We start from the raw sequence: 55,085 nt of genomic DNA on the forward strand, positions 1-55,085 counted from the left end.
ATTTGGTGCCGGCGGGGCCGCCCGGGGCTGCTCCGGCACCCCGGAGTGGGGCGCCTCCGGCTCCTCCACCCCGCGCGGGGCGGGCCCGGCCCCGCGGCCGGGCCCCTCGGCGTGTGCGCGGGGTACGCGGCGCCGGTCAGCGCAGCCCGCGCCCCAGAGCCGTGATCAGCTCACCGTCGGGGGTGTCCCCGCTCAGCTCCCAGAAGAAGGCACCGCCGAGCCCCTGGTCCTTGGCCCAGGCGGCCTTGCCGCGCAGGGTGCTCGGCGTGTCGTAGCTCCACCACTCGTCCCCGCAGCGGGCGTACGCCGTGCCCGCGACCGTGCCGGTGGCCGGGCAGCGCGTCTTGAGCACCTTGTAGTCCTCGCTGCCGTCCTCCCACAAGCCCGGCGCCGGGCCGGTGGCGCTGCCGCCGGGCGCCGACTGCGTCACCCCGGTCCAGCCGCGGCCGTAGAAGCCGACACCAAGGAGCAGCTTGCGGGCCGGGACGCCCAGCCGGCGGAGCTTGTCCACGGTCACCACGGCATTGAAGGTCCGCTCCGGGATGCCGCGGTAGGCGGTCAGCGGCGAGTGCGGGGCGGTCGGGCCGGTGGCCGACCAGGTGCCGAAGTAGTCGTACGTCATCGGGTTGTACCAGTCGACGTACTTCGCCGCGCCCCCGTAGTCGGCCGCCTCCAGCTTGCCGCCCGGCGAGGCGTCGGCGGTGACGGCCGCGGTCAGCAGGTCCTTGTGGCCGAAGCGCTCGCGGAGCGCGCGCATCAGGCGCGGGTACGCGGAACGGGCGCTGGTGTCGCAGGTCATGCCGCAGGCGCCCGGGTACTCCCAGTCGATGTCGATGCCGTCGAAGACATCGGCCCAGCGCGGGTCCTCGACGAGCCGGTAGCAGGAGTCGGCGAAGGCCTTGGGGTCGGCCGCGGCCTGGCCGAATCCGCCGGACCAGCTGAAGCCGCCGAACGACCAGAGGATCTTGAGGTCCGGGTACTGCTTCTTCAGCTTCCGCAGCTGGCCGAAGTTGCCGTGCAGCGTGCCCTCGGTGGTGCTGTCGGCGACACCGTCGACGCTGCCCGCCGCGTCGTAGGGCTGCTCGTAGTCCGCCCAGGAGTCGCCGACGGCGCACTTGCCGTCCGTCACATTGCCGAAGGCGTAGTTGATGTGGGTCAGTCGGTCCGCGGAGCCGGAGGTCGCGATGTCCTTGACGTGGTAATTGCGGGCGTAGACGCCCCAGTCGATGAAGTACCCGACGACTTTGGACCGGCTGTGGCTGTCGTGGTGGCCGTGCCCCTGGCCCTGGCCCTGTGCGTGTGCGGATCCGTGGGAGGCCACGCCGGCGGTCGCGGGCTGGGCCGCGGCGGGGCCGGTGACCAGGCCCGCCGTGGGCAGCGCGGTGCCTGCGGCGACGAGGCCGACGAGGGTTCTGCGGACGCGTGATCCCTGCTGTCTGGGCATGCGGTTACCTCGGGTCGGAGACGGGTGGAGACGCGCGGGAGTGCGGGGCCACCCTAGGAGGACTAGACCAATGGGGTCAATGGTCTGCACCATTACGGAATCCAGCCCTCCGTGACCGGGCGTCAGCCCTCCCCGTCACCGCCCGACGGGCCGTCAGCCCCGCAGATGGCCCAGCCCCGGCGCCCGGTCCAGGTAACCCCGCAGCAGACGCCGCGCGACGGCGACCGAATCGACGAGCGGATGCAGGGCGAAGGCCCGCAGCGCCGCGGAGCGGTCCCCGGTGGCCGCGGCCAGGATCACGTCCCGCTCCACGGACTTGACGGCGGTCACCAGGCCCACCGCGTGACCCGGCAGCGGATCGCCCGCGATCGGCCGGGCACCGTTGGCGTCCACGAAGCACGGCACCTCGACGACCGCCTCGGCGTCCAGCGGCTCCAGGACGCCGCGACTGCGGACGTTCAGGATCAGCGTCGTGCGCTCGTCCCGCGCGATGGCCCGCATCAGGGCGAGCGCCACGTGCTCGTACCCGCCCGACTCCAGGTCGGCGGCGTCCCGTTCACCCGCGCCCGCCGCCTCGCGGACATCCGCCCCGTAAGTGGCCTCGCGTTCCAGGCGGGTCGCGTCCCAGGTCGCGAAGGGCGGCGTGCCGGGCTCCCGCATACGGTCGTAGAAGCTCCGCTGCTGGTCCAGGAGGAAGGCCCCGCGGGTCCGCTCCGCGGCGCGGGCGGCGGCGACGGCCTCCCGCTCGAAGTAGTAGTAGTGCAGGTACTCGTTGGGGACCGCGCCGAGCGCGCGCAGCCAGTCCGCCCCGAAGAGCCGCCCCTCCTCGAAGGACGCGACCGCCGCGTCGTCGGCGAGCAGGCGGGGCAGCACGTCGACACCGTCGACCCGGACGGCGCTCAGCCACCCCAGGTGGTTCAGCCCCGCGTACTCCAGCCGCGCCCGCGCCGGATCGACCCCGAGCGCGTGGATGACGCGCCGGCCGAGACCCACCGGGGAGTCGCAGATGCCGATGACGCGATCACCCAGGTGATGCGCCATCGCCTCGGTGACCATGCCCGCCGGATTGGTGAAGTTGATGACCCAGGCGTCGGGCGCGAGCCGCGCGACGCGGCGGGCGATGTCGACCGCGACGGGGATCGTGCGCAGCCCGTAGGCGATGCCGCCGGCGCCCACGGTCTCCTGCCCGAGCACCCCTTCGTCCAGCGCGACACGCTCGTCCACGACACGGCCGGCCAGTCCCCCGACGCGGATGGCGGAGAAGACGAAATCGGCCCCTTTGAGGGCCTCGTCCAGATCGGTGGTCACGGTGAGGACGGGCCCGCCGCCTCCGGGGGCCTCGGCCTCGGCCATCTCGCGCAGCACCCGCACCACGGCGTCGAGACGCTCCGCGTCGAGGTCGTGCAGCGTGACGTGCGTGACCCGGCCCTCAGCGCGGTCCCGCAGCAGGGCCCGGTGGACCAGCGGAACGCGGAACCCGCCGCCGCCGAGAATCGTGAGCTTCATACCTCGGCATCCTCCACCCCTCGCCCCCGCGGACGAGGTCCGGGCCCTCGCGTCGACCGGCCCGACCCTACCGGGGGGCGGTCCGCGGAACGCGGAAGCGCTGCCGCGCGAGGTGACGGGCGGGCAGCCCTGCTGGGCGGGCGGGCAGGATCCCGGAAGCCAGACCGGGCAGCCGGCTGTTTTTGAGCGCCCGGACGGTGCGACGACGACGGGCGCCGCGCGCGAGGGCGGAGCCGGCCAGGCGTTCTCGACCCTCGCATTACTTCAGACGCAGCGCACAGCCCACCGCCATGATCCAGAGGGTCCCGGCCCGGCCTCGGGGAACACCGGTCCGCCTCGACGGCGACACGCCGCCTGGAAGACGGAACACAGACCGGAGGCGGGGACCTGCCCGGCCCCGACGGGTGTTCGCGCCCCTACCCTGCTCCCATGGACGCGCCCGCCATCCGCCAGCTCCGCTCCGTCCTCGAACGCGCCCTCGGGGACCCGGGAATCGCCACGTCCCGGTCCCGGGCGGAGCGGCTGCGGAAGGCCACCAGCGTGCTGGAACGTGCGGCCACCGACGTCCCCCCGCAGGCGCTCCGCAGCCTGGACACCCTGTTCGCCGACGACGTCCTCGGCCATCCCGACCGACCGGACACCGTCCTCGGCCGGATCGCGGCCGGCCTCTACCGCACCCGGGGCGTCGACGTCGGCAAGGAGCTCACCGCCGCCAGTCGGCGCGACATCATGGACGGCATCGCGGACCTCAACCGCGCCGCCGGGCGCCCCTCGTTCTGGTGGGAGGCCCGCGGCATGCGCCCGTGGTCCAAGCACACCAAGGAGCCGATGGACTTCACCGGGCACGTGGTGCTGCGCCGGGCCCTCAGCACCCCGGTGTCCGCCCGGCGCGAGCCGTACCGGCTGCGGATGCTCGCCGTGCTGGAGATCCTTTGGGCCACCGGTGTCCCCCGTGAGGGCCTGGTCGCCGCCGACACCACCGATCTGGCCGACGGGGAGTCCCGCATCCGGCTGACGGTGAACCTGCCCGGCCGAACCGCCGCGACGGAGCAGGAGTTCACGCTCCCCCGCTCCGCGCGGTCCGCGCTCCGCCTGTGGCTGCCGGTGCGCCGGCAGGTCGTCGCCCAGCACCTGGACGCGGGGCCGGACCACCCCGCGAACCAAGCGCTGTTCGTCACACTGCGGCACACCGTGGCCGAACCGGCGTCAGGCGCCTCGCGGATGGTGCCGCCCGGTATCCGCATCACCGGGAACGGCCTGGAGACCGACTACAGCAAGTGGGCCCGGAACCTCAACGGCGAGCACGTCGGCCAGAAGGGCTGGCCGGTCCCCACCGACCTGTACACCGTCGCCCGGGGCGGCGCCGCCCAGCGCGCGGCCAGGGGCCGTCCTCAGGGACGTGGCGCTGCCCAGTAGTCGCCCAGCATCTCCCCGGGCCACGACGGCTCGCGCACGGGCCCCTGTGGGCCCATGTCCCGGAAGTACGGGGCCAGGTCCAGGACCGGGGTGCCCACGACCGCGTCGAGGTCGGTCACGTGGAGGTCGAGCCCGTCGACCTTGACCAACCGCGGGAAGCTCGTGGCGATCTGATTGGGACGGCGGTGATTGCGGTGGACGAATGTTCCCGTGGCCGGCCAGGCCGGGTTGTTGCGGGGGCTGCGCGCGTGCAGCGCCACGTCGTCCGGCGACGCCAGGTGGAACGCCCACATGACGACCAGGTGGGAGAACTCGTCGATGCCCTGCACCGTCTCCGGGGGGAACCGGTCGTCGAGGCGGATGACGGACTGCACGCCGCCCCAGTAGTCGTCAGTGACCTCGGTACGGCCGGCCACCACGCGACCGATCGGCTCCAGCTGTAACACGTCGTCTCCCCCTGGTTGGTCAGGCCGGATCCGACGGGAACGCGGCCCTGCGGGTGTCAGTCTCCCGTACTGCCCGCACCTCTGGCTGCCGAGACGGCAACGGCGCGGGCGCACGAGGTCCACGGTCCTGTTCAGGGTGCCCACGTCACCGACGATGCTCAGCGACGCGGAGATGACGGCGCCACCGCGCACGCGCAGGCATCACCGGGCCCGGGCCGGGTAGGCGCGGGACAGCCCGTGCGGCGAACGGGTGGCAGCGCCCGCGTGGGCGGCGCGCGGGCGCTGCGGGGAACCGCCCGGCAGGCAGACCTGGCCGGCGGTGCGGTCGGCCGGGGTGGGCGCGCAGTCCGGTGCCGGATGACGCGTGGCGGTGCCCGGGCGCGGGCACCCCGGGCGGTTACGGTCCGGGCATGGGACCGGGAATCGTCTTCGCGCTGTGCGCCGCGGTGTTCATGGGAACGGCGACGGTCCTGCAGGCCATGGGCGCGCGGCGGGCCGTGGCCGCGACGCCCGGCGCCGCGGGATCGGGCGCCCGCACGCTCGTGGCGGCTCTGCGGCGATGGCCGTTCGTGGCCGGTGTCGCACTCGACATGGCGGGCTTCGCCGCGGAGTTGGTGGCGCTGCGGTCGGTGCCGCTGTTCGTGGTGGAGGCGGCGCTCGCGTCCTCCCTGGCCGTGACGGCGGTCGCCGCGGCCCTCCTGCTGGGCGTGCGGTTGCGGCGCCAGGAGTGGGCCGCGGTCGCGGCCGTGTGCCTCGGTCTGGTCGTCCTGGCGGTCTCCGCGGGACGCGACGGCCACGGCGAGGGCACCGAACGGCTGCGGCTCGCGGTCCTCGTGGTGGCCCTGGCGCTGGCCGTCGCCGGCCGGGTCACGGAGCGTGCCGCGCCCCGCAACCGCGCGGCCGTCCTCGGCGCGGTCGCCGGGCTCAGCTTCGGCGTGGTGGCGGTGGCCGTGCGGATGCTGGTCGGCTTCACACCGCGCGAACTCCTCACCGACCCGGCCGCGTACGCGGTGGCCGTGGCCGGTGTCACCGGCTTCGTCTTCCTGGTCGACGCCCTGCAGTCGGGTTCGGTGACCGCCGCCACCGCGGCCATGGTGATCACCGAGTCACTGTGGCCGGCGGTCTTCGGCGTCGTCTGGCTGGGCGACACCACCCGCCACGACCGCGCACCGCTGGCGGTCCTGGGCTTCGCCCTGTCCATCACGGGCGCCCTGGCCCTCACCCGCTTCGGAGAGGCGGAGCAGACGGCCCCGCCTACCTGAAAGGCCGGTGACGGGCCCATTTCGGGCGGACGGAACACGCCCCGCCCCGCCCCTCCCCGCCCCGCCTGCCCGAACCCGCCTCCGCAGGCCGGTGTCGCGCCCGGCGCGGCGCATGGCCAGCTTCAGGGAGGCGGAATGGACCTCCGGGACGTCGGCACCCCGGCAAGGTCGACGCCGCTCCCCCGCACGCTCCTCGCGGCCCAGCGGGCCGGTGTCGCGCTCAACGCCGCCCAAATGGCCCGCTTCGCGGGAAGGCGCACGGTCAGTGGCCCGGCCAGGTCCAGTCCGTGACCTCCGGGAGGTCGACGCCGTGCTCGCGGATCCACGCGTGGTGCCGCAGCCGTACGTCCTCCATCTGCTGCCGGACGGCGGCGGCCCGCACCGCGAGGCCGGGGACGCGGTCGATGACGTCCATGACGAGGCGGTAGCGGTCGAGGTCGTTGCGGACCACCATGTCGAAGGGGGTCGTGGTGGTGCCGATCTCCTTGTAGCCGCGTACGTGCAGGTTGTCGTGGCCGGTCCGGCGGTACGCCAGACGGTGGATGAGCCACGGGTAGCCGTGGTAGGCGAGGATCACCGGCTTGTCGCGGGTGAACAGGGCGTCGTACTCCGGGTCGGCCATGCCGTGCGGGTGCTCGTCCCCGGGCAGCAGCCGGGCCAGGTCGACGATGTTGACGACGCGCACGGCGAGTTCCGGCAGGTGCCTGCGCAGCAGCGTGGCGGCGGCCATCACCTCCAGGGTGGGCACGTCGCCGGCGCAGGCCAGGACGACGTCCGGTTCGCGGGTGCCGTCCTCGGTGCCGGCCCACGCCCATACGCCCGCGCCGCGCGCCGTGTGGGCGCGGGCGGCCTCCAGGTCCAGCCAGTCGAAGCAGGGCTGTTTCCCGGCGACCACCACATTGACGTGGTCGCGGCTGCTCAGGAAGCGCTCGGTCACCGCCAGCAGGGTGTTGGCGTCCGGAGGCAGGTAGACCCGCACGACCTCGGGCGCCTTGTTCAGGACGTGGTCGATGAAGCCCGGGTCCTGGTGCGAGAAGCCGTTGTGGTCCTGGCGCCACACGTGCGAGGTGAGCAGGTAGTTCAGGGACGCGACGGGGCGCCGCCAGGGCAGCGCGCGGGTGGTCCGCAGCCACTTGATGTGCTGGTTGACCATGGAGTCGACGATGTGGGCGAACGCCTCGTAGCAGGAGAACAGCCCGTGCCGCCCGGTGAGGAGGTAGCCCTCCAGCCAGCCCTGGCAGGTGTGCTCGGACAGGATCTCCATGACGCGGCCGTGCCGGTCCAGGTGCTCGTCCACGGGCAGTGCCCGCGCCTGCCATGCCTTGCCCGTCGCCCCGTACACCGCGTCCAGGCGGTTGGACGCGGTCTCGTCGGGTCCGACGAGGCGGAAGTCGCGGCGCTCGGCGGTGGCCTCCATCAGCTGCTCCAGCAGCCCGCCGAGGACCCGGGTCGGCTCGTGCAGGGAGGCACCGGGTTCGCCGACCTCGGCGGCGAAGCGCTCCAGCGGGGGGAGCGGCAGGTCGCGCAGGAGCAGTCCGCCGTTGGCGTACGGGGTCGCGCCCAGCCGGTGGTCGCCCGCGGGCACGCAGGCGAGCACCTGGGCGCGCGGCCGGCCCTGCTCGTCGAAGAGCTCCTCCGGACGGTACGACCGCAGCCACGCCTCCAGTTGGGCCAGGTGGGCGGGGTTGTCGCGGACGCCGGGCAGCGGCACCTGGTGGGCGCGCCAGGTGTTCTCCACCGGCACGCCGTCGACCTCGGCCGGGCCGGTCCACCCCTTGGGGGTGCGCAGCACGATCACCGGCCAGCGCGGGCGCCCTTCCGTGCCGTCCTCGCCGTCGCGGGCGGCGCGCTGGATGCGGGCGATGCGGTCCAGAGCGGTGTCCATGGCGTCGGCCATCGCGGCGTGCACGGACAGGGGGTCGTCGCCGGTGACGTGGAGCGGGTCGTGGCCGTAGCCCCGCAGCAGTTCGTCGAGCTCGGTCTCCGGCAGCCGGGCGAGGACGGCCGGGTTGGCGATCTTCCAGCCGTTCAGCTGGAGGATCGGCAGGACGGCGCCGTCGTGGACGGGGTCGAGGAACGTGTTGGAGTGCCACGACGCTGCCAGCGGGCCGGTCTCCGCCTCGCCGTCGCCGATGACGCAGGCGACCAGCAGGTCCGGGTGGTCGAAGGCCGCGCCGTACGCGTGGGAGAGGGAGTAGCCGAGTTCGCCGCCCTCGTGGATCGAGCCGGGGGTCTCGGGGGCCACGTGGCTGGGCACACCGCCGGGGAAGGAGAACTGCCGGAACAGCCGGGCCATGCCGGCGGCGTCCCGGGTGACGTCCGGGTAGGTCTCGGTGTAGCTGCCCTCCAGCCAGGAGTTCGCGAGCACCGCGGGACCCCCGTGGCCGGGGCCCCAGACGCACAGCGCGTGCAGGCCGCGGGCGGCGATGACGCGGTTGAGGTGGGTGTGCACCAGGTTCAGGCCGGGTGAGGTGCCCCAGTGGCCGAGCAGCCGGGGCTTGACGTGCTCGGGGCGCAGCGGTTCGGTGAGCAGTGGATTGGCCATCAGGTAGATCTGGCCGACGGCCAGGTAGTTCGCGGCGCGCCAGTGGGCGTCCAGCGCCCGCAGCTCCTCGTCGCGCATGGCGGTCCTCCGAGGGATCGGGGGTGTGGGGGGTGGCCGGGATGTCCTCGTCCACCCTCGGCCCCCGCCGGTCCCGCGCGCCGGTACGACACGGTCGCGGCGGCGAGTCGTCCGGAAGCCGCCCCCGCGTCCGGGCGCGGCGGGTGATCCGGTGGCGACCGGCTGCCGGAACGACATCGGAGACCGCCGATTGAGCAGTTCCGTGCGAACAGGACCGCATTCGGCTCATCACCGGCAGCCGCCCGCCGACAGGCCCTAACGTCCCGGCAACGGCCCTGTACGGACCGCGCGAGGGACAGGGGAGAGCACGATGCACACGACCGGGGACCAGCGGGCGGCCGTTCGCCCCGCCGAGGGCGACAGCGCCGCAGAGGAGATGTTCCGGGCCCTGCTGGAGTCCGCCCCCGACGCCATGGTCATCGTGGACGACACGGGCACGATACGGCTGGTCAACGCCCAGACGGAGTCGCTGTTCGGGCACACCCGCGACGAGCTGCTGGGCCGCCCGGTGGAGGTGCTGGTCCCGCGGCGCTTCCGCGGCCACCATCCGGCGTACCGCCACGGCTACGCGGGCAACCAGCAGGTGCGGCCCATGGGCGCCGGACTCGACCTGTACGGACTGCGCAAGGACGGCCGCGAGTTCCCCGTCGAAATCAGCCTGAGCCCGCTGCAGACGGCCGACGGCCTGCTCATCTCGGCGGCGGTGCGCGACGTCAGCGAGCGCAAGGCGGCCGAGGAGCGCATCAACGAACTGGCCGTCCTGGTCGAGTCCTCCCAAGACGCGATCCTGGCCAAGACCCTCGACGGCCGGATCACCTACTGGAACGCGGCGGCGCACCGCCTGTACGGCTACGCGGCGGACGAGGCGATCGGGCAGCACGTGTCCATGCTCGCCCCGGTGGAGCTCAAGGAGGAGATCGCCACCCTGCTCGGCCGCCTGGCGCGGGGCGAGCGGATCGAGCACTTCGAGACGCTGCGGGTCACCAGCTCCGGCCGGATGCTCGACGTCGACGTCACCCTCTGGCCGATCCGGGACCGGGACGGCGCCATCGTCGGCGCCTGCTCCATCGTCCGCGACATCGCCGACCTGCGGCGCGCGGAGGAGGAGCTGACTGAGCTGTACCGGCAGCAGCAGCACATCGCGCTGACGCTCCAGCGCAGCCTCATGGGCTCGCCCACCGAGCCCCCCGGCATGCACACGGCCAGCCGCTACTTCCCCGCGACCCAGGGCGCGGGCGTCGGCGGCGACTGGTTCGACCTGATCCCGCTCGGCGGCGGCCAGGTCGGTGTGCTCATCGGCGACGTGATGGGGCGTGGGCTGGAAGCCGCCGCCGTGATGGGCCAGTTGCGCTCGGCGGCACGGGCCCTCGCCAAGACCGGCATCCCGCCGCGCCAGCTGGTCCAGGCGCTGGACGCCTTCGTCCACGACCTGCCCGACCAGTTCGTCACGTGCTGCTACCTGGTCGTCGACCCGGACGCGGGCGAGGTCACGGTGTGCTCGGCGGGGCACCTCCCGGTGCTGCTGGTCGGCCCCGGACCGGAGGCGCCCGTACGGCAGCTGCCCGCGCCGATCAGTGTGCCGCTCGGTGTCGGCGACGTGCCGCACCAGCAGGTCTGCGTTCCGGTGGCGGCCGGTTCCACGCTGGTGTTGTACACGGACGGCCTGGTGGAGACCCCGCGTTCCGACATCGACGAGCAACTTGCCTGCCTCAGCGCCGAGTTGAGCAACGCCTTCGCGCGCTCGGCCGGGCTGGAGGAGGCCGCCGACCTGGTGCTGGCCGCGCTGCGGCCCGACGCGGACGGACACGCCGACGACGTCACCCTGCTGCTGGCCCGGCTGCCCGAGGCCCCGCTCGCGGCCACCGCGACGGAGGTCGACGCGGTGCCGTCGGCCGTCGCCGACGGACGGCGCTTCGTCCACGAGGCCCTGCACGCCTGGGAGTGCGGCCACGTGTCGGACGCGGCGTGCCTGCTCACCTCTGAGGTCCTGACCAACGCCGTGCGCCACGCCCAGGGCCCCCTGCGCCTGCGCCTGCACCGCACGGCGCTGGACGTCACGGTCGAGGTCTCCGACCACAGCACGCACATCCCGCAGCGCCGCCCCGCCGACCTCGCCGACGAGTCCGGCCGCGGCCTCCTTCTGGTCGAAGCCCTCGCCGCCGGCTGGGGCACCCGCCCCTCCAGCGACGGCAAAACCGTCTGGTTCACCCTCCACCTCCACCCCTGACCCGCGCCCCGAAGGAGCGCGAGGAACCGCGCAACCAGCCCCACCGCCCCGAAGGGGCGCGAGGAACTGCGCGCCCAGCCCCCACACACCCGCACCGAACACACAACGCCCACCCCCCCAAGGGGCGCGAGGAACTGCGCGCCCAACCCCCACACACCCGCACCGAACACACAACGCCCACCCCCCCCAAGGGGCGCGAGGAACTGCGCGACCAGCCCCCACACACCGGCACGCAACACACGACCGCACCCCACACAGCCCAGGCGGCCCAGGCGGCCCACGCGGCGAAGCCGCCTCAGTGGCCCGCCAGCACCTTCACCGTCGCGACGGCCACACCGATCCCCGCGTCCACCACGCCCGCGATCAGCGCGGTCGGCAGTCCGCCGCCCATGCGCAGGCCGCCGAGGCAGCCCCAGCCGAAAAGTGCGGCGATGTCGACGGCGGCCGAGGTCAGCAGCGCGGTCGTCAGCGCCATGAGCCCGAGCGCGGCCACCCCGACGAGGACGAGCGGTCCCACCGCGGCGAGCAGCAGCGGGCTGCTGACGTGCAGCAGTCGGCGCAGCTCGCGCCCCGTGGCCAGGCGGCCGGTCACGGTGTGGTGTGCCTGCTGGTCGGCGACCACCGCGGCCAGCCACACGCCGAGCGCGGCCGTGGCGACCGTGGCCGCGGCGCCCGCCGCGTCGACCTCGTCGCTCGCGGAGAGGCCGACGACGACGGAGATCATGGTGATGGCGGCGTAGATCCGCTCCTTGAGCCGCTCGGTGGCGGCCTCCACGTCCTCCGGCACGCCACCGGTCTACCCGCTCGACGGCCCCGTCCGCCGCCGGCACCCGCGATCTTCAGCCCATCGGCCCCGCGGTCTCCCACGCCGCGTCCCCTGCCGACAGCGCCTCGGGCCCGAGGTCGGCCGGGGTGCGGTGCCCGGACAGCGCGAGGGTGAGGTCGAACTCCGCGAGGAGGCAGCGGATGACGTGCTCGACGCCGCTCTGGCCGCCGAGGCCGAGCCCGTACGCGTAGGGGCGGCCGAGCAGGACGGCGCGGGCGCCGAGGGCGAGGGCCTTGAAGACGTCGTCGCCGGTGCGGACGCCGCTGTCGAAGAGGACGTCGAGGCGGTCGCCGACGGCCCGGACGACGGCGGGCAGGGCGTCGGCCGCGCCGATCGCGCCGTTGACCTGGCGGCCGCCGTGGTTGGAGACGACGACTCCGTCCATGCCGGCATCGGCGGCCATGCGCGCGTCGTCGGGGTGCTGGATCCCCTTGAGGACGATGGGACCCGCCCAGTGCTCGCGCAGGAACGCCAGGTCGGGCCAGCTCTTTGCGGGGTCGGCGAACATGCCGACGAAGTGCAGCACCGCGGCATTGGGGTCCTCCTCCACCGGTTTGGCGAGGCCCGCGCGGAACGCGGGGTCGGTGAAGTAGTTGGCGGTGCCGATGCCCTGGAGGAACGGCAGGTACGCCTGGTCGAGGTCGCGCGGCCGCCAGGCCAGCAGCGGGGTGTCGAGGGTGACGAACAGGGCCGTGTAGCCCGCCGCTCGGGCCCGCCGCAGGAAACTGGCCGTCACCTCGCGGTCCTTGGCCCAGTACAGCTGGAACCAGCGTTCCCCGTCGCCCATCGCCTCGGCCACCTGCTCCATGGGCGTGCTCGACGCCGACGAGGCCACGAAGGGCACGCCCTGGGCTGCCGCGGCCCGTGCGGCAGCGGGTTCGGCGTCGGGGTGGACGATGGAGAGCACGCCGACGGGGGCGAGGGCGAGCGGCGCCGGTATCCGGCGGCCCAGGACCTCGGTCGTCAGATCGCGCCCGGTGACGTCGCGCAGCATGCGCGGGACGATCCGGGCCCGGTCCAGCGCCTCGCGGTTGGCGCGCGCGGTGCGTCCGCTGCCGGCACTGCCCGCGACGTAGCCGAAGGCCTCGGCACCGAGCCGCTGCGCGGCCAGTTCCTCCAGCCGCGTCAGGTCCGTGGGCAGCGACGGCCGCAGGCCCGCCATCCCGTTGAGGTAGATCTCGTACTGGTAGTCCGCCCGGTCGGCCATGCGCGGTCCCGTCTCTCGTCCGGGTGAGGACTGTGTCAGGGCCGGGCCGCGGCGTCCACCGTCCCGTCAGGCCTCGGGCAGTTCGCGGGCCATCCGGGCGCGGACGACGCAATTGCGGCGGGTGATGACCGTCGCGGCGGCGACCGCGCTGCCGAGGAAGGCGACGGCCAGCGTCCACGGGCGGTCGAGGACATGTCCGGTGGCGTGGTCGAGGGACCAGCGCCCGGGGCCGGCGACGCCGATGCATGCGGCGGTGAAGCCCAGGAAGCACGGGTACTCGAAGCCTCCGGAGGCGGAGAAGAACCCGGCGGGCACATGGACGGAGACGGCCCCCGCCATCGCCCCGGCCGCGGCCGCCCCGGCGGCCGGGGTGGCGAGGCCCAGGGCGAGCAGGGTGCCGCCGCCCGCCTCGCCGAGCCCCGAGGCGAGGGCGCTGGCCCTGCCCGGTTCGAAGCCCATCGACTCCATGAATCCCGTGGCGCCCTCCAGGCCTTGGCCGCCGAACCAGCCGAAGAGCTTCTGCGTGCCGTGGGCGACGAGCACTCCGCCGAGTCCCATGCGCAGCGCGAGCAGTGCGAGGTCCTTGCGGTGGTTCAGCGGCATGGCCGGCTCCTGTTCGCGGGGGCGCGCCCCGGCGGGCCGGAGCATGGCTCCTTCCCAGTCTCGGGGGGCGCGGGGCGCGGCGCCGTCCGCGCTGGGCCGTCCGGACGTCGCCGGCCGTCAGGACGTGATGGCCACGGCCCGGCGCACGCACTCCTCGGAGCCGGCCGCGCGGAGCATGAAGTCGGCGACGTCGGCGCGGCTGACCCGGGAGGCGAGTCCGAGCCGCAGGTCGGTCCCGGTCCGGTAGACGCCGGAGTAGCGGCCCGCGGTGAGGACCGCGGGCTGCACGATCGTCCAGAGGTCGCCCTCGGCGCGGACGAGGGCGTCCTGCTCGTCCTTGTCCCGCATGATCGCGGGGAGCGCGAGGGACATCACGGCGCGGTAGGCGCCGCGGTGGCTCCGGCCCGTGCCGTACGCGCCGACGACGACCAGCCGCCGGACACCGTGGCCGCGCATCGCGGGGAGGATCCGCCGCATGGCCTCGGCGCAGATGGTGCCGCCGCGCGGCGGCCGCGTCCCGAGGGCGCTGAGCACCGCGTCGGCGCCCTCGACGACCCGGTCGACGTCGCGGGGGTCGCGCACGTCGCCGGGAAGGATGCGCAGGCCCTCGCGTCCGGTCAGGCCGACGGGGTTCCGGACGAGGACGGTGACCTCGTGGCCGGCGGCCAGTGCGAGGGGGACAAGCCGGCGCCCGAGGTGGCCGGTGGCTCCGAAGACGGCGAGGCGCATGTCAGCGGCGCTCCCGCGGCGCGTGCGCGGGGCGGGACGCGCCCGGCCCGTCGTGGGCCCGGTCGCCGGCGGCGTGGGACATGGCGGCCTCTCTCGGTGTCGTCCGGTCACCGCCATCCTCGGCCAGCGCGCGGACCGCGGCTACTTCAGCAGACGCGACATCCGGCGGTCCGCGAGCGGCTTGCCGCCGGTCTGGCAGGTGGGGCAGTACTGCAGGGAGGAGTCGCTGAAGGAGACCTCGCGGATGGTGTCGCCGCAGACGGGACAGGGCTCCCCGGTGCGGCCGTGGACGCGCAGGCCGGTCTTCTTCTCGCCTTTCAGTTCTCCGGCGGCCAGGCCGCGGGAGCGTTCGACGGCATCCTCCAAAGTGGTGCGCAGAGCTTGGTACAAACGGCTCACGTCCTCCTCGGAGAGGTTGGCGGCGAGCGCGTAGGGCGACATCTTCGCCGCGTGCAGCACTTCGTCGGAGTAGGCGTTGCCGACCCCGGCGATGACGCCCTGGTCCCGCAGGACGCCCTTGATACGGCGGCGCTCGCCTTCGAGCAGCGCGGCGAAGGCGTCCCGGGTGAAGGCGGCGTCGAGGGGGTCGGGGCCGAGCCGGGCGATGCCGGGGACGTCCTGCGGGTCGCGGACGCAGTGGACGGCCAGGCGCTTCTGGGTCCCGGCCTCGGTGAGGTCGAAGCCGGCGCCCTCGGGCTCGGCGAGGAGCAGTCGCAGGGCGAGCGGTCCCTTGCCGGGGCGCGGCGGGAGCGCGGGCAGGTCGTCCTTCCAGCGCAGCCAGCCGCCGCGGGCCAGGTGGACGGCGAGGTACGGCCCGTCGCCGTCTTCGGTGGTCCACACGAGGAACTTCCCGCGCCTGCCGACCGCGGTGACGGTGCGTCCCACGAGGGCGTCCAGCGGCGGGTCGTACGTCTTGAGGACGCTGACCGCGACCGGCATGACCCGGCCGACGGCGTGCCCGGTCATCCGGCCGGTGAGGTATCCGGCCAGGGCCTCCACTTCCGGCAGTTCCGGCATGCGACCAGTGTGCCGCGACCGGTGGATGCATGCGACCGGCATGCGCCCCGCATCCGCCCCGCTCTGTCCGGTTTACCACCCAATACCGGGAGGTGAACACAGAGTTGGATGATCGGAACAACTGGACAGCGAGGGGTCTTGTATGAATGATCGGGACCCATGGCCGAATCTCTCCCCCTGCCCCCCGAGGTGCCGCTCCCGGACACCGCGGCGTTGGACCCCACCGAGGTGATCCTCCGCCCGCAACCGGTCGAGGCGGGTGAGGCCGACGAGGTCAGGATCATCAGCGGAGAGGTCGTCGGCGGCCGCCACCGGGGCACCCGCCGCGGTCCCGGCCGGGGCTCGGTCGGCACCGCGGTGCTCACCGCCACCGGCGCCGTCGCCGGGCTGTCGATGCTGATGCCGCACGGTGCCGCGGGCACCGTCGCCGGCGGGGCGCAGGAGCCGGTCGTCGCCCTGCCCGACACCGAGGTCAAGGACGCCGTCGCGCCCCCGGCCCCCGGGGCCACCGCCTCCGCCCGCGCGACGGAGACCGACGGCGACACGGGGACCACCGTGACGACGGCCGCGGTGACGAAGGCCGCCACCGGTACCGGTGGCACCACCACCGTGCAGGACGCCGTGGAGCACACCTCCGGCGACCAGGACGGCCCCAAGGACACCCCCCGTCACGCGCGCCCCAACGGCACTTGGGACAGCCAGGACTGGCAGGAGGCGGTCATCCGCACCACCTCCGCACACCACCGCCACGGGCACGGCGAGCACCAGGGCCGGCACCGCATGGGCGACCACCAGCAGCACTCCACGGGATTCGGCGCGGGCCACGGCCATGGCCACGGCAAGGGCATGGGTTTCGGGGGCGGCGAGCGCCGGGGCGGCCAGAACGGCGACAACGCCTGAGAACGCGGGCGGCACTGGACGCCGCCTCCTCCTGACGCATCGTCATCAGTGTGCCCCGCGGCAGGCGCCGCCCATCGTCCCCGCCCATGAACGCCGTGTCGTCCGCTGTCCAAGGCGGGGCGGACGGCCGAGACTGGGGGCAGACGACCATGAGGAGCGCAGGTGACGGTGAAGGCGAAGCCGAAGGGTGCCAGCCCGCCGGTCCGGACCTCCCGGCGTGCCCCGTCCTGGGGCAGGGGCGCCGCCGCCGTGGCGGCGGGGGCGCTTCCCGCGCTGGCCTTCCCGGCACCGTCGCTGTGGTGGCTGGCGTACGGGGCGCTGGTGCCGTGGATGCTGCTCGCCCGGTCGGCCCCGACGGGACGGCGGGCGGCGCTGGACGGCTGGCTCGGCGGCGCCGGGTTCATGGTGGCGGTGCACCACTGGCTCATGCCGAGCCTGCATGTGTTCATCGTGCTGCTCGCGCTGCTGCTCGGGGCCCTGTGGGCGCCCTGGGGGTGGCTGGTGCGGCGGCTGCTCGGCGGGAGCCCCGGCGCGCGCTCCGTGGTCGCGGCGACGGTCCTGGTGCCGTGCGCGTGGCTGCTGGTCGAGTTGGTGCGCTCCTGGGAGTACCTGGGCGGGCCCTGGGGGTTGCTCGGGGCGAGCCAGTGGCAGGTGGCCCCGGCGCTGCGGCTGGCGTCGGTCGGCGGTGTGTGGCTGGTCAGCTTCCTGCTCGTCGCGGTGAACACGGCGCTGACGGCACTCGTCGCCCTGCCCCGGTGGCGGGCGCGGGCGGGGGCGGCGCTCGTCGTGTGCGCCGTGGCGACGGCGGCGGTGTGGCTGTGGGCGCCGCAGCCCTCGCGGACGGGGACGACGGTGCGGGTGGCGGTGGTGCAGCCCGGCGTGGTCGTGGGGGCGCAGCAGCGCTTCGACGTCGGTGAGCGGCTGACTCGTACGCTCGCGGGCCGGGACGTGGACCTGGTCGTGTGGGGCGAGAGCAGCGTCGGCTTCGACCTGTCGGCGCGGCCCGACCTCGCCGGCCGGCTGGCCGCCCTGTCCTCACTGGTCGGCTCGGACGTGCTGGTCAACGTGGACGCGCGCCGCGCGGACGGCCGCGGCATCTCCAAGACCTCGCTGCTCATCGGCCCGGACGGCCCGGTGGGCGAGGCGTACGACAAGATGCGGCTGGTGCCCTTCGGCGAGTACGTGCCGGCCCGCGGGCTGCTGGGCTGGGCGACCTCGGTGGGCCGGGCGGCGGGCGAGGACCGTGTCCGGGGCGACCGCCAGGTGGTCATGGACGCGGGCGCCGTGCGCCTGGGCCCGCTGGTGTGCTTCGAGTCGGCGTTCCCCGACATGAGCCGCCATCTCACCGACGACGGCGCGCAGTTGCTGGTGGCGCAGTCCTCGACCTCGTCGTTCCAGCACAGTTGGGCCCCGGCGCAGCACGCCTCGCTCGCGGCGCTGCGGGCGGCCGAGACCGGCCGGCCGGCGGTGCATGCCACGCTCACCGGCATCAGCGCGGCCTACGACGCCGAAGGGCGGCGGACCGGGCCGTGGCTGGGCACGTCGCGCAGCGCCACGCAGGTCTACGAGGTGCCGCTGGCCGCTGGGCGCACCCTGTACGACCGGCTGGGCGACTGGGTGCCCCGGCTCGCGGTGCTGCTGCTGGCCGGGGCGGCCGTCGTCGCGCTCAGGAGGTCTGCTCGGTCACCTCGGTGACGATGCGTTCGCACAGTTCGTGGGTGCGCAGCGCGTCGCGGGCGTCGAGCGGCTTGCCGAACCGTACGGCGTCGAGGAAGGCCAGGGTGATCTGCTCGATGCCGCGCTGGCGGGCGACCGGCACCCAGTCCCCGCGCCGGCGCAGGGTGGGCTGGCCCTTGTGGTCGACGATCTCGGCGAGATTGACCACCTGGCGCTTGGTGTCCTGGCCCATGACCTCCAGCACCTCCTCCGTCGAACCGTTCATGCGGTTCATGACGCCGATCGCGGTGAAGCCGTCGCCGGAGAGCTGGAGCAGCACGTGGTGCAGCAGTCCGTCGCGGACCCGGGCGCGGACGTCGGTGTGCTCGACCGGGCCGGGGACGAGGAAGCGCAGGGTGTCCACGACGTGGATGAAGTCGTCGAAGACCACGCCGCGCGGTTCCTCCGCGAGGCCGATGCGGTTCTTCTGGAGCACGATCAGGTCGCGCGGGTGCTCCAGGCACTGCGTGTAACCGGGCGCGTAGCGGCGGTTGAAGCCGGCCATGAGGCCGACGCCGCGCTGCTCGGCCAGGCGGACGAGGTGCTCGGCGCCCGCGAGGTCGGGGGCGAACGGCTTGTCGACGTACGCGGGCACCCCTGCCTCGATCAGCCGCTCGGTGATGGCGACATGGCTGACGGTGGGGGCGTGCACGAAGGCCGCGTCCAGGCCCTGGTCGAGCAGCGCGTCCAGGGTGGTGTGGCGGTGCGGCAGGCGGTATTGGTCGCCGACCTCGTCGAGGGTGGCGGGGGTGCGGGTGTGGAGGTGGAGTTCCAGTCCCGGCTGCGCGGCGAGCACCGGCAGATACGCCTTGCGCGCTATGTCACCGAGTCCGATCACCCCGATCTTCAGGGGTTCCATGTGCCTCTCCCGCCTGCGGTGCCCGGTCGTTTCCGCTGGCAGCATACGGGTCCCGCGGCGGGCCGCCGGTCCGCGCTGCCGTCCGGGCCCCGGGGAGCGCGTCGCGCGGGGCCGGCAACGGGCCGGGAGGACCATGCCGCGAGCCGTCCCGTCGCCCGGGAGCGGCGCCCCGCGCGGGCGGTGCGGGGCAAGCGCCGCCGCCGTGTCCCCGATCGCCTGGCAGCCGCCCTGCCGGCCGTGTCGCCGAGCAGGGCGTCCGGCGGGGACGGAACGCGGGCAGCGGAACGGCGTGACCTGGCAGCGATGGCGATGCTCTCGCCGACGTCCTCGTGGGCCGGGGCGCCTCCAGGAGGTGACGGGCCACCCCCGCGGGCGGAGCGCGACCGCGGCGGTGAGCCCGCCGATGCCGGCCGCTGACGACGGCGTACGGCGGTGGTCGTGGGCGGCTCATTCCGGCCGCCTGCCCACAGGTGCGCCCGGTCCGGATTCCGCAAGCGTTGCCGTGGCGCGGGGCGCAGGTCGTCGTGGCCGGCCGGGGGCGGAGGGCATCATTCCGGCAGGTAGGTTGCCCCTATGAGCAGCGCGCCCACTTCCCGCCACGAACTGATCGCCGACGCCGCACTCGCCCTGCTCGCGGAGCGCGGCATGCGCGGCCTGACCCATCGCGCGGTCGACGAGGCGGCGGGACTGCCGCTGGGCTCGACGTCCAACTACGCGCGTACCCGGGCCGCCCTCCTGGAGGCGGCGGTCCTGCGCCTGGCCGCCCTCGACGCGCAGGCGATCTCCCAGGCGGAGACACCCGCCCCGGGCCCCGGCGCCGAGTCGCTCGCGGCCCTGCTCGCGCCGGCCCTGCACCGCTCGGTCACCCAGTCCCGGGACCTCACGCTCGCCCGGCTGGAACTCGCCCTGGAGGCCACCCGCCGCCCCGAGTTGCGCGCGGTCCACGACACCGCCGGGCACGCCTTCCGCGACCAGCTGGAGCTGATGCTGCGCGCCGTCGGCTCCGCGGAACCCGAGCGTCACGCGCGGTCGCTGCTCGCATGGTGCGACGGCGTGCACTTCCACGCCGTCGCGGGCGCCGGATCCGCGTCGCCGCCGACCGAGGCGGAGTTGCGGGTCAATCTCCTCGACGTGCTGCGCGGCATGCTCGGGAGCTGATCCGGCGGATAAATGCGTCGACGCCCGTGGGGGTGCCCGTCATCATGGCCGCCATGACGACGACGCCCGAACGCACCGATCCGCCCTTCGTCGCCGACGAGCGCACCATGCTCGAGGCCTGGCTCGACTTCCACCGCGACACCTTGGCACTCAAGTGCGCGGACCTCGACGACGAGCAGCTGCGCACCGCCAGTGCGCCGCCGTCCGGACTCACCCTCCTCGGCCTGGTCCGCCACATGGCCGAGGTGGAGCGCGGCTGGTTCCGCAACACCCTCGCCGGCGAGGGGGTGCAGCCGCTCTACTACACCGATCAGGACCCGGACGGGGACTTCCTCGACCTCGACAAGGCCGACACCGCCGAGGCGTTCGCCACCTGGCGCGCCGAGATCGCGCACGCCCGCGAGCTGGTCGGCGGCCGCTCCCTGGACGACGTCGGCCTGGTCCCCCGCCGCGGGAACGACGTCTCGCTGCGGTGGATCTACGTCCACATGATCGAGGAGTACGCCCGCCACAACGGGCACGCGGACCTCATCCGCGAGCGCATCGACGGCGTGACCGGCGACTGACCGATCACTCCTGCGGGGAATGGTCAACGGCGCGGCGCTGCGCGAGAGTTGTGCGGGTGCGTCGATATGCAGCGGCTGTGGCGGCCCTGGCGGCGATGGCCGCCGTCCCGGGGTGCGTGACCGTGTCCGAGGGGCGGCCGGGGGCGCCGCTCCCGGCCTCCGTCCCGTCACGGCCGCCGGGGACCGTGCGCGAAGTACCGGTGGTCCAGGCGCCCCTGCTGGAGGCGCTGACCACCGTGCCGCCCGAGCGGTTCCCCTCCTCCCCGGCGCCGCGCACCCACCGCCCTGCCGTCCCCGCCGCGCCGCAGCGGCACCGCGCACCCGCGGCACCGGCACCGCCCCCGCGCCGCACCTCCGTCCCGGCCGCGCCACGGGCCGGGGACGGCGCGGATGTGTGCGCCTGGGGGGAGCGGTACGGCGGCTGGGCGGCGGGCGGCGACGCGGCGCGCATCTGCCGTGACACGTACGGCCGTTGAGCCGCCCGGACGGACGGCCGGGCAGGCTCAGTTGCCGCCGAGGTCCGGGATGCGCCAGTCGACGGGGTCGTGGCCCTGGGCCTTGAGCGCCTCGTCGATCTGGGTGAAGGGACGGCTGCCGAGGAAGAGCTTGGCCGACAGCGGCGACGGGTGGGCGCCCTGCACGACGGCGTGCCGCTCCGTGTCGATCAGGGGCAGCTTCTTCTTGGCGTAGTTGCCCCACAGGACGAAGACCGCCGGGTCGGGACGGGAGGCCACGGCCTTGATGACGGCGTCGGTGAACTTCTCCCAGCCCTTGCCCTTGTGCGAGTTGGCCTCGCCCTCGCGCACGGTCAGCACCGCGTTGAGCAGCAGGACGCCCTGCTCGGCCCACGGCATGAGGTAGCCGTTGTCCGGGACGGGGTGGCCGTACTCGTCCTTCAGCTCCTTGAAGATGTTCCGCAGGGAGGGCGGGGTCTTCACCCCGGGCCGCACCGAGAAGCACAGGCCGTGTCCCTGGCCCTCGCCGTGGTACGGGTCCTGGCCGAGGACCAGCACCTTGACCTTGTCGTACGGCGTGGCCTCCAGCGCCGCGAAGACCTGCTCGCGCGGCGGGTAGATCCGGTGGCTCGCGCGCTCCTCCTCGACGAACTCGGTGAGTTGGCCGAACCAGGGCTTCGCCAACTCCTCGCCGAGGACGGCCTGCCAGGACTCGGGCAGCGTGATGGGCACGTCAGGAACCTCCGGTACGCGATCCGTTACTGGGACGAACGTACCGCTCCCCTCCGACAGTCGCCCCGGGCGGGGGATTCGCGGCCGCGGAGGAAGCGACGCCCCCGGTGCCGGCCGCCGTTTCCGGGGCCGGCACCGGGGGCGTCGCGCGCCGGGCGCGGGCTCAGTGACCGACGCCGGCGTTCAGGAAGATGCCGCCGTCCACGACGAGGGTCTGACCGGTGATCCAGGCCGCCGCGTCGGAGAGCAGGAACGCCGCGGCGCCGCCGATGTCCTCGGGCACACCGAGCCGCTTCAGCGGGTACGCGGAGGCCGCCTCCTCCTCGCGGCCCTCGTACAGCGCGGCCGCGAACCTGGTCTTGACGACGGCGGGCGCGATGGCATTGGCCCGGATGCCGGGGGCCATCTCGGAGGCGAGCTGGAGCGTGAGGTTGACCATGGCGGCCTTGCTCATGCCGTAGGCGCCTATGAAGGGGGAGGCACTGACGCCGGCGATGGAGGCGATGTTGACGATCGCGCCGCCGTTGTCCTTCATCCACGCCTTGTAGGTCTGCTGGGCGAAGCCGAGCGCGGAGATCACATTGGTCTCGAAGACCTTGCGGGCGACGCCGAGGTCGAGGTCGGACAGCGGACCGAAGACGGGGTTGGTGCCGGCGTTGTTGGCGAGGTAGTCGACGCGGCCGAAGGCCTCCATCGCGCGCTCGACGACCTCGGCCTGGTGCGCCTCGTCGTGGGCCTTGCCGGCGACGCCGAGGGCGCGGTCGGCGCCGAGCCGCTCGACGGCCTCCTTCAGTGCTTCCTCGTTGCGGCCGGTGACGACGACGCGGTCGCCGCGGGCGACCAGGGCCTCGGCGATGCCGTAGCCGATGCCGCGGCTGGCGCCGGTGACGATCGCGACGCGGCCGCTGTCGGGCTGGGTGCTCATGGGTGCTGGTCTCCTGTCGCCGGTCAGTCGAGCGGGCCGCCGGCCACGTACAGCACCTGGCCGGACACAAAGCCGGCGGCGTCGCCGGTGAAGAACGCGATGGCGTTGGCGACGTCGTCCGGATTGCCGACGCGCTGCACCGGGATCTGGGTGGCGGCGGCGGCCTGGAACTCCTCGAAGCCCATGCCGACGCGGGCGGCGGTCGCGGCCGTCATGTCGGTGGCGATGAAGCCGGGGGCCACGGCGTTGGCGGTGACGCCGAACTTGCCGAGCTCGTGCGCGAGGGTCTTGGTGAAGCCCTGCAGACCCGCCTTGGCGGCGGAGTAGTTGGCCTGGCCGCGGTTGCCGAGCGCGGAGGACGAGGAGAGGTTGACCACGCGGCCGAAGTGCGCGTCCACCATGTGCTTCTGGACGGCGCGGGTCATCAGGAAGGCGCCTCGCAGGTGGACGTTCATGACCGTGTCCCAGTCGGACGCGCTCATCTTGAAGAGCAGGTTGTCGCGGAGCACGCCGGCGTTGTTGACCAGGATCGTCGGCGCGCCGAGCTCCTCGGCGACGCGCGCGACCGCGGCCGCGACCTGCTCCTCGTCGGAGACGTCGGCGCCGACGGCGACGGCCCGGCCGCCGGCCTTGGTGATCTGCTCGACGGTGTCCTTGCACGCGACCTCGTCGAGGTCCAGCACGGCCACGGCGCGGCCCTCGGCGGCCAGGCGCACGGCGGTGGCGGCGCCGATGCCGCGTGCCGCCCCGGTGACGATCGCTACCCGCTGCTCGGTGGTCGACATCTGTTCTCCTCAGCCCTGGGGGTCCGGTCGCGCAGGTGAGCGACCGCTTAGTACGTCCCGCTGCCGAAACCGTAGGAGTGCCGTGACCCTGTGTCAACGCCCACCGCGCCGATGTGGCTCAGCGCACCAGAAGATCGAGCAGGCGGTCGACCTCCGCCTCCGGATCGGAGGTCAGCCCGGTGTGGATCGGGCCGGGCTGCACGATGGTGCTGCGCGGCGCCGTGAGCCACCGGAAGCGGCGGCCCGGGTCGTCCTCCGCGGCCTGCCCCGCGCGCTCGCCACCCGCGCAGATGCCCTCGTAGCCGCGCAGCGCCGCCCGCACGCCGGCCACGTCCACGTCCGGGTCCAGGCAGCGCAGCCGGGTCTCGTCCAGATGGACCCGGGCGCCGACGAAGGACTTGGCCCGGCAGTACACCAGCACGCCGGCGTTGATCAGTTCCCCGCGCTCGATCCGCGGCATCACACGCACCAGCGCGTACTCGAAGACGTCGCGCCCGTTCGCCGTGCTCACTTCGCGGCCTTCCCCTCGACCCAGGTGCGCAGCCACTCCGGCGGCGCCTGCTTCTCCTGCTGCTTCGGGGCGAGGTTGATGCGCTCCCCCACGGTTCCGGCCCGGGCCAGCAGCACCCGCTCGTACGCGCGCCGCACGTCGTCGGGGCCGTCGAAGCCGGGCTCGTCCACCAGCCACTCGTCGGGGATCTGCGCCGTGACCTCGCGGAGCAGCGCCTCGTCCACGCGCGGGGCGAGGTCGCGGGCGGCGGCCTCGATGTCGGGGGCGAACCGGGCGAGGGCGTGGTCGGCGGCGTCGTACGGCTTGTCGGCGGCCTGGTCCGCGCCCTTCCAGTTGTGGTGGAAGATCAGCGCGGCACCGTGGTCGATCAGCCACAGGTCCTGGTGCCAGACCAGCATGTTCGGGTTGCGCCACGAGCGGTCGACATTGCCGATGAGCGCGTCGAACCACACGATCCGGCCCGCCTCGCCGGACTCCACGTCGAAGACCAGCGGGTCGAAGCCGAGCGCGCCGGGCAGGAAGTCCATGCCGAGGTTGAGGCCGCCGCTGGCCTTGAGCAGGTCCTGGATCTCCTGGTCCGGCTCGCCGAGCCCGATCACCGGGTCGAACTGGAACCGCACCAGTACCGGCACCCGCAGCCCGAGGCGCCGGGCCAGTTCCCCGGCGATCACCTCGGCGACGAGGGCCTTGCGGCCCTGCGCGGCGCCGACGAACTTCACGACGTAGGTGCCGAGGTCGTCGGCCTCGACCACTCCTGGCACCGATCCGCCCTCGCGCAGCGGCGTCACGTACCGTATCCCGGTCACTTCCTCCATGCCCGCATCCTAAGAGGCCCCTGAGGTCGCGGCCGACGTCACTCCCCCTCCGCGGCGGGGCAGTCGCGCCGGACCAGTTCGGCGAAGCGGCGGGCGGCGGGGCTCGCCGCGTGGCCCTTGGGCAGCAGCAGGTCGACGCGGCGTCCCAGGCCGGCATCCGCCAGCGGGACGAGCCGCAGCGGGCCGGCGGGCCGCGCGTGCAGGGAGAAGTCCAGCCCCTCCGGCACGAGCGCCACGCCCACGCCCGCCGCCACCAGGTCGAGCAGCATCGGCCACTCCCCCACCTCGCACACGGTCCGGCGGGTCAGGCCGGCGTCCCGGAACGCCCGGTCGGCCTGGACACGGATCGCCCAGCCGGGCGGCGTGTCGACAAAGCGCTCCGCGGCGAGGCGCTCCAGCGTGACGGGTGCCCCGTCCGCGAGCGGGTGGTCCGGCGCGCACGCCAGGACGACCGGTTCCTCCAGGAGCGGGACGACCTCGAGGCCCTCGCTGTACGGGGGCACCAACGGCATGACGGCGCAGTCGAGTTCACCGGCGCCGACCATCTCCAGCATCCGCACGGCAGGCAGCTGGCCGACGGTCACGTCCACTCCGGGATGGGCCAGCGCGAACCGGGCGATCCACGAGGTGAAGGGCAGCGTGTGGCCGATGGTGTGCATGGCGCCGATGCGCAGCCTCCCCGACAGCACACCGCGCGCGTCCCGCACGGCCTGCCGCGCGGACTCTGCGGCGTCGAGGACCTGCCGCGCCACGGGCACCAGCGCCTCGCCCTCGGACGTCAGCCGGACCGGACGCGTACCGCGCACGAACAGCAGGGCCCCCACGTCCTTCTCCAGCGCGCGGACCGAGGAGGACAGCCCCGACTGGACGATCAGTTCGCGGGCCGCGGCCCGGGTGAAACTGCGCTCGTCGGCGAGGGCGACGAAGTGGCGCAGGTTGCGAAGCTCCATGGAAGCCATCATCTCTCGCAGAGATGGAAACCATCTGTTCCGCATGTCCGGGAGCTGACACGGGGTTCCGGCCGGGGCGTGTTGTGGTCGTACGCGGCACGGCACCCGTGACCGCGGCACCGCTCCGATCAGGCACCGAAGGACGCACATGACCACTCACCCTCCCGCCCTCGCGGCCGCGGCCGCTCCCCCGGCCACGACCTCCCCGGGGCGGCACGCCCGCGGCTTCTGGTACGTCGCGGCGGCCTTCCTGGTGCTGATGGCCTTCGGTACCGTCCCGACCCCGTTGTGGCCGCTGTACCAGGAACGCGACCACTTCGGCGCGACCGCGGTCACCGTCGCCTTCGCCGTGATGGTCGTCGGCGCCGCCTTCGGCTTCAGCCTGCTGGGCCATCTCTCCGACCGCCTCGGCCGGCGCCGGGTCATCGTCCCCGCGCTGATCGTCGCCATCGCCTCGGCCGGCGTCCTCGCGGCCCGGCCCGACCTGCCGGGCCTCGTCGTGGGCCGTGTGCTCACCGGCGTCGCGGTGGGGATGATGGCCTCCACGGCCACCGCGTACCTCACCGACCTCCACCACCGGGCCCGTCCCGGCCGGGCCGGTTCGCCGCTGCCCGCGCTGGTCGCCGGCGCCGTCAACCTCGGCGGGCTGGCCCTGGGGCCGCTCGCCTCGGGCGCCCTCGCACAATGGGCACCCGCGCCCCTGGCCACCTCCTACCTCGTCTTCGCCGCCGTGATGGCGGTGCTGCTCCTGCTGGTCCTCCTCACGCCCGAGACGGTCGACACCCGGCTCACGGCCCAGGACCGGCCGACCCGCTTCGCGCTGCGTCCCGGCCAGGGCAGTGCCTTCGCCGCGGCGGCGAGCCTGGGCTTCTTCGCCTTCGCCCTGATGGGGCTCTTCTCCTCGCTGGGCGCCGTCATGGTCCGCGGCGAACTCGGCATCACCTCCACGTTCGTCATCGGGCTGGCCCCCTTCACGGCGTTCGCCGCCTCGGCGGTCGCCCAACTCGCCCTCGGTGCCCTTTCGCAGCGCCTGCAGCTCGTCGTCGGCGCGGTGGCCTTCCCCGCCGGGCTCGCCGTCACGGCGCTCGCCCTGCACGACCCGGGGCTCGGGCTCTTCCTTTTCGCCACCGCCCTGGCCGGCGGCGGCGCGGGCCTGCTGTTCAAGGGGGCGGTCACGCTGAGCGCCCGTGCGGCGGTTCCGGCCTCGCGCGCGGGGGTGCTGGCCGCGTTCTTCGTCATCGCCTACGTCGGCATGGGGCTGCCGTCCATCGCGTTCAGCATCGTCGTCCGGCACGCCGCCCTCGTACCGACCATGATCGGCTTCGGGGCCGTGCTCTCCGCCGGCGCGGTCGCCGCCGTCACGTTCGCGCTCCGGCACGAGGCCGCCGTGCGGGGCGGAAAGGTCACGGAAGAATAATTTCGTCGCGCATTGAACCACCCCCGGGGCGGGTCCGTATGCCTTCGCAGGGCGTGATCTCACGCCGCCGGGCCGGCGCGACGCCGGCCCGGACCGGACGAGGCAACAGGAAGTGTGAGGCATGGCCGAGACGACTGGCATCGCAGGAGCTCCCACCCGCCGCGCCGTGGTCGCCGGAGTGGGTGCGGCGGGGCTGGCGGCCGCGCTGGCCGCGTGCGGCGACTCGAACGACTCCGCCGGCGCGTACAGCCCCGCCGCGCCCCCGCAGGGTGGCACCGCCGACGGCGGCCAGGGAGGCGGGGACGGCGCGGCTCAGGCACTGGCGAAGACGACCGACATCCCGGTCGGCGGCGGCACCGTCTTCGCGGACAAGAAGGTGGTCGTGTGCCAGCCGACGGCGGGCCAGTTCAAGGCCTTCTCGGCGATCTGCACGCACCAGGGCTGCGCCGTGAAGGACGTGGTGGACGGCACGATCAACTGCCCGTGCCACGGCAGCAAGTTCAACGTCGCCGACGGCAGCGTGGCCGCCGGCCCCGCCACCCAGCCCCTCCCGGCCGCGAACGTCAAGGTCCAGGGCGACTCGATCACCCTCGCCTGACACCTGCCGCGTACCTCCCCGCGCGGGTGTGCCGGACGCCGTCCGGCACACCCGCGGCGGCGTGGTGCCCCCGCGGAACGGCGTCCGCGACCCCGCCCGCACTCAGGCGCCGGACCCGCGCCGTCCGGCGAACTCCGGGCGCCTGGGCGGCGCTTGCCAGTCCCAGACGAGGAGCCCGCTCTCGTCCACCCGAGGCGTGTGATGGTCCAGCGGCGTGGCGTTCTCCAGCGACGCGGCGAGCTGTTCCACGTAGGCGGTCAGGGAGGGCCACCTCTGCTGTCCGCCGGACTCCATGAAGAAATGCCCCACAGCGCCGCGATGCGGCCCTGGCCGGACATCGACGTAGAGCCTGCTCCACGTGTCGTGGTTGGCGGCGAACGGAATCCACTGCGGATGCCACCAGGTGCCCACGAGGTCCTCGGCGTCGAGAAGGGAGCACGTCGCCCGGTGCATCGACACGATCTCCCGGAGCGACAGCAGCCGCAGCCCCCGCAGGAACCGGTCGGCCTCCGTGGCTTCCGCCCCATCGTGCAGGCGCAGCAGAACCACGAGTTCTTCGGGGAGTTCCACCCCCGAGCTCGCGCCCGCCGCGTCGAGTTCCGCCTGCGTCACAGCGGGACGCAACGAAGCGTGGGCCGAGGGGGCCCTCGTCTCCAGCCAGCCCTCCACACGTCCCCATGCCCCTTCCAACGGCTGCATCCCGTTCGCCCCCTCCTCGTCCGGCCGGAGACGATGATCGCACCGGCCACGGACACCGGACGCGGCTCGCCGGACGCCTCAGGCGTCCGCCGGCGCCAGGGCCGTGCCCGCGTCGCGGAGGGCGTCGACGGCGGCGCGGATCGCGGGGCGGCGGTCGGCGTCCGCGCGCCAGACGGCGTAGATGTGGCGGCGCATGGTGTGCCGGACGGGCAGGGCCCGTACGCCGGCCGGCAGGAGGCCGCGGCCGAGGCGGGGCACGACGGCGACCCCGAGGCCGGCCGCGACGAGGGCGAGCACGGTGGGGTGCTCCTCGGCGTGGTGCGCGATGCGCGGTTCGACGCCCTTGCCGCGCAGCGTGAACAGCAGCCACTCGTGGCAGAAGCCGCCGTCGGGCCAGGCGATCCAGTCGTCGTCGGCGAACTCGGCGAGATCCACCTCCGCGCGCCCCGCGAGCGGGTGCCCGACTGGGACGACGACGTCGGCGATGTCGTCGAGCAGCGGCTCCTTCGCCAGTCCGCCGGGCAGGGAGAGCGGCTTGTTGTACCAGTCGAGGACAACCGCGAGGTCGATGTCGCCGCGCACCAGGAGGCCCAGCGCGGGTTGCGGCTCCATCTCCTGGATCATGGCCCGCAGCGTGGGGTAGTCGCCGCGCAGTGATTTCAGGGCCTGCGGGAAGAGGCCGCGGACGGCGGTGGGGAAGGCGCCCATGCGCAGCTCGCCGACCGGCGCGCCGCGGTGCGCCTCCAGGTCGGAATGGGCGAGTTCGACCAGGGACAGGATGCGTCCGGCGTGCCCGGACAGCAGGCGGCCGGCGTCGGTGAGCCGTACCCCCCGGCCGTTCTTGACCAGCAGTGCCTGCCCGGTCTCCCGTTCCAGCTTGGTCATCTGCTGCGAGACCGCCGAGGTCGTGACGTGCAGGACGTCGGCCGCCGCGCTCACCGAGCCGTAGGCGGAGATCGCGTGCAGGATGCGCAGCCGCTCCAGGTTCAACATGTAAGCGATGCTACGGGATGCCGCGCAGCGAATCTCCCTTGTGCTAAGAGGTTGCTTCCGTCATCGTGTGGGCCATGAGCGCTACCGCCCGCCCGGCCGACGCCGGCCTCACCCCCGCCGGCTCCCCCTCCCCCGACGCCCCGGCCCGCCGTCCCGCGCTCGACTGGCGGGTCAGCTGGGCGGTCCTCGCCCTCATCTGGGGCTTCAGCTTCCTGTTCATCAAGGTCGGCACGGAGGCCTACGCCCCGCTGCAGGTCGCGCTGGGCCGGATGGTCTTCGGCACCGCCGTGCTGGCCGTGGCCTTCGCGGCGCGGCGGCAGCGGCTGCCGCGCGGCGCGCGGACCTGGGGCCACATGGCCGTCGCCGCGCTGCTGCTCAACACGCTGCCGTTCTCGCTGTTCGCGTACGCGGAGCTGACCATCCCCTCGACTCTGGCCGGCATCTGCAACGCCACCACCCCGCTGTGGAGCATGCTGCTCTCGGTGGTGGCCCTGTCCGACGACAAGCCCACCCGGCAGCGCGTCGCGGGCGTCGGCATCGGCTTCGTCGGTGTGCTGACCGTGCTCGGCGCGTGGCAGGGCTTCTCGGGGACGGACCCGTCGGGCACGGCGATGGCGCTCGGCGCGTCGGCGAGTTACGCGGTGGGGTGGATCTACGTCCGCCGGACGCTCAGCGGCAGCGGCCACTCGGCGCTGTCCATGTCCTTCTCGCAGCTGCTGCTCGGCACCGTCCAACTGGCGGTGCTGACGCCGCTGTTCACCTCCGCGCCGGACCGCTGGCCGCTGTGGCCGACGCTGTCGGTCGTCGCCCTCGGCGCGCTGGGCACGGGCATAGCCTTCCTGCTGCAGTACGGGATCGTCGCGGAGAAGGGCCCGACGATCGCCACGATGGTCACGTACCTCATCCCCGTCATCGCCACCGCGGCCGGTGTCGCGCTGCTGGACGAGCGGCTGAGCTGGAACGAGCCGGTCGGCGCGGTCGTCGTGCTCGCCGGGGCCGCGCTCACCCAGCGCCGCCCGAAGGCGTGACGGCCGGGCCGGGGCGCGCTCAGCCGTAGCGGCCGGTCCGGCGCGGGCGTACCGCCTCGGCGACGGCGTCGGCGAGGGCCGGCACCTCCGCGGCGGCGACCGGCGAGACCGTGATCCGGATACCGGGCGGGGAGGCGAGGCGGAAGCGGGCGCCGGGCGCGACCGCCCAGCCGGCGTGGAGCAGGCGGGTGACCGCGCCGGTCTCGTCGGGCACCGGCACCCACACGTTCATGCCGCTGCGGCCGTGCGCGGCCACCCCGAGGCCGTCGAGCGCGCCCACCAGCGCATCGCGCCGGGCCGCGTAGGCGGCCGAGACGGCGGGGACGTCGACCGCGCCGGTGCGCCACAGGTGGGCGACGGTGTGCTGGAGCAGATGGCTGACCCAGCCGGGGCCCAGCCGGAGGCGGCCGCGCACCCGGTCCACGGTGACCGGGTCGCCGGTGAGCACGGCGAGCCGCAGGTCGGGTCCGTAGGCCTTGGCGGTGGAGCGGACCAGCATCCAGTGCCGGGTGCTGCCGGCCAGCGGGTGCAACGGGAGTCCGGTGAGCCCGTGCACATGGTCGTCGTCGACCACCAGCACCTCGGGGTGCGCCGCGAGGACCGCCCGCAGCTCCCGTGCCCGCCCGGCGGAGATCGTCGCGCCGGTGGGGTTCTGCCCCCGGTCGGTGACGACCAGGGCCCGGACGCCCTGCCGCAGCGCGCGGTCCACGTCATCCGGGCGCGGTCCTTCGTCGTCGACGCCGACCGGCACCGCGCGCATGCCGAGGGCCGGGACGAGGTCGAAGACGCTGCCCCAGCCCGGGTCCTCCACCGCGACGGTGTCGCCGGGCCGCAGGTGGCCGGTCAGGGCGCGCTCGATGGCGTCGAGCGACCCGGAGGTCACCGCGACCGGCCCGTCGGGCACCCCGTCGGCGTCGAACGCGGCGCGGGCCAGTTCCTCCAGTTCGCCGTCGACGGGCGGGGCGCCGTAGAGCGTCGGCCGTTCCGCGTGCCGGGCGGCGGCCGCGGCCAGCGCCGCGCCGAACGGGGGCAGCAGCGCGAGGTCGGGGTTGCCGGTGGACAGGTCCCGCACACCGGCCGGCACGGCCGGGCGGATCTCGTCGCGCGCCGTCGTCACCGGGCGGGGCCGGATCCGGCTGCCGCGCCGTCCGGCGGTCTCGATGACTCCGCGGTCGCGCAGCAGCCGGTAGGCGGCGGCGACCGTGTTGGGGTTGACCCCGAGCCGGGCGGCGAGGTCCCGCAGCGGCGGCAGGGCGGTCCCGGGCGCCAACGCGCCCTGGCCGACGGCTCGTTCGACATCGGCCGCGATCTCGGCTGCGCCCTGTCCGGTGAACATGTACTCTCCTAGCACAAATGACAGTATGCACTAGTGCAAAGGATCGCGCCATGGCCGCCCCGCCGCCGTCCTCCGCCCCCTCCGCCGGGGCCGCCCCCTACCCCCCGACCGACCGGACCGTCCCGACCCGCAGCCGCGAGCGGGCCTGGTACGACCGCGACGCCGTGCACGCGATCCTCGACGCCGGCTACGTCTGCCACCTGGGCTTCGTCCGGGACGGCGCGCCGGTCGTGCTGCCGACGCTGTACGCCCGCGTCGGCGAGCGGCTGTACGTGCACGGCTCCACCGGTTCGCGGCCGCTGCGCGGCGCGGGCGAGGACCCCGGGCTCGCGGTGTGCCTGACCGTGACGCACGTGGACGGGCTCGTCCTGGCCCGGTCCGCCTTCCACCACTCCATCAACTACCGCTCCGTGATGGTGCACGGCACCGCCCGCCAGGTCACCGACCCCGCGGAGCGCGCCGCCGCCCTCGACGCCGTGGTCGACCACGTCCTGCCGGGCCGCGCCGCCGACTGCCGCCCCGCGAACGCCAAGGAACTGGCCGCCACCGCCGTCGTCGCGCTCGACCTGGCCGAGGTCTCCGCGAAGATCCGCACGGGCGGCCCGTCCGACGACCCCGAGGACCTGTCCCTCCCCCACTGGACCGGCGTCCTGCCCGTCTCCCCCGGCTACGGCCCGCCCGTCCCCGCCGACGACCTCGACCCCTCGATCGCCCTGCCCGGCTACCTCGCCCGGCACTGACCCGGCACTGAAAGGAGGCCCCCTGTGCTCATCCACCCCTGGGACTCCGCCCACGACGACGCCGAGTGGCAGGACTGGCTCGCCGGCCACGACTTCGGGCAGCTCGCGGTCAACGGCCCGCCCGGTGAACCGCCGTACGTGCAGCCGCTGCACTTCGCGTACGACGCGGAACGGCGCGAGGCCGTGACCCACCTCGCCCGCCCCAACCCGCTGTGGCCCGCGCTGGAGGCCCGCCCGGAGGTGGTCCTCAGCGTCGTCGACGACTACACGTACATCCCCGCCCCCTGGCACGCACCCGCCGACGGCCCGCCCGAGAACGGCACCCCCACCAGCTACTACGCCGCCGTCCAGCTGATCTGCCGCGCCCGCATCGTGGACGACCCGCAGGAGAAGGCGGACCTCCTGCTCCGCCAGCTCGCCCACTTCCAGCCGGAGGGCGACCACGGCCACGTCGCCCCGGGCGAGGCCCCCTACGGCAGGCAACTGCCCGGCATCCGCGGTCTGCGACTCGACGTCACGGGCGTGCGGGCGAAGTTCAAGTTCGGCGGCAACAGGCCGCCGGAGACGCGCCGGCACGTGAGCGACCTGCTGGCCGCCCGCGGCGGTCCCGGCGACGCCGCCGCCCGCGCCCAGCAACTCCGGCGCCTCGCGGCGAACGGGGACTGAGCTGCCCGGTCGCGCGAGGCGGGCCGCACGCTCGGGCCACAACGGCTGTGCGGCCGGGCACCCGCGTGATGCAGGATGAGGCCCATGCCCCAGTTCCTCGACCGCCCTGAGCCCCGTCAGGTCCCGCCGCGCGAGCACCCGTGGTGGAACCGGGCTCTCGCCCTGCTCAACCGGGACCTGCGGCGACCCTCCCCCAACAGGGCCCGCTGAGGCTGCCGGCCCACCCGGACCACGACACGGAGTACTTCTACGTCGCCATGGCCGACGGCGAGTGGCACGGCAATTACCTGCTCCCGGGCACGGCGGACGACCCGGAAGCCGCGCTGGCGGCCGTCGCCGACGCCGCGCAGGAGACCGTCACCGAATGTCTGTCGCGGGCGTGGCCCGTGTGCGCGGCGCACGGCCTGGGGATGCATCCGCGGGATGCCGACGGGCATCTGTCCTGGTGGTGCGCGGGAGGGCGGCGGGGCGGCGGCTCGGCCCACGTCGTCGCGGCCGTGGGCGTGCTCGACTCCGTTGCCGGCCGCGGCTGACCGGAGCCCCGGATATTCAGGCGACTCGCGCGGCCCGGCCCGCCTACTATCGGCCGTCGCCCCCGTGTCCCCGATGTCCCAGGTCGGTCCCCCGTGAAATCCCTGCTCCCCGCCGTACTGCGTGACGAACCGCAGTTCGCCCGCCTCTTCGCCGGGCAGTCCCTGTCGGTGCTGGGCGACCGCGTGTCCTTCGTGGCCGTGCCGTTCGCCGTACTGTCGGTGGGCGGTTCCGCCTCCGACGTCGGGCTCGTGGCGGCCGCCGGGCTGCTGCCGACGCTGCTGTTCACGCTGGTGGGCGGGGTGTGGGCGGACCGGTTCCGGCGGCACCGGATCATGTTGGTCTCGGATGTGGTGCGGTGCGCCGTCCAGGGGGCCATCGCCGTGCTCCTGCTCACCGGAGCCGCCGAGGTGACGCATCTCGCCCTGCTGATGGTCGTGTTCGGCACGGCGGACGCGTTCTTCATGCCCGCCTCGACCGGACTGCTGCCTCTGGTCGTCGGGGCCGGCCGGCTGCGGGAGGCGAACGCGCTGCGCGGCTTCGTCCAGTCGTCCGGGCTCGTCCTCGGCCCCGCGCTGGCCGGGGGCCTGATCGCCCTGGCCGGCCCCGGGGGCGCCCTGGCCGTGGACGCGTTGACCTTCGCGCTCAGCGCCGCCTTCCTGGCCCGGCTGAGACCTCGCGAGACGGCCCCGGAAGCGGCGGCGGCACCCGCGGGCGGCAGTTTCCTGGCGGAACTGCGGGCCGGCTGGGCGCATGTGCGCGGCACCGCGTGGGTGTGGTCGGGGATGGTGGCCATCGGGGTGTACCACGTCGTCGTGCTGCCCTCGGTGTTCGTGCTGGGGCCGGTGCTGGCCGCCCGCGAGTGGGGCGGCGTGGCGAGCTGGTCGGTCGTCGTCGCGGCCTTCGGTGCCGGTGCGATCGCCGGGGACGTGTGCGCCTACCGGCTCGACGTCGCGCGCCCCATGGCCCTGGCCGCGGCGGCGCTCGCCGTGGCGTCCTGCCAGGCCGTGATCATCGGTTCCGGCGGATCGCTGGTCCTGATCGCGGTGCTCGAAGCGGTGACCGGCGTCGCCGTCTCCGTCTTCTTCACCCTGTGGGAGACCGCGCTCCAGACGCATGTGCCCGAAGCGGTGCTGTCCCGGGTGAGTTCGTACGACTTTTTGCTGTCGTCGGGGCTCATGCCGCTCGGTCTGGCAGTCGCCGGGCCGGTGTCGGCGTCCCTCGGCGTGCGGCCCACGCTGTTCGCGATGACGGTCATCGCGGTTCCCGCCTCGCTCGCGCTGCTGTGCGTGCCCGCCGTACGGCGGCTGCCCGCGCGCCCCGCGGCCGCGCCCGCCGGCCCGGCGGCGCTCGCCGACCCGGCCGCGGCGTAGGCGCTTTCGGGGTTCACCGGTCCAAACCGGCGGACGGGATCACGCGGGCGGCGTGCTTCCGTCCGCGCTCCCTCCATGATCCTCGATCAAGAGGTTTGCACCCTTTGCGCATGAAAGCGACCCCTTCAGGCACTTCTCGTACGTCCTGAGGTGCTGTTGGCTGGTGTGGCCGCAGGTGCCGCCCGGCGTCAGTGGTGACGTGGGTGTCCCGCCTTTCCGTTCGCACACCGCTGACTCCTCTGGAGGCCTCGTGCCCGTACCCGACAGCGCCGCCGGTCCCGGCAGTGACGGATCCGTACTCGACCCGCCCGCGGACCGCCTGCCCACCAGCCTCGGCACCCGTGCCGCGCGTCAGCTGGCGGACACCACCAAGTCCGAGCCCCAGATGGAGGGCATCTCCTCGCGGTGGCTGGTGCGGATGCTGCCGTGGGTGGATGTCAGGAGCGGCACCTACCGGGTCAACCGGCGACTGCAACTGCGCACCGGGCGCGGCCGGGTGGACTTCGAGCACAACGGCGCGGACGACATCAGGGTGATCCCCAGGACCCTGACCGAACTGCCCGCGCTGCGCGGCTACCCCGACCTCGACGTGCTCCAGGAGCTCGCGGGCCGCTTCACGCCCCGGGAGGTCGCTCCCGGACAGGTGCTCGCCGAGGCGGGGCAGCCCGTCACGGAGGTGTACCTCGTCGTCCGCGGCCGCTTCACGCGCTTCGCCGCCGGCCGGTACGGGGACGAGGCGGCGCTCGGCGTCGTCACCGACGGCACCCCGATGGGCGACGAGTCCCTCACCCGCCCCGACCCGCTGTGGTCGCACTCCGTGCGGGCGGAGACGGCTGGGGTGGTGCTCGCCCTGCCCTCGCCCGCGGTCAGGGAGTTCGCGGGCCGCGTGCCGTCGCTGGCCGCCCATCTGACGGCGTACTCGGAGCGGCAGAAGCTGCCGGCGAACCGCAAGGGCGAGGCGGACATGCCGGTGCGGGCCGGCCACAACGGTGAGCCCGCGCTGCCGGGCGGCTTCGTCGACTACGAACTGCGGCCGCGCGAGTACGAACTCTCCCTCACCCAGAGCGTGCTGCGCGTGCACACCCGGGTCGCCGATCTCTACAACGGCCCCATGGACCAGACCCGGCAGCAGATCCGGCTCACGGTGGAGGAGATCCGCGAGCGGCAGGAGTGGGAGCTGGTCAACAACCGGGAGTTCGGCCTGCTGAGCAATGTCGACCACGGTCAGCGCATCAGCACCTTCACCGGGCCGCCGACCCCCGACGACATGGACGAACTGCTGTCGATGCGCCGCAAGACACGGCTGTTCCTCGCCCATCCGAAGGCGATCACCGCGTTCTTCCGGCAGTGCAACCGGCGCGGCCTCACGCCGGGCACGGCCGAGGTGAACGGGCACGAGGTCCCGGCCTGGCGCGGTGTCCCGATCTTCCCCTGCGGCAAGATCCCCGTCTCCGACGACCAGACCAGCAGCATCATCGCGCTGCGCACCGGCGAGGCGGACCAGGGGGTGGTCGGCCTGTACCAGACCGGCATCCCCGAGGAGTACCAGCCGGGGCTGAACGTGCGGTTCATGGGCATCGACGAGGCCGCCGTCGCCAAGTACCTGCTCACCGCCTACTACTCGATGGCCATCCTCGTCCCCGACGCGGCCGGGATCCTGGAGAACGTCCAGCTCGGCCGGACCGCGGACTGACCCGACCTGACGACCCGGTGGAGCACACATCGATGAGCACGTCCGCGAACACCGCCGCCGGCTTCACCATGCCGGGCCCGCCCCACCCCGCGCCGGCCACGGCCGCCCGCCGACACGGCGCGATTCCCGGGCTGAGACACCGTCCCGCCGTCCCGGCCGACCCGGAGAAGTCGGCGGAGGTCGACCGGCGGGTGGAGACCTGGGCCCGCGAACTGGACCTCTTCCCTCCCGAATGGAGCGGGGACTTCGCGCAGTTCCAGTGCGGCCGCGCCGTGACCTTGCAGCACCCCGCGGCGGCCGACCTGGAACGGCTCACCGCCGCGGGCAAACTGCTGCTCGCCGAGAACATCGTCGACAGCTGCTACTGCGAGGAGGACGAGGGCAAGGGGGCCTCCCGGCGCCATCTGGGCGGCAGGCTGGTCGTGGCGCAGTCCGCCCTCGACCCCCTGCACAGCACCCCGGAGCACGAGGCGCAGTGGCGCAGCGCCGTCGAGGCCGGCGACCCGCTGCGCGCCTACCACTGCGCGCTGCGGGACTACGCGGCCCTCGCCACCCCGAGCCAGACGAACAGGTTCGTGCACGATGTCGCCCGGCTGCACCTCGGCTATCTCGCCGAGGCCTCCTGGGCGCAGACACGGCACATGCCCGAGGTCTGGGAGTACCTGGTGATGCGGCAGTTCAACAACTTCCGGCCCTGCCTGTCGATCGTCGACGCCGTGGACGGCTACGAACTGCCCGAGCCGCTCTACGCCCGGCCGGAGGTCCAGCGGATCACCGCGCTGGCCTGCAACGCCACGACGATCGTCAACGACCTGTACTCCTTCACCAAGGAACTGGCCAGCGATCCCGACCACCTCAATCTGCCCCAAGTGGTCGCCGCCAACGAGAAGTGCGGGCTGAAGGCCGCCTATCTCCGCAGCGTCGAGATCCACAACCAGGTCATGGAGGCGTTCGAGACGGAGTCCGCGGCGGTGTCCGCCGCCTCGCCGCTGATCGAGCGCTACTCCCAGGGTCTGGCCGACTGGGTGTCCGGCAACCACGAGTGGCACGCCACCAACACCCACCGCTACCACCTGCCGCACTACTGGTAGGCCCCCGCTCGGCGCCGGCCATCCGGCGCCGACCGCTGTCCGACCACTGCCTGACCACCGGATGTCCCAAGCAAGGAGTCACCGTTGACCACTGTGCACCCCGGCACCACGTCCGTCTCGCTCCCGACGCAGTCCACGTACCAGAGCCGCGTCGCGGACTACTGGAACGCCGAGGAGAACCCGGTCAATCTCGAACTCGGCAAGCTCGACGACCTGTACCACCACCACTACGGCATCGGCGACGCCGACCGTTCGGTGCTGGACGAGCCGGACCCGGGCCTGCGCCGCGAGCTGATCACCCGTGAACTGCACCGGCTGGAACAGGCGCAGGCGGAACTCCTCGCCTCCCACCTCGGACCGCTGTCACCGGACGACCGGGTCTTCGACGCCGGATGCGGGCGGGGCGGCGGCAGCGTGGTCGCGCACCAGCGGTACGGGTGCCACACCGACGGCGTGACCATCTCGGCCAAGCAGGCCGACTTCGCCAACGACCAGGCCCGGCAGCGCGGCATCGACGCCAAGGTGCGCTACCACCATCGCAACATGCTCGACACCGGTCTGGCCACCGGCGGGTACGCGGCGTCGTGGAACAACGAGTCCACCATGTACGTCGAGCTGGACCTGCTCTTCGCCGAGCACGCCCGGCTGCTGCGCCGCGGCGGACGCTACGTGGTGATCACCGGCTGCTACAACGACACCTACGGGCGCGCCTCGCGCGAGGTCTCCCTCATCAACGCCCACTACATCTGCGACATCCACCCCCGCTCGGAGTACTTCCGGGCCATGGCCCGCAACCGCCTGGTCCCGGTCCACGTCGAGGACCTGACCCCCGCCACCCTCCCGTACTGGGAACTGCGCAGTGAGGCGGACCACTTGGTCACGGGCATCGAGGACGCGTTCGTGACGGCCTACAAGAACGGCAGCTTCCAGTACCTGCTGATCGCGGCCGACCGCGTCTGACATACCGTCAGGAACGATGAGCGTCCGTCGTCGGCCCGCCGCGTCCCGGCGGGTCAACGGCGGACGCGCCGACGTGCGCTGCGGACGAGCTGCTGGGCCGCGAGGTGCCCCGAACCGCCGCCGAGGCCGGGTCCGGGGTGGGTGGAGGAGCCGATGTGCCACAGCCCGGGTACGGGCGTGGCGTGCCGGGGCGCACTGGGCAGCGGGCGCCACAGCAGGCTCTGGTCGAGTTCCGCCGAGCCCCCGTACGGGTCGCCGGCCACCGCGTTGGGGTTGTAGGCGGCCAGGTCGCGGGGGGTGACGGCGTCCCAGGCGACCACCTTGCCCGGCAGGTCGGGGGCGTGCCGGGCGATGCGCTCCAGCACCCGGTCGACGTAGCCCTCGGTCAGGGACTTCGTCCAGCCGCCGGTGACATCCAGTTCACCGGCCGCGTCGCCGGACGGCGCGTAGGGCACTTCCTGGAGCTGGATCCACAGGGCGGCGGCCCCCTGCGGCACCCGCGGCGGGTCGAGCACGTACTGCTGGCCGACGACCACCGTGGGCCTGCGCGGCAGCAGGCCGGCCTCGGCCTCCGCGCACGCGATCCCCGTGCTCGCGGACCCGTCGCTCAGGTGCAGCACCGGCAGCCCGGCCAGGCGGTCGTCCCGCCAGCCGGGCGGGGCGGAGAGTGCGACGTGGATCTGCATCGCGGCGCGGCCGTAGCGGAAGCGCCGCGCCTGGCCGCGGACCGCGGGCGGCAGCGGGACGTCCTGCGGCAGCAGTTCCCCGTACAGCGCGGTCGGGGTCACCGAGGCGAGCACGGCGCGCCGCGCGTGGATGGTCTCGTCACCGCTGACCACCCCGGTGACCCGGCCGCCGGTGACGACCAGCCGCCGCACCGGCTGCCCGGTGCGGACGTCCACGCCCATCTCGGCGAGCAGCGTCTCGAAGGCGCGGACGAGGTTGCGGACACCGCCCGCCACCAGCGGCAGGCCGAAGCCGTGCAGCGAGGACGCCACCACGGGCAGGAGAAGGCCGCCGCCGGCGTGGTCCGGGCACAGGCCCGTGTGCAGCAGCCACGGCGTCCACAGAAGATCGGCCTCGTCGCCGCGGAACGTGCTGCGGCAGTACGAACGGCCGCTGGTGAGCGCGGCGCGCAGCCACGCCTCGGTGCCGGTGAACCGTTCCCGGCGCAGCATCTTCGCGATGTTCTTCAGCATCCCCGGCGAGCGGGGTTCTCCGCCGAGCATGCCGCCGATGGCGTCGGCGTTGTCGAGGAACCTGCGCAGCATGGCGAGGTAGGCGGCGCGGTCCTCGGCGCGGGCGAACGCCTCCGCCGTCACCACGGCGTCGCGGTGGGCGAGGACGGTGCGGCCGTCGTCGGCGACGGTGCCGGTGACGAAGCCGTCGGTGTTGCGGAACTCCAGACCGTGCCGGTGCAGATCCTCCCCGAGGGCGGCGTAGGCCGCTCCGGACACGAAGAGCGGCTGCCACGAGGCGTAAGTGTCGTGCAGGAAGCCGGGCACGGTCCGCTCCTCGGTGGCGAGGAAGCCGCCCAGCCGCTCGCCCCCTTCCACCAGGGCCACCGACCAGCCCTCCTTGGCCAGTTCGGTGGCGGCGACGAGGCCGTTCACACCGGAACCGACGACGACGGCATCGACGGTGCGGGGCATCCGTGCTCCTCGGGTTCGTCGCTCGCTCAGGGGCAGCCGCTCACTGCCCGTCCTCCAGCCTGCACGTCGCGCTGCGCAGCCGCACCCGGAGACCCGGCGCGCGACACCCCGCTCCGCCGTGTCCGGCGCCCGGCGCGTGGCCCCTTGAGATCCCGTTGGCCGACAGCCGATCGGCGGCCTCGCCCTCCTGGTCCCGGCCTGGTGCCGGGAGCAGGCCGTGGACCGGCCGGGCGCGTCCGGCGGGTTCACGGCCCCGCAGGAGACGAGGGCTGCAGTGCCGAGCGGTCGCACCGGCGCGCAGGGACTCACTCCACCGCGGTCGCCGCCGACGGCCGCCGGGTCTCGGCCGCTCCCATGCCGGCCACCGCGGCCAGCAGGATCGCCGTGCCCAGCACGGTCGCGGGCGCCGGCCGCTCGCCGAGGACCCCGATCGCGACCGCCGTGGCCGAGACGGGCTCGATGAGGGCGATCACCGAGACCGTGGCCGGCAGCAGGACCGCCGCGCCCGCGAAGTACAGCCCGTACGCGAGCGCGGTGGGCACCGCGGCGACATACAGCAGCAGCGGCAGCGCGACGGTCAGGGTGTCGTGGCGCGGCAGCGGTCCCTCGGCCGCGGCGAGCGGAAGCACCACCGCCGCGCAGACCGCGAAGGACCACAGCGATGCCGACGCGGGGTCCTCGGCCTGCCCGCGGCGGGCGGCGTGCCGGGTCAGCAGGGTGACGGCGGCGTAGCCCGCCCCGGAGGCCAGCGCGAGGGCGACGCCGCCCGGGCGCACGGTCGTGTCGCCGCCTCCGCCCAGAACGATGACGGCGAGTCCGGCCAGGGCCGCGGTGACGCCCCAGGCGCCGCCGCGGCCGATGCGTTCGCCGGTCCACAGCCGCTCGCCGAGGGCGATGAGCACAGGCCCGGATCCGAGGGTGACGACGGTGGCGACGGCGAGGCCGGTGGTGGCGACGGCCATGAAGTACGCGGTCTGAAAGGCCGTCAGCCCGAGACCGATGAGCAGCGTGCGCGCGCCGGGGCGGCGCGGCCGGGTCGCGCCCAGGACGGCGCGGGCTGCGAGCAGCAGCGCGCAGCCGCCGACGGAGCGCCAGAAGGTGAGGGCGAAGGGGCCGAGCCCGGTGCGGTCGTACAGCACGGAGGCGGCGGCGCCCGCGGTGCCCCACGCGGTGGCGGCGAGGGTGACGTAGAGCAGGCCCCGCCGGACCGGCAGGGCAGGGGACATGGACACGAGGGTGCTCCCGCGTAAGGAATGAGGTGGTCGTGTGCTCCCGTGTGCGGGCAGCGGCCACCTGCCCGGGGACGTGCCCGGGCCGGGTCTTCCGTGGGTGCGCCGTCCGCCTTAAGCGGCGGGCGGCGGGGGGAGAACGGTGTGTCGCACGGCACCGACCCTATACGAGCCGCGCCTTGTCCTGGGGTTCGGTGGCGGCGGCGTCCGCGTCGGCCGCCGGGACCGCGGCGGCGACCACGGTCGTCGTCCCCCGCTTCTTCGCGGTCTGCGCGACGAAGGCGCCCGCGAGGACGAGGACGCCGCCGAGGACCTGCGGGGCGCCGAGGTGCTCGTCGAGCAGGATCCAGGCGAGGACCGTGCCGACGACCGCCTCCAGGCAGGCGACGACACCGGCGACCTGCGGCGACAGCCGCCGTACGGCGAGCACGCCGGTGAGGTAGGCGACAACGGTGGCCACCAGCACGATCCAGCCGACGAGCAGCAGCGCGGGCACGGACACCTCGCCCATGTCGGCGCGGTGGGTGAGCACGGTCCAGTCCATCCGCCAGGGGCGGGAGGTGACGGTCAGTACGAGGGCGCCGATGAGCAGTCCGTACGCGATGACGGCGACGGGGTCGGGCGCGTCCTCGCCGTCGCTGCCGTGGTCGGCCAGGACGAAGTAGCTGACCTGGCAGCAGGCGGCCCCGAAGGCGAGCACGAGGCCCAGCGGGTCGAAGGCCAGCCCCGACCACACCTCGACCACGGCGGCCATGCCGCCGACGGCGAGCACCACGCCGACGGCCGCGGCCCTGCTGACCGCCTTGCGCTGCACGAAGCGCACCCAGCCGAGCAGCAGCGCGGGGCCCAGGAACTCCACGAGGATCGCGACGCCGACGGGGATGCGCGATATGGCCGCGAAGTAGAAGGCCTGCACACCGGCGACGCCGAGCAGCCCGAAGCCGGCCAGCACCGCGGGGCGGCGCAGCAGGAGGGTGCGGTGGCGCAGGACGACGGGCAGCATGAGGAGCGCGGCGCCGGCCACGCGCAGCCAGACCACGTGCAGCGGGTCCAGCCCCGCCTCGATCAGCGGCTTGGCCGCGACCCCCGAACCACCGAACGCGAACGCCGAGACGAGCGCGAGTCCGAGCCCGGTGTTCCTCCCCTGAGACACATGCATCGGGCCATGATGTCAGCTCGCGACAGGACCGTCACCCCAGTAGCGGCTGTCGTCACCGGCGCGTGGGGCCGGTGGACGCGCCGGCAGCCGTTCGGGGTCCACTCCGGCGGCGCGCAGCACCTCCACGGCCCGGCAGGCGGGGTCGGCCAGCAGCGCCGCCAGCAGGTCGCCGCCGTCGGCCTGCGCCGCACCCCGTTCATGGGCACGGGCGACCGCGGCGCCGATCGCCGTGCCGGCCGCCGGGCTCCAGCCGGGCGCGCCGAGGGGGGTGAGCACGGACAGGGCCCCGGAGTCCTCGACGGCGTCGCGCCACCGCATGCCGTAGCCGATGCTGCGCTGCACGAGGTAGCCCAGCACGCGGGCCGTCTGCGCGCCGCCCGCCCCGCCGTCGACCGCCTCGCGGGCACGCGGGTCGTTCTCCAGCAGGGAGTGCAGCAGGTGCGCGGTGTCGACGCGGTCGTCGCCGTCGCGCACCGCGCGGCGCCGCGCCCCGGCGGTCACCGAGCGCAGCTCCACCGTGAGCCGCAAGTCGTCCCTGTGCACGGTTCCCACCCCATCAGTTCTGCGGTCGCGCGGCATCGGCGCGCGGAGCCATTCGTCGCTACTCCTGCGGGTGGGCACACGCGGGCGACCGGTCCTCCTGAGGGATGACGGCGGCGGCCGGCGTCTCAGGGGCGGTGTGCCTCAGGGCCAGAGCAGGCCCCGCGTCCAGCCGCCGGGCGCCGCAGGATCGCGTGCGTAGCGCAGCCGGATGTGCTGCCCCGCGGGTCCGGCCTGCCAGAACTCGGCCTCGTCGGCGGCGAGCCGGTAGACGGTGTGCCCCTCGGGGACGTCCTCCGGGGCGGCGGCGATGTGCGCGGTGGCACGCCGCCGGGCTTGCTGGTAGGCGGCCGGGCCGTCCAGCGGCGCGCTCATCACGCCGGTGAACCCGGCGGCCCTGGAGGGCTCGCGGCGGCCGAGGAAGTCCCGGCGCGCGGTGTCCCGGTCCAGGATCTCCACCGGCCCGGCCGCCCTGATCTGCCGGCCGTGTTGGGGCCAGTACCAGGTGAGCGCGGCATACGGGTGCTCCGCCAGGTCGCGTCCCTTCCGGCTGGCCGCCTCGGAGGCGAAGTCGAAGGCGCAGCGCTCGATGTCGACGCCGCGCAGCAGGAGCACCCGGGCCGAGGGGCGGCCGTCGGCACCTGCCGTGGCGAGGGTCATGACATGCGGCTCCGGCACCCCGTCGTCCAGGGCGCGGGCCAGCCAGCGGGCGAACACCGGTCCGGGCGCGGGCCCGGCGGCGGCCGGGTCGAAGCCGGGGAGCGGGCCGGCCAGCACGGGGGCGGAACGCATGCGTTCGCGCAGGGAGTCGGCGGTCACGGGGGCGTCCTGGCCGGTTTCGCCGGGGACGCCGGGCTTGTCGTCGGTCACGTCATGATCCTCACACGCCACCGCCCGGCGCACACACGGTGCACCGGGCGGCCGCGCGCCTGTCCCCCTGTCAGGCCGGGAGGTGGAACTGCTGGTTGGTGCCGCCGGCGCAGGTCCAGATCTGCAGCCGGGCCGCGTTGGCCGTCGACTTGTCCGTGACGTCGAGGCACTTGCCGGAGGCGGGGTTCACCAGGGTGTCGCCGGTGCCGCGCTGCCAGACCTGGGCGCCGGTGCCGTTGCAGTCGTACAGCTGCACCTTGGTGCCGTTGGCGGTGCCGGCCGCGGTGAGGTCCATGCACTTGCCGAGGGCGCGGATGCTGCCGTCGGTGCCCACGGTCCACTGCTGGGCGGTGGTGCCGTTGCAGTCGTACATCTGGACGGCGGTGCCGTTGGCGCTGCTCGCGGCGGCGACGTCGACGCACTTGCCGCCGAGGCCGGTGATCTGGCCGGTGGAGCCGGTGGGCGGCGGGGTGGTGCCGCCTCCGGTGACGGTGTTGAAGATGCTGGAGAACTGCCAGGCGCTCTGCGGGGTGCCGCTGCAGGAGTCCGAGAGCTGGCCGTTGGTGGCGCAGGCCTTGTCGCGGCCGACCGCCCAGAAGGCGAGCTCCTGGATGCCCTTGGACTTGGCGAAGTTGGCGAGCGTGGTGGCGTTGCCGGTGGTGAAGGTCTCGGCGGTGGTGTCGTTGACCCCGATCATCGGGGTGTTGCCCTCCATCGCCCACAGCTGCGCGTCGGTCTTGGTGGTCCAGATCGCGCCGAGCTGGCTGCGCAGCGCGGTGGCGGCGTCGGTGGCGGCCTTGCCCATGTCCATGGCCGGTCCGTAGTCCATCGTCATGATGTTGACGAGGTTGACGTTCAGCCCGTTGCTCTTGGCGTTGTTCAGCAGGCTGATCGAGTTGGACTCCAGGCCGGTCGGGTTGACCGGGAGGGTGTACTGCACGTCGAGCTTGCGGCCGGCGGCGGCGTACTCCTGCTGGAGCTGGGCCAGCGCCTTGTTGCGGCGGTCGTTGGCGGCGGTGTTGTCGAGCTGGCCGCCCTCGACGTCGAGGTCGATGCGGGTGAGGTTGAGGGCGTCGACGACCTTCTTGTACTGGGCCTTCAGCGAGGCGACGCTCGTACAGGAGACGCCGATCTCGGTGCCGGAGGCGCCGCCGAAGGAGGCGATGACGTCGCCGCCCGCGGACCGCAGGGAGTTGATCGCCGAGGTCCAGCCGGCGTCGGTGACCGGTGTGTCGCCGTTGAACATGGCGTTGCAGCCACCGCCGTCGATGACGAAGGCCAGCGTGAAGTACTTCAGGCCGGTGGCGTTGCGGGCATTGGCCATCGCCGAGGGCGAGTTCCAGGTCTCGACGTACGGCGCGGCGTACTGGGCGGGGAAGCCGGGGCCGGGGTTGGCGGCGGCGCTCGCCGAGCCGCCGGTGGCGACGACGGCGGTGGCGGCCATGGCCAGGACGGCGGGGGCGGCTGCGAGGGCTCTGACGGCGGTCTTCAGCACAGGACGACTCCTGTCGTGGGCGCGGGGTGGGGTGCGCGCTGTGGGGGGGTGGTGCGCCGCGGGGACGGCGTGGGGGGCTTGACAGCTGTTCATGTAGGTGAACAACACCCCACTACATGAACAGCTGATGGCCGATGACGGTATGGACTAGACCAGCTCCGCGTCAACCCCCTGCGCCCGTGGGATTCCACGGGCCGTCAGGGCACCGCCGGTGGACGCGGGCGCGCCGGGGAGCGGGGCCGCCGCCGCCGTGCGAGCGGCGGCCCCGCCTCGGCCGGGTCCCGCCTGGCTAGGGACCCGAGACCAGGTTGGCCACGTTGGAGCCGGAGTTGGACGGTCCTCCGGTGTTGTTGATCACGTGGCTGATGGTGCCGGTGCCGCCGAGCGAGACGGTCACCATGTCGTGGAAGCGGACCCCGCTCACGGCCGGCGCCTCGAAGGCGCGGTCGGCGACCACGGACGGGTTGACGTTGAAGTAGCAGTAGCTGCCCAGGCCCCAGGCCTCGTGGCTGGTGACGGAGGGGCTGACCTTGTAGGCGTCGTAGCCGCGCACCGAACCGTTCATCCAGGAGGCCTGGTTGGGCGGGTCGTACGGCATCTCGTTCTGGAAGAAGTACGTGCGGCCGCCGTTGCCGTTCCAGATCACCTGGTGCTGCTGGTAGTGCTCCACGAACAGGCCGTACATCGTCACATTGGTGCCGTTGACGATCAGGCCGTTGGTGGCGGTGTTGCTGGTCCAGCCGACACCGCTGCCGTGGTCGGCGCGCCACAGCCACATGTGGTCGCCGATGACGTCGGAGCTGTTGACCACCAGGCTCTGCGTGGCCTTGCCGACGCCCGCGCCGCCGATGCGGAAGAACACGTCGTGCAGCGAGGTCGGGTCGGCGGTGTGCCGCGCGGCGGAGCCGGCCGGGCCGACCTGCATCAGCGTCTGGGAGTTGGTCGTGCCGGCGTCGATCAGCAGACCGGCGATCTTCACGCCGTCCACGTCGGCCACGTTGACCGCCGTGATGCCGTTGTCCGGGACGATGGTCGCCAGGCCCAGGCCCAGCACCACGGTGTCGGCCCGGTTGATGTTGAGCGTCTGGTTGAGGTGGTAGACGCCGGGCGTGAACAGCAGGTTCTTGCCCTGGGCGAGCGCGCCGTTGATGTCCGTCGCGGTGGCACCGGGCTTGACGATGAAGAACTGGTCGATCGGCAGCGAGCTGCCCGCCGGGTTGCCGCCCGCCCAGCTCGTGCCCTGGCTGTTGGTGCGCAGCGCCGGCACGAAGACCTGGTACGCGCCGGCCGAGTCCACGTACAGGAACGGCTTCTCACGCGTCACCGGGGACTGCGCGACCGTGGTGTAAGGCGGGCTCGGGAAGGTGTTCGCCGGGGCGCCCACATCGCCGACGAAGACCATGTTCCAGTTGGAGCCCGTCCAACTGCCCCACTGGCTGTTGCGCGACAGCCACTGCTGCTGCGAGCCGGAGCGCACCTGTCCGTCGATCTTGGAGTCGGCGATCAGACCGCCGCTGGACCAGCCGCCGTCGTCCAGCTGCAGGTTGCCGCGGACGTGCATGCGCCGGTACGGGGCCGCCTGCGAGACCGCCCAGCGGTCGGTGCCGCTCGACGGGTTGACGGAGAGGTTCTCGGCCGAACGCCAGAAGTTCTGGGTGGCGTTGCCCTGGAACCAGTCGGCCTCGGCGTGGACCGCGCCGTTGATGGTGACGGCGTCGGGGGACAGGCCGAGGCCGGCGACCTGGGTGTAGAACCCTACGTTGGCATCGACGTTGTAGCTGCCCGGCTTGAACAGCAGGGCGTAGCGCTGCGAGCCGAACTGGTTGGACTCCTGCTGGCCGAAGACCTGACTGAGCCTGCTCTGGATGGACGCCGAGGACATCGACGGGTCGAAGACGGAGACGTTGGGGCCGAAGTCGGGAGTGCCCGGCGGGTTCGTCGGGCCGTCGGTGGACCCGAGGCTGAACGACTGGGCCGCCGTGCCGTTGCAGGTGTACTGCTGCATGCGCACGGCGTCCGCGGTGGACGCCGACGGCACGTCGAGGCACTTGCCGCTGTTGCGGTTGACGAAGTGGAAGGTGCCGCCGGCCTCCTCCACCGGCAGCCACTGCTGGTTGGCGCCGGACGAGTACGACCAGAGCTGGATCGGGGCGGCGTCGGCGGTGGAGACGTCGGTGACGTCCCACGACTTGGTCGCGTCGTTGCGGTTGTTGACCCGCACGTATCCGTCGCTCGTGGCCTGGAACTGCCACTGCTGCGCGGTGGTGCCGTTGCAGGCGTACTGCTGGACGGCGGTGCCGTTGGCGGTGGCCGCGGCGGCGGCGTCGACGCACTTGCCGCTGTGCTTGGCGGCGACCGTCACCCAGCCGGTGGGGACGGCGGCCTGGGCCTGGGGGGCGAGCACGACGGCGGACAGGCCCGAGGCGACCAGCGCGCCGAGGGCGAACGGTATGACGCGGCGCCGGATCCGGCTGCGGCCGGGGGCGTCCGGAGACGGTGCTCCGAGGATTCTCATGGATGCTCCTGTGCCGCGCGGGGCGCGGCGCCGTGGGGGGGCGGGCATGCCGAATCGGGCGCCGGCATGCAGGAGTGTGAGGTGCTGTGCGGAGTGCGACGAAGTGACACGGGCTTCACCGGACAGGCAACGTCCGGCTGCGACAGCGGCTGAAAGGTCTGGACAACCTTTCTTCACGGCGTGAAGTTAGGCTCATGGAAGGGACACGTCAAGAGGTGGCGCTACGGATTCCGAACTCGCGCCGATCCGTGGTAAAGACTCGACTCCCCCCGCACACGCGGTGTTTGAGCAGCCCAAACACCGGGCATCCGGGTCTCCCCCGGCCCCGCCCGCCGTTGGCGCACGCTGATCAACACTTGAAGACAGACCCCCGCACGGCGTCACGCGCGGCTCCGGCGCCCACGACCGGTACCGCACCGACTGGTCTGTACCAAAGTCTTGACGGGGACCTTCTTTCACTCCTTAAATCACAACGTTGACAAAGGTCTCCCCACGGATCCCCCCACCGCGCCACCGTTCAACGCCGTGCACCGCCCTTCACCCTCACCGGCGCCCCCACCCACGCACGCCGACACGGGAAGGACCCCCCATGACCGCTCTCACCGCCGCAGGCCGGCGCGCCGCCGGCCGCCTGTTACTGCTGCTCGCCGTACTCCTCGGCGTCACCGCCGCCCCCGCCGTCACCGGCCACGGCGCCGCGGCCGCCACCCCGTTCAAGGTGATCGCCTTCTACAACGGCACCTACGACGCGGCCCACATCAACTTCGTCGGCGAGGCCAACCGCTGGTTCCCGCAGCAGGCCGCCGCCAACGGCTTCACGTACACCTCGACCAACAACTGGAACCTGCTGGCCGACAGCAACGCGCTGAAGCAGTACCAGGTCGTCCTCTTCCTCGACGACGCCCCGCAGACCGCCGCCCAGCGCGCCGGCTTCGAGTCCTACATGCGGGGTGGCGGCGGCTGGCTGGGCTTCCACGTCTCGGCGTTCACGACCAGCGCGTCCAGCTGGCCCTGGTACTACAACCAGTTCCTGGGCAGCGGGAACTTCGCCACGAACACCTGGGGCCCCACCACCGCCGTGCTGCGCGTCGAGGACCGCACCCACCCCTCGACCGTGCACCTGCCCGCGACGTTCACCTCCGCCGTCAGCGAGTGGTACAGCTGGAGCAACGACCTGCGCAACAACCCGGACATCGACATCCTGGCGTCCGTCGACCCGGTCAGCTTCCCGCTGGGCACGGACCCCAACCAGTCCTGGTACAGCGGCTACTACCCGATCCTGTGGACGAACAACAAGTACCGGATGCTGTACGCCAACTTCGGCCACAACGCGATGAACTACGACACGAACACCGGCCTGTCGTCGACCTTCGCGAGCGCCACCCAGAACACCTTCCTCCTCGACGGCCTCAAGTGGCTCGGCACCGGCTCCACCGGCGACCCGAACCCGCCCACCGGCACCCTGCCCAGCGGCTGGGCGACGGTCGCCGCCAAGCACAGCGGCAAGTGCGTCGACGCCGCCGCCGCGGCCACCGCCAACGGCACCGCCGTCCAGCAGTACGCCTGCAACGGCACCACCGCGCAGGACTGGCAGTTCCAGGCGACCAGCGACGGCTACTACCGCGTCAACAACCGCAACGACGCGACCAAGTCCTGGGACGTCACCGGCGTCTCCACCGCGGACGCCGCCAAGATCCAGCTCTGGTCGTACTCCAACGGGGCCAACCAGCAGTGGCTGCCCGTCGCGGAGACCGGCGGCACCTTCCACTTCGTCAACCGCAACAGCGGCAAGTGCCTCGACGTGCCGTCGGCGTCCACCGCCGACGCCGCGCGCATGCAGCAGTACACCTGCAACGGCACCGCCGCCCAGTCCTTCCAGCTGACCGCCCGGTCCTGACACCGGTCGGTCGCATCAGGCCGTCCGTACCCGGTAACCGGGTACGGACGGCCGGCGCACCGTCCGTACGACGGACTCCTCCTCGGCGTGCCAGGAGTGGTCCACCCCGCGTCGCGCGCTCCTCGCCCTTCGGGTGCCCCCCGCACGTGATCTCCACGTCCGTGGTGTGCCGGGGGTCGCCGGCCTCCTTGAGGTCGCCCAGGAGCCATCCGCGGTCCAAGGCCGCGTCCCGGCCCGCGTTGCCCACGTACACGCTGTCGTCCATGGCCGGACGCCAACACCCCGCAGGCCGGGGGCCTGCTCCCCCGCACCGCCTCAGCGGAAGGCGGCGGCGTTGCGCGCCGCCCAGGCCGCGAACGGCGTCGCGGGGCGGCCCAGCAGTGCGTCGGTGTCGGGGCTGACGCGCCGCTCCTCGGGCAGCGGCTCGCCCAGGATGTCCAAGGTGCCGTCCGCGACGGCCTCCGGCATGAAGCGCAGCAGGCCCGACCGGGCCTCCTCCCGGCTCAGTTCGACAAAGCGCAGCGCAGTGCCCAGTGCCTCGCCAATGGCCGCCGCCTGCTCGCGCGGCGAGACGGGCACCGGTCCCGTCACCTCGTAGGTGCGTCCCGCGTGGGACCCGTCGCGCAGGAGGACCGCCGCGGCCGCGGCGATGTCGGCGGGGTCGACGACGGGGAGTGCGACGTCCGCGAAGGGCGCGGCCACCGTGCGCGCCGTGCGCACCGACTCCCTCCAGGCGAAGGCGTTGGAGGCGAAACCGCCGCTCCGCAGGACCGTCCAGTCGGTGCCGGACTCGCGCACCGCGGCCTCGAAGGCGCGCAGCGGCTCGTGCGAGACCGCCTGCGGGCGGGTGCCGGCGGCCTGCGAGGAGAGCAGTACGACGCGGCGCACTCCGGCGGCCTTGGCGGCGCCGACGAGGTCGTACGGGCGGCCGCCGGGGGCGAGGAGGTCCCCGGCCGGCAGGAGGAACAGCGTCCCGGCGCCGTCCAGCGCCGCGCTCAGTTCCTCCGGGGCCGTCAGGTCGACCTTCCTGTGGCGTACTCCGGAGGGGAGTCCGTCCGGCGCGGGACTCCGACGGGACAGTGCCGTCACCTGCTCGCCCGCCGCGGCGAGCGCCCGCACGAGCGGCTGTCCGACGTTCCCCGTGGCACCTGTCACTGCGATCATCTTCGGCTCCGTTCCGGCCCGTTGACTGCGACCCGACGAAGCTAACAGCGCAGGTATAGTAGGTACCTAGAGGATAGTGACTATCCACATTCCGGCACATCAGCCGAGCCCCGACGGAGGCGCCCCGATGAGCAGCCCGTCCGCCCGCAGCGCCCCGTCGCCGGCCACCGACCCCACGCTGGCCTGCCCGATCAGCCCGGTCGTCGACATGGTCTTCAGCCGCTGGACCACCCCGGTCCTGTGGACCCTGCACGCCCACGGCCGGCAGCGTTTCGTGGAACTCCAGCGCCGCATCGGCGCGGTCACCCCGAAGGTCCTGACGCAGCGGCTGCGCCAGCTGGAGCGCGACGGCCTGGTGGTCCGCACGTACCACCCCGAGGTTCCGCCGCGCGTCGAGTACGAGATCAGCGAACTGGGCGGCAGCCTGGCCCCGTTGTTCGCGTCGCTCGCGCACTGGTCGCAGGCGCACATGGGCGAGGTGGACGAGGCGCGGACCGCTTACGACGACGACACGCGCTGATGCGCGCCGGCACGCCGGACGCCGGGGACCACGGGGGCGGTGCGGCCCGCGGTCCCCGGCGCGCCGCACCTAACGCAGCACCACGTCGGCGCTCTTGTCCCCCGCGGTGAAGGTGTACGTGCCCCGCTCGACGCGCGGCGTTCCCGAGCCGTCGATGTCCCCGGGAGTGACCGCGAGCGCGCTCTTGGCGAAGTCCAGCCGGACGGTCCGGTGCTCGCCGGCCCTCAGGTGGACCTTCGTGAACGCCACGAGCTTGCGCGCGGGCGCCAGCACGTCGCTGACCGGCCGCGACGCGTAGACCGGGACCACCAGGTCACCGTCGCGCGCACCGGTGTTGGAGACCGTCACCTTGACGCCCTTGGTGTCGGCGGTGAGGGCGTCGAAGCTGTACGTGGTGTACGACAGGCCCGCGCCGAAGGCGTAGAGCGGGTCGTAGGACGACTCCGGACCGCCGTTGGTGCCCGGCAGCTGCTGGTAGTACATCGGCTCGTCGCCGATGTTCCGCGGCCAGGACACCGGCATCCGGCCGCTCGGGTTCACCTTGCCGAAGAGCACGTCGGCGACGGCGTGGCCGCCCTCGGTGCCCGGCAGCCAGGACATCAGCAGGCCCTGCGTGCCCTCGGCGTCGCCCAGCACCAGCGGGCGGCCGGCGACGACGACGGTGACGACCGGCTTGCCGCTCGCCTTCAGGGACTTCACCAGCGCCTGCTGATCGGCCGCCAGTTCCGGGCGCGGGCTGTCCGCGGCACCCTCGGCGGCGGCCTTCTCGCCGACCACGACGATCGTGAGGTCCGCGTTCTTCGCCTGGGCGACGGCGTCGTCGGCGGTCTTGGCCTGCACCACCTCGGTGCCGGCGGGCGCGGCCTCGCGGATGCCCTTGAGGATGGTCGTGCCGGGCAGCGTCACCCCGTCGGGCACGCCCTGCCAGCCGATGGTCCAGCCGCCCGCCTGGTCGTTGATGTCGTCGGCGTAGGAACCGGCGACGACGATCCGCTTGGCGGAAGGGCTGACCGGCAGCACGCCGCCCTCGTTGCGCAGCAGCACCTGCGACTCGGCGGCGGCGGTGCGCGCCAGGCCCGTGTCGGCACCGTTCACCGCGGCGTCGGCCTTGGCGGCGTCGACGTACGGGTGCTCGAAGAGGCCGAGTTCGAACTTCATCTTGAGGATGCGGCTCACGGCCTCGTCGATCCGGCGCTGCGACACCAGGCGGCGGTCGACGGCGGTCCGCAGGCCCTGGCTCCACTCCTTGGCGAAGTACGGCTCCATGGCCATGTCGAGGCCCGCGTTGACGGCCAACGCGATCGCCTCGGGGTAGTCGGCGGCGATCTTGTAGCGGGTCTGCAGGGCGCGGACGTCCTCCCAGTCGCTGACGGTCACGCCCTTGAAGCCCCACTGCTGCCGCAGCACCTTGGTGAGCAGATACGTCGACGCGGTGGCCGGAACGCCGTTGACCGCACCGGAGTTGACCATGACGGACTTGGCGCCCGACTGCACGGCCTGCTTGTAGGAGGGCAGCAGGGTGTCCTGGAGATAGCGGATCGAGACGTCGGCCGGCACGCGGTCGTGGCCGTTGGCCGGCTCGGAGTAGCCGCCGAAGTGCTTGACGGTGGCGGCCACCCGCTTGGCGCCCTTGGCGTGCTCGGCGCCGTCGACCGCGGCGGCGGCCAGGGTGCCGGCGAGCAGCGGGTCCTCGCCGTACGTCTCGTAGTAGCGGCCCCACCGCTGGTCGCGGGCGAGGTCGGCGACGGGGGCGAAGTTCCAGTCGATGCCGGTGGCGGCGACGGCGCGGGCCGTGGCGGCGGCGGAGTCGTGCACCGTGCCCGGGTCCCAGGTGGCGCCCAGGCCGATCTGGTGCGGGAAGATCGTGGCGCCGAGCACGTTGTTGTGGCCGTGCACCCCGTCCACGCCGTACACGATCGGAATGTGCAGCCGTGAGTTGGTGATGGCGTACTTCTGCACGGCGTTGACCATCGTGGCCCAGTCCTGCGGCGTGTTCTTCGCGGGGGCCATGCCGCCGCCGGAGATCACCGAGCCGACCGGGTAGTCGGCGAGGACGGTCTTCATGCAGCTCTCGTTGAGCGCGCCGCCGCTCCATTCGCAGTCGCCCTGGATCCGGGCGACTGCGATCTGGTCCATCTGGCCGATCTTCTCGTCCAGCGTCATGCGCTTGAGGAGGTCCTTCACGCGCAGGTCCACCGGGGCGCCGGCCCGCGTGTAGAGCGGGCCGTCGGCTTGGGCGGGCACGGACGCGACGGCAGCGGCGCAGGCGGCCGCCGTCGCGAGGACGACGAGGTTTCTCAGTCGTGAGCGAGTGAGGCGTGTGCGCGGTTCGTTCGCAGGCATCGCAGGCATCCCGTTCCTGTCCGGCCCCGTAGGGGCGCTGGCCGTAAACGTTTCCGGCTGCTGTCGCCCCTAGAGCCTGACGCTGACATGACATATCGTCAAGACGGTGAGCGCGCCGCGGAACACCGAAGACCCCGCCCCCGTCCCCCCGCCCCAGAGCGCCACCGCCGTCACCCTGCGCGAACTGGCCCGGCGCAGCGGAGTGTCCACCGCGACGGTCTCCCGAGCGCTCAACGACCGGGCCGACGTCAGCCGGGCCACCCGCGAACGCATCCGCCGGCTCGCCGGCGAACTCGGCTACGCCCCCAACGAACCGGCCCGCACCCTGGTCCGCCGCCGCTCGGACACCATCGGCCTGCTGTGGGACACCTGGCACGAGTCCCAGGGACTGCACCACCCCTTCCTGCAAGGGCTGCTGAGCTCGGTGCGCACCGCCCTGTCCGACGCCGGCTACCACCTGATGCTGCTGACGACGGCGGGCCCCGGCGACCCCGACGGGGTGTACGTCCAGGCCGTGCGCCGGCACAGCCTGGAGGGCGTCATCGTCATGGGGCGCCCCGCCGACGACCGCGCCCTGCGTGTGCTCGCCGCCTCCGGGACCCCCTGCGCCGGCCTCGACGTCACCCTCGACGGCCCGCGCACGGCGAGCGTCACCTCCGACAACGCCGCGGGCGCCGGGACGGCCGTGGCCCATCTGCACGCCCTCGGCCACCGCAGGATCGCCACCGTCACCGGACCGCCCGAACTCCCGCCCGCCGCCGGGCGGCTGGCCGGCTTCCGCTCCGCGTGCGCCCGTCTCGGGCTCCCCGCACCCCAGGAGTACGTGGTCACCGGTGACTTCTTCCTGGAGAGCGGCCGCCGCGCCGTGCACCGCCTGCTCGCGCTGCCCGAGCCCCCG

General features: G+C 73.6%; 50 protein-coding genes and 1 pseudogene (1 of these 51 running past the window's edge). 22 read left to right on the plus strand and 29 right to left on the minus strand.

What is annotated here, in order from left to right:
- Positions 1 to 136: 136 nt before the first annotated feature.
- Complete coding sequence (locus tag ABZ883_RS32185) at positions 137 to 1,444, minus strand: glycoside hydrolase family 18 protein (protein ID WP_360912461.1); 1,308 nt, start codon at positions 1,442 to 1,444, stop codon at positions 137 to 139.
- A gap of 153 nt (positions 1,445 to 1,597) precedes the next feature.
- Entirely contained in the window at positions 1,598 to 2,950 is a 1,353-nt protein-coding gene (locus ABZ883_RS32190; RefSeq protein WP_360912463.1) for a 6-phospho-beta-glucosidase, read from the minus strand.
- A 429-nt stretch (positions 2,951 to 3,379) separates the two neighbouring features.
- Between ABZ883_RS32190 and ABZ883_RS32195 the strand changes: the two genes are divergently transcribed.
- Positions 3,380 to 4,366, plus strand: a complete 987-nt coding sequence (locus ABZ883_RS32195) for a hypothetical protein (RefSeq protein ID WP_360912465.1) — start codon at positions 3,380 to 3,382, stop codon at positions 4,364 to 4,366.
- Here ABZ883_RS32195 and ABZ883_RS32200 read toward each other — a convergent pair.
- Positions 4,342 to 4,812 carry an SAM-dependent methyltransferase gene (locus ABZ883_RS32200; protein ID WP_360912467.1) on the minus strand — a complete coding sequence of 157 codons (471 nt, stop codon included), beginning with the start codon at positions 4,810 to 4,812 and terminating at the stop codon, positions 4,342 to 4,344. The two genes, ABZ883_RS32195 and ABZ883_RS32200, sit on opposite strands and share 25 nt — an antisense overlap.
- 410 nt (positions 4,813 to 5,222) lie before the next feature.
- Here ABZ883_RS32200 and ABZ883_RS32205 point away from each other — a divergent pair, with 410 nt between their 5' ends.
- Complete coding sequence (locus tag ABZ883_RS32205; protein ID WP_360912469.1) at positions 5,223 to 6,074, plus strand: DMT family transporter; 852 nt, start codon at positions 5,223 to 5,225, stop codon at positions 6,072 to 6,074.
- 262 nt (positions 6,075 to 6,336) lie between these two features.
- On the opposite strand, the gene ABZ883_RS32210 is transcribed toward ABZ883_RS32205, so the two are convergent.
- Entirely contained in the window at positions 6,337 to 8,697 is a 2,361-nt protein-coding gene (locus ABZ883_RS32210; protein ID WP_360912471.1) for a phosphoketolase family protein, read from the minus strand.
- A 310-nt stretch (positions 8,698 to 9,007) separates the two neighbouring features.
- On the opposite strand from ABZ883_RS32210, the gene ABZ883_RS32215 reads away from it, so the two are divergent.
- Positions 9,008 to 10,924 carry a PAS domain S-box protein gene (locus ABZ883_RS32215; protein WP_360912473.1) on the plus strand — a complete coding sequence of 639 codons (1,917 nt, stop codon included), beginning with the start codon at positions 9,008 to 9,010 and terminating at the stop codon, positions 10,922 to 10,924.
- A gap of 295 nt (positions 10,925 to 11,219) precedes the next feature.
- Here ABZ883_RS32215 and ABZ883_RS32220 read toward each other — a convergent pair whose 3' ends face one another.
- The 5 genes from ABZ883_RS32220 to ABZ883_RS32240 all read right to left on the minus strand — a co-directional run bounded on the left by ABZ883_RS32220 (position 11,220) and on the right by ABZ883_RS32240 (position 15,306).
- Positions 11,220 to 11,711, minus strand: a complete 492-nt coding sequence (locus tag ABZ883_RS32220) for a hypothetical protein (protein WP_360912474.1) — start codon at positions 11,709 to 11,711, stop codon at positions 11,220 to 11,222.
- Between the two features lie 52 nt (positions 11,712 to 11,763).
- The gene (locus tag ABZ883_RS32225; protein ID WP_360912476.1) at positions 11,764 to 12,957 is read right to left on the minus strand and encodes a lactate 2-monooxygenase; all 1,194 of its coding nucleotides are present in this window, start codon (positions 12,955 to 12,957) and stop codon (positions 11,764 to 11,766) included.
- Between the two features lie 66 nt (positions 12,958 to 13,023).
- Entirely contained in the window at positions 13,024 to 13,560 is a 537-nt protein-coding gene (locus ABZ883_RS32230) for a DoxX family protein (RefSeq protein WP_360912478.1), read from the minus strand.
- 117 nt (positions 13,561 to 13,677) lie between these two features.
- Complete coding sequence (locus tag ABZ883_RS32235) at positions 13,678 to 14,289, minus strand: NAD(P)H-binding protein (protein ID WP_360912480.1); 612 nt, start codon at positions 14,287 to 14,289, stop codon at positions 13,678 to 13,680.
- Between the two features lie 141 nt (positions 14,290 to 14,430).
- Complete coding sequence (locus ABZ883_RS32240; protein ID WP_360912482.1) at positions 14,431 to 15,306, minus strand: DNA-formamidopyrimidine glycosylase family protein; 876 nt, start codon at positions 15,304 to 15,306, stop codon at positions 14,431 to 14,433.
- A gap of 159 nt (positions 15,307 to 15,465) precedes the next feature.
- Here ABZ883_RS32240 and ABZ883_RS32245 point away from each other — a divergent pair, with 159 nt between their 5' ends.
- Together ABZ883_RS32245 and lnt are read left to right on the plus strand one after the other, a co-directional pair.
- On the plus strand, positions 15,466 to 16,206 hold the full coding sequence (locus tag ABZ883_RS32245) for a hypothetical protein (protein WP_360912484.1): 741 nt from the start codon (positions 15,466 to 15,468) through the stop codon (positions 16,204 to 16,206).
- A 249-nt stretch (positions 16,207 to 16,455) separates the two neighbouring features.
- Positions 16,456 to 17,901 carry an apolipoprotein N-acyltransferase gene (gene lnt / locus ABZ883_RS32250; protein ID WP_360912693.1) on the plus strand — a complete coding sequence of 482 codons (1,446 nt, stop codon included), beginning with the start codon at positions 16,456 to 16,458 and terminating at the stop codon, positions 17,899 to 17,901.
- Here lnt and ABZ883_RS32255 read toward each other — a convergent pair.
- Positions 17,873 to 18,772: a Gfo/Idh/MocA family oxidoreductase gene (locus ABZ883_RS32255; protein ID WP_360912695.1), complete on the minus strand. Its 900-nt coding sequence runs from the start codon at positions 18,770 to 18,772 to the stop codon at positions 17,873 to 17,875. The genes lnt and ABZ883_RS32255 overlap by 29 nt on opposite strands.
- Positions 18,773 to 19,354: 582 nt before the next feature.
- On the opposite strand from ABZ883_RS32255, the gene ABZ883_RS32260 reads away from it, so the two are divergent.
- From ABZ883_RS32260 to ABZ883_RS32270, 3 genes are read left to right on the plus strand one after another with little or no spacing between them, the layout of a single operon-like run.
- The gene (locus ABZ883_RS32260) at positions 19,355 to 19,939 is read left to right on the plus strand and encodes a TetR family transcriptional regulator C-terminal domain-containing protein (protein ID WP_360912486.1); all 585 of its coding nucleotides are present in this window, start codon (positions 19,355 to 19,357) and stop codon (positions 19,937 to 19,939) included.
- 53 nt (positions 19,940 to 19,992) lie between these two features.
- A complete protein-coding gene (locus ABZ883_RS32265; RefSeq protein ID WP_360912488.1) occupies positions 19,993 to 20,505 on the plus strand; it encodes a DinB family protein in 513 nt (170 codons plus the stop codon).
- 56 nt (positions 20,506 to 20,561) lie between these two features.
- Positions 20,562 to 20,981 carry a hypothetical protein gene (locus tag ABZ883_RS32270; RefSeq protein ID WP_360912490.1) on the plus strand — a complete coding sequence of 140 codons (420 nt, stop codon included), beginning with the start codon at positions 20,562 to 20,564 and terminating at the stop codon, positions 20,979 to 20,981.
- 27 nt (positions 20,982 to 21,008) lie between these two features.
- Here the strand turns inward: ABZ883_RS32270 and ABZ883_RS32275 are convergent, their stop codons facing one another.
- The 6 genes from ABZ883_RS32275 to ABZ883_RS32300 all read right to left on the minus strand — a co-directional run bounded on the left by ABZ883_RS32275 (position 21,009) and on the right by ABZ883_RS32300 (position 25,678).
- Positions 21,009 to 21,692 carry a uracil-DNA glycosylase gene (locus tag ABZ883_RS32275; protein WP_360912492.1) on the minus strand — a complete coding sequence of 228 codons (684 nt, stop codon included), beginning with the start codon at positions 21,690 to 21,692 and terminating at the stop codon, positions 21,009 to 21,011.
- 163 nt (positions 21,693 to 21,855) lie between these two features.
- The gene (locus ABZ883_RS32280) at positions 21,856 to 22,617 is read right to left on the minus strand and encodes an SDR family oxidoreductase (RefSeq protein ID WP_360912494.1); all 762 of its coding nucleotides are present in this window, start codon (positions 22,615 to 22,617) and stop codon (positions 21,856 to 21,858) included.
- Positions 22,618 to 22,640: 23 nt separating this feature from the next.
- Positions 22,641 to 23,402 carry a 3-oxoacyl-ACP reductase FabG gene (gene fabG, locus ABZ883_RS32285; protein WP_360912495.1) on the minus strand — a complete coding sequence of 254 codons (762 nt, stop codon included), beginning with the start codon at positions 23,400 to 23,402 and terminating at the stop codon, positions 22,641 to 22,643.
- A 118-nt stretch (positions 23,403 to 23,520) separates the two neighbouring features.
- The gene (locus tag ABZ883_RS32290; protein WP_360912697.1) at positions 23,521 to 23,862 is read right to left on the minus strand and encodes a DUF3037 domain-containing protein; all 342 of its coding nucleotides are present in this window, start codon (positions 23,860 to 23,862) and stop codon (positions 23,521 to 23,523) included.
- A gap of 47 nt (positions 23,863 to 23,909) precedes the next feature.
- Complete coding sequence (locus ABZ883_RS32295; RefSeq protein WP_360912497.1) at positions 23,910 to 24,728, minus strand: HipA family kinase; 819 nt, start codon at positions 24,726 to 24,728, stop codon at positions 23,910 to 23,912.
- Positions 24,729 to 24,766: 38 nt separating this feature from the next.
- Positions 24,767 to 25,678, minus strand: coding sequence for a LysR family transcriptional regulator (locus ABZ883_RS32300; protein ID WP_360912498.1), 912 nt, complete (start codon positions 25,676 to 25,678; stop codon positions 24,767 to 24,769).
- Between the two features lie 148 nt (positions 25,679 to 25,826).
- Here ABZ883_RS32300 and ABZ883_RS32305 point away from each other — a divergent pair, with 148 nt between their 5' ends.
- Positions 25,827 to 27,095, plus strand: a complete 1,269-nt coding sequence (locus tag ABZ883_RS32305) for an MFS transporter (RefSeq protein ID WP_360912500.1) — start codon at positions 25,827 to 25,829, stop codon at positions 27,093 to 27,095.
- Between the two features lie 121 nt (positions 27,096 to 27,216).
- The gene (locus ABZ883_RS32310) at positions 27,217 to 27,693 is read left to right on the plus strand and encodes a Rieske (2Fe-2S) protein (RefSeq protein ID WP_360912502.1); all 477 of its coding nucleotides are present in this window, start codon (positions 27,217 to 27,219) and stop codon (positions 27,691 to 27,693) included.
- A gap of 102 nt (positions 27,694 to 27,795) precedes the next feature.
- Here the strand turns inward: ABZ883_RS32310 and ABZ883_RS32315 are convergent, their stop codons facing one another.
- Together ABZ883_RS32315 and ABZ883_RS32320 are read right to left on the minus strand one after the other, a co-directional pair.
- Positions 27,796 to 28,305: an SMI1/KNR4 family protein gene (locus ABZ883_RS32315; protein ID WP_360912504.1), complete on the minus strand. Its 510-nt coding sequence runs from the start codon at positions 28,303 to 28,305 to the stop codon at positions 27,796 to 27,798.
- Positions 28,306 to 28,470: 165 nt separating this feature from the next.
- Positions 28,471 to 29,385: a LysR family transcriptional regulator gene (locus ABZ883_RS32320; RefSeq protein ID WP_360912506.1), complete on the minus strand. Its 915-nt coding sequence runs from the start codon at positions 29,383 to 29,385 to the stop codon at positions 28,471 to 28,473.
- 74 nt (positions 29,386 to 29,459) lie between these two features.
- Here ABZ883_RS32320 and ABZ883_RS32325 point away from each other — a divergent pair, with 74 nt between their 5' ends.
- Positions 29,460 to 30,413 (plus strand): DMT family transporter, encoded by a 954-nt coding sequence (locus ABZ883_RS32325; RefSeq protein ID WP_360912508.1) that lies wholly within the window; start codon positions 29,460 to 29,462, stop codon positions 30,411 to 30,413.
- A gap of 19 nt (positions 30,414 to 30,432) precedes the next feature.
- On the opposite strand, the gene ABZ883_RS32330 is transcribed toward ABZ883_RS32325, so the two are convergent.
- Positions 30,433 to 31,749, minus strand: a complete 1,317-nt coding sequence (locus tag ABZ883_RS32330) for an aminotransferase class I/II-fold pyridoxal phosphate-dependent enzyme (protein ID WP_360912510.1) — start codon at positions 31,747 to 31,749, stop codon at positions 30,433 to 30,435.
- A 50-nt stretch (positions 31,750 to 31,799) separates the two neighbouring features.
- On the opposite strand from ABZ883_RS32330, the gene ABZ883_RS32335 reads away from it, so the two are divergent.
- The 8 genes from ABZ883_RS32335 to ABZ883_RS32370 all read left to right on the plus strand — a co-directional run bounded on the left by ABZ883_RS32335 (position 31,800) and on the right by ABZ883_RS32370 (position 38,803).
- Entirely contained in the window at positions 31,800 to 32,489 is a 690-nt protein-coding gene (locus tag ABZ883_RS32335) for a pyridoxamine 5'-phosphate oxidase family protein (RefSeq protein ID WP_360912511.1), read from the plus strand.
- A 24-nt stretch (positions 32,490 to 32,513) separates the two neighbouring features.
- The gene (locus tag ABZ883_RS32340; protein ID WP_360912513.1) at positions 32,514 to 33,155 is read left to right on the plus strand and encodes an FMN-binding negative transcriptional regulator; all 642 of its coding nucleotides are present in this window, start codon (positions 32,514 to 32,516) and stop codon (positions 33,153 to 33,155) included.
- Between the two features lie 84 nt (positions 33,156 to 33,239).
- A complete protein-coding gene (locus ABZ883_RS32345) occupies positions 33,240 to 33,365 on the plus strand; it encodes a hypothetical protein (protein ID WP_360912515.1) in 126 nt (41 codons plus the stop codon).
- Between the two features lie 47 nt (positions 33,366 to 33,412).
- On the plus strand, positions 33,413 to 33,688 hold the full coding sequence (locus ABZ883_RS32350; protein ID WP_360912517.1) for a hypothetical protein: 276 nt from the start codon (positions 33,413 to 33,415) through the stop codon (positions 33,686 to 33,688).
- Between the two features lie 93 nt (positions 33,689 to 33,781).
- A complete protein-coding gene (locus ABZ883_RS32355) occupies positions 33,782 to 35,059 on the plus strand; it encodes an MFS transporter (RefSeq protein ID WP_360912519.1) in 1,278 nt (425 codons plus the stop codon).
- Between the two features lie 250 nt (positions 35,060 to 35,309).
- Entirely contained in the window at positions 35,310 to 36,752 is a 1,443-nt protein-coding gene (locus ABZ883_RS32360) for a family 2B encapsulin nanocompartment shell protein (protein ID WP_360912521.1), read from the plus strand.
- Positions 36,753 to 36,784: 32 nt separating this feature from the next.
- Positions 36,785 to 37,843, plus strand: coding sequence for a family 2 encapsulin nanocompartment cargo protein terpene cyclase (locus ABZ883_RS32365; RefSeq protein ID WP_360912523.1), 1,059 nt, complete (start codon positions 36,785 to 36,787; stop codon positions 37,841 to 37,843).
- A gap of 84 nt (positions 37,844 to 37,927) precedes the next feature.
- The gene (locus ABZ883_RS32370; protein ID WP_360912526.1) at positions 37,928 to 38,803 is read left to right on the plus strand and encodes a geranyl diphosphate 2-C-methyltransferase; all 876 of its coding nucleotides are present in this window, start codon (positions 37,928 to 37,930) and stop codon (positions 38,801 to 38,803) included.
- A 53-nt stretch (positions 38,804 to 38,856) separates the two neighbouring features.
- Here ABZ883_RS32370 and ABZ883_RS32375 read toward each other — a convergent pair whose 3' ends face one another.
- The 7 genes from ABZ883_RS32375 to ABZ883_RS32405 all read right to left on the minus strand — a co-directional run bounded on the left by ABZ883_RS32375 (position 38,857) and on the right by ABZ883_RS32405 (position 48,263).
- Positions 38,857 to 40,455 carry an NAD(P)/FAD-dependent oxidoreductase gene (locus tag ABZ883_RS32375; protein ID WP_360912528.1) on the minus strand — a complete coding sequence of 533 codons (1,599 nt, stop codon included), beginning with the start codon at positions 40,453 to 40,455 and terminating at the stop codon, positions 38,857 to 38,859.
- 305 nt (positions 40,456 to 40,760) lie between these two features.
- Entirely contained in the window at positions 40,761 to 41,681 is a 921-nt protein-coding gene (locus ABZ883_RS32380; RefSeq protein WP_360912530.1) for an EamA family transporter, read from the minus strand.
- Between the two features lie 166 nt (positions 41,682 to 41,847).
- Positions 41,848 to 42,843 carry an EamA family transporter gene (locus tag ABZ883_RS32385; protein WP_360912532.1) on the minus strand — a complete coding sequence of 332 codons (996 nt, stop codon included), beginning with the start codon at positions 42,841 to 42,843 and terminating at the stop codon, positions 41,848 to 41,850.
- Positions 42,844 to 42,855: 12 nt separating this feature from the next.
- Entirely contained in the window at positions 42,856 to 43,422 is a 567-nt protein-coding gene (locus ABZ883_RS32390; protein WP_360912699.1) for a Clp protease N-terminal domain-containing protein, read from the minus strand.
- Between the two features lie 105 nt (positions 43,423 to 43,527).
- Positions 43,528 to 44,253, minus strand: coding sequence for a pyridoxamine 5'-phosphate oxidase family protein (locus ABZ883_RS32395; RefSeq protein ID WP_360912534.1), 726 nt, complete (start codon positions 44,251 to 44,253; stop codon positions 43,528 to 43,530).
- A 70-nt stretch (positions 44,254 to 44,323) separates the two neighbouring features.
- Positions 44,324 to 45,748, minus strand: a complete 1,425-nt coding sequence (locus ABZ883_RS32400; protein ID WP_360912536.1) for a ricin-type beta-trefoil lectin domain protein — start codon at positions 45,746 to 45,748, stop codon at positions 44,324 to 44,326.
- Positions 45,749 to 46,037: 289 nt separating this feature from the next.
- A complete protein-coding gene (locus ABZ883_RS32405) occupies positions 46,038 to 48,263 on the minus strand; it encodes an RICIN domain-containing protein (RefSeq protein ID WP_360912538.1) in 2,226 nt (741 codons plus the stop codon).
- Between the two features lie 589 nt (positions 48,264 to 48,852).
- Between ABZ883_RS32405 and ABZ883_RS32410 the strand changes: the two genes are divergently transcribed.
- Positions 48,853 to 50,160: a ThuA domain-containing protein gene (locus ABZ883_RS32410; protein WP_360912540.1), complete on the plus strand. Its 1,308-nt coding sequence runs from the start codon at positions 48,853 to 48,855 to the stop codon at positions 50,158 to 50,160.
- A gap of 15 nt (positions 50,161 to 50,175) precedes the next feature.
- Here ABZ883_RS32410 and ABZ883_RS32415 read toward each other — a convergent pair.
- Together ABZ883_RS32415 and ABZ883_RS32420 are read right to left on the minus strand one after the other, a co-directional pair.
- Positions 50,176 to 50,425 (minus strand): annotated as a pseudogene (locus ABZ883_RS32415) (hypothetical protein).
- Between the two features lie 50 nt (positions 50,426 to 50,475).
- Complete coding sequence (locus ABZ883_RS32420; protein WP_360912542.1) at positions 50,476 to 51,324, minus strand: NAD(P)H-binding protein; 849 nt, start codon at positions 51,322 to 51,324, stop codon at positions 50,476 to 50,478.
- Positions 51,325 to 51,451: 127 nt separating this feature from the next.
- Here ABZ883_RS32420 and ABZ883_RS32425 point away from each other — a divergent pair, with 127 nt between their 5' ends.
- Positions 51,452 to 51,844: a helix-turn-helix domain-containing protein gene (locus ABZ883_RS32425; protein ID WP_360912544.1), complete on the plus strand. Its 393-nt coding sequence runs from the start codon at positions 51,452 to 51,454 to the stop codon at positions 51,842 to 51,844.
- Between the two features lie 69 nt (positions 51,845 to 51,913).
- On the opposite strand, the gene ABZ883_RS32430 is transcribed toward ABZ883_RS32425, so the two are convergent.
- Entirely contained in the window at positions 51,914 to 54,187 is a 2,274-nt protein-coding gene (locus ABZ883_RS32430; RefSeq protein WP_360912546.1) for a glycoside hydrolase family 3 N-terminal domain-containing protein, read from the minus strand.
- 106 nt (positions 54,188 to 54,293) lie between these two features.
- Between ABZ883_RS32430 and ABZ883_RS32435 the strand changes: the two genes are divergently transcribed.
- Positions 54,294 to 55,085: the 5' portion of a LacI family DNA-binding transcriptional regulator gene (locus ABZ883_RS32435; RefSeq protein WP_360912548.1), read on the plus strand. Its footprint extends 294 nt past the window's final position; 792 of the gene's 1,086 nt are visible here — the first part of the coding sequence; it begins with the start codon at positions 54,294 to 54,296; the stop codon falls past the right edge of the window.

It is taken from the genome of Streptomyces sp. NPDC046977 (genome assembly GCF_040644455.1).
Lineage (GTDB): Bacteria > Actinomycetota > Actinomycetes > Streptomycetales > Streptomycetaceae > Actinacidiphila.

What these genes read in the sequence shown, in the direction of transcription:
- ABZ883_RS32345 (WP_360912515.1), top strand. Translation starts at nt 33,240, where the DNA reads ATGCCCCAGTTCCTCGACCGCCCTGAGCCCCGTCAGGTCCCGCCGCGC.
- ABZ883_RS32335 (WP_360912511.1), top strand. Translation starts at nt 31,800, where the DNA reads ATGGCCGCCCCGCCGCCGTCCTCCGCCCCCTCCGCCGGGGCCGCCCCC.
- ABZ883_RS32410 (WP_360912540.1), top strand. Translation starts at nt 48,853, where the DNA reads ATGACCGCTCTCACCGCCGCAGGCCGGCGCGCCGCCGGCCGCCTGTTA.
- ABZ883_RS32365 (WP_360912523.1), top strand. Translation starts at nt 36,785, where the DNA reads ATGAGCACGTCCGCGAACACCGCCGCCGGCTTCACCATGCCGGGCCCG.
- ABZ883_RS32205 (WP_360912469.1), top strand. Translation starts at nt 5,223, where the DNA reads ATGGGACCGGGAATCGTCTTCGCGCTGTGCGCCGCGGTGTTCATGGGA.
- ABZ883_RS32225 (WP_360912476.1), bottom strand. Translation starts at nt 12,957, where the DNA reads ATGGCCGACCGGGCGGACTACCAGTACGAGATCTACCTCAACGGGATG.
- ABZ883_RS32295 (WP_360912497.1), bottom strand. Translation starts at nt 24,728, where the DNA reads ATGGAGGAAGTGACCGGGATACGGTACGTGACGCCGCTGCGCGAGGGC.
- ABZ883_RS32195 (WP_360912465.1), top strand. Translation starts at nt 3,380, where the DNA reads ATGGACGCGCCCGCCATCCGCCAGCTCCGCTCCGTCCTCGAACGCGCC.
- ABZ883_RS32245 (WP_360912484.1), top strand. Translation starts at nt 15,466, where the DNA reads ATGGCCGAATCTCTCCCCCTGCCCCCCGAGGTGCCGCTCCCGGACACC.
- ABZ883_RS32430 (WP_360912546.1), bottom strand. Translation starts at nt 54,187, where the DNA reads ATGCCTGCGAACGAACCGCGCACACGCCTCACTCGCTCACGACTGAGA.
- ABZ883_RS32325 (WP_360912508.1), top strand. Translation starts at nt 29,460, where the DNA reads ATGAGCGCTACCGCCCGCCCGGCCGACGCCGGCCTCACCCCCGCCGGC.
- ABZ883_RS32380 (WP_360912530.1), bottom strand. Translation starts at nt 41,681, where the DNA reads ATGTCCCCTGCCCTGCCGGTCCGGCGGGGCCTGCTCTACGTCACCCTC.
- ABZ883_RS32240 (WP_360912482.1), bottom strand. Translation starts at nt 15,306, where the DNA reads ATGCCGGAACTGCCGGAAGTGGAGGCCCTGGCCGGATACCTCACCGGC.
- ABZ883_RS32330 (WP_360912510.1), bottom strand. Translation starts at nt 31,749, where the DNA reads ATGTTCACCGGACAGGGCGCAGCCGAGATCGCGGCCGATGTCGAACGA.
- ABZ883_RS32385 (WP_360912532.1), bottom strand. Translation starts at nt 42,843, where the DNA reads ATGCATGTGTCTCAGGGGAGGAACACCGGGCTCGGACTCGCGCTCGTC.
- ABZ883_RS32215 (WP_360912473.1), top strand. Translation starts at nt 9,008, where the DNA reads ATGCACACGACCGGGGACCAGCGGGCGGCCGTTCGCCCCGCCGAGGGC.
- ABZ883_RS32290 (WP_360912697.1), bottom strand. Translation starts at nt 23,862, where the DNA reads ATGCCGCGGATCGAGCGCGGGGAACTGATCAACGCCGGCGTGCTGGTG.
- ABZ883_RS32260 (WP_360912486.1), top strand. Translation starts at nt 19,355, where the DNA reads ATGAGCAGCGCGCCCACTTCCCGCCACGAACTGATCGCCGACGCCGCA.
- ABZ883_RS32320 (WP_360912506.1), bottom strand. Translation starts at nt 29,385, where the DNA reads ATGTTGAACCTGGAGCGGCTGCGCATCCTGCACGCGATCTCCGCCTAC.
- ABZ883_RS32300 (WP_360912498.1), bottom strand. Translation starts at nt 25,678, where the DNA reads ATGGAGCTTCGCAACCTGCGCCACTTCGTCGCCCTCGCCGACGAGCGC.
- ABZ883_RS32230 (WP_360912478.1), bottom strand. Translation starts at nt 13,560, where the DNA reads ATGCCGCTGAACCACCGCAAGGACCTCGCACTGCTCGCGCTGCGCATG.
- ABZ883_RS32405 (WP_360912538.1), bottom strand. Translation starts at nt 48,263, where the DNA reads ATGAGAATCCTCGGAGCACCGTCTCCGGACGCCCCCGGCCGCAGCCGG.
- ABZ883_RS32185 (WP_360912461.1), bottom strand. Translation starts at nt 1,444, where the DNA reads ATGCCCAGACAGCAGGGATCACGCGTCCGCAGAACCCTCGTCGGCCTC.
- ABZ883_RS32420 (WP_360912542.1), bottom strand. Translation starts at nt 51,324, where the DNA reads ATGATCGCAGTGACAGGTGCCACGGGGAACGTCGGACAGCCGCTCGTG.
- ABZ883_RS32310 (WP_360912502.1), top strand. Translation starts at nt 27,217, where the DNA reads ATGGCCGAGACGACTGGCATCGCAGGAGCTCCCACCCGCCGCGCCGTG.
- ABZ883_RS32280 (WP_360912494.1), bottom strand. Translation starts at nt 22,617, where the DNA reads ATGAGCACCCAGCCCGACAGCGGCCGCGTCGCGATCGTCACCGGCGCC.
- ABZ883_RS32390 (WP_360912699.1), bottom strand. Translation starts at nt 43,422, where the DNA reads ATGCCGCGCGACCGCAGAACTGATGGGGTGGGAACCGTGCACAGGGAC.
- fabG (WP_360912495.1), bottom strand. Translation starts at nt 23,402, where the DNA reads ATGTCGACCACCGAGCAGCGGGTAGCGATCGTCACCGGGGCGGCACGC.
- ABZ883_RS32350 (WP_360912517.1), top strand. Translation starts at nt 33,413, where the DNA reads ATGGCCGACGGCGAGTGGCACGGCAATTACCTGCTCCCGGGCACGGCG.
- ABZ883_RS32210 (WP_360912471.1), bottom strand. Translation starts at nt 8,697, where the DNA reads ATGCGCGACGAGGAGCTGCGGGCGCTGGACGCCCACTGGCGCGCCGCG.
- ABZ883_RS32375 (WP_360912528.1), bottom strand. Translation starts at nt 40,455, where the DNA reads ATGCCCCGCACCGTCGATGCCGTCGTCGTCGGTTCCGGTGTGAACGGC.
- ABZ883_RS32305 (WP_360912500.1), top strand. Translation starts at nt 25,827, where the DNA reads ATGACCACTCACCCTCCCGCCCTCGCGGCCGCGGCCGCTCCCCCGGCC.
- ABZ883_RS32235 (WP_360912480.1), bottom strand. Translation starts at nt 14,289, where the DNA reads ATGCGCCTCGCCGTCTTCGGAGCCACCGGCCACCTCGGGCGCCGGCTT.
- ABZ883_RS32190 (WP_360912463.1), bottom strand. Translation starts at nt 2,950, where the DNA reads ATGAAGCTCACGATTCTCGGCGGCGGCGGGTTCCGCGTTCCGCTGGTC.
- ABZ883_RS32425 (WP_360912544.1), top strand. Translation starts at nt 51,452, where the DNA reads ATGAGCAGCCCGTCCGCCCGCAGCGCCCCGTCGCCGGCCACCGACCCC.
- ABZ883_RS32265 (WP_360912488.1), top strand. Translation starts at nt 19,993, where the DNA reads ATGACGACGACGCCCGAACGCACCGATCCGCCCTTCGTCGCCGACGAG.